The organism is Hymenobacter piscis, assembly GCF_018760735.1.
Lineage (GTDB): Bacteria > Bacteroidota > Bacteroidia > Cytophagales > Hymenobacteraceae > Hymenobacter > Hymenobacter piscis.
In genome coordinates this window covers 1-56,976 of sequence record NZ_JAHHZN010000016.1, presented here as the reverse complement: position 1 = coordinate 56,976, position 56,976 = coordinate 1, and the positions used below count along the sequence as shown (strand labels likewise).

General features: G+C 62.1%; 47 protein-coding genes (1 of these 47 only partly in view). 20 read left to right on the top strand and 27 right to left on the bottom strand.

Annotated elements, in window-relative coordinates:
* From KLP40_RS15595 to uxuA, 6 genes are all read right to left on the bottom strand, one after another.
* Positions 1-1,491: the 5' portion of a sialate O-acetylesterase gene (locus tag KLP40_RS15595; RefSeq protein ID WP_215594769.1), read on the bottom strand. It extends 501 nt beyond the left edge of the window; only the first 1,491 of its 1,992 coding nucleotides appear in the window; the start codon lies at positions 1,489-1,491; its stop codon lies off the left edge, out of view.
* 99 nt (positions 1,492-1,590) lie between these two features.
* Positions 1,591-3,336, bottom strand: coding sequence for a RagB/SusD family nutrient uptake outer membrane protein (locus KLP40_RS15590; RefSeq protein ID WP_215594768.1), 1,746 nt, complete (start codon positions 3,334-3,336; stop codon positions 1,591-1,593).
* Between the two features lie 58 nt (positions 3,337-3,394).
* Positions 3,395-6,529 carry a SusC/RagA family TonB-linked outer membrane protein gene (locus KLP40_RS15585; protein WP_215594767.1) on the bottom strand — a complete coding sequence of 1,045 codons (3,135 nt, stop codon included), beginning with the start codon at positions 6,527-6,529 and terminating at the stop codon, positions 3,395-3,397.
* A 52-nt stretch (positions 6,530-6,581) separates the two neighbouring features.
* Positions 6,582-7,388, bottom strand: coding sequence for an SDR family NAD(P)-dependent oxidoreductase (locus KLP40_RS15580; protein ID WP_215594766.1), 807 nt, complete (start codon positions 7,386-7,388; stop codon positions 6,582-6,584).
* Positions 7,389-7,418: 30 nt separating this feature from the next.
* Complete coding sequence (locus KLP40_RS15575) at positions 7,419-9,524, bottom strand: alpha-glucuronidase family glycosyl hydrolase (protein WP_215594765.1); 2,106 nt, start codon at positions 9,522-9,524, stop codon at positions 7,419-7,421.
* A 42-nt stretch (positions 9,525-9,566) separates the two neighbouring features.
* Entirely contained in the window at positions 9,567-10,802 is a 1,236-nt protein-coding gene (gene uxuA / locus KLP40_RS15570) for a mannonate dehydratase (protein ID WP_215594764.1), read from the bottom strand.
* A 348-nt stretch (positions 10,803-11,150) separates the two neighbouring features.
* Here uxuA and KLP40_RS15565 point away from each other — a divergent pair, with 348 nt between their 5' ends.
* Entirely contained in the window at positions 11,151-12,344 is a 1,194-nt protein-coding gene (locus KLP40_RS15565; protein WP_215594763.1) for a LacI family DNA-binding transcriptional regulator, read from the top strand.
* A 220-nt stretch (positions 12,345-12,564) separates the two neighbouring features.
* Here the strand turns inward: KLP40_RS15565 and KLP40_RS15560 are convergent, their stop codons facing one another.
* Positions 12,565-13,680, bottom strand: coding sequence for a glycoside hydrolase family 43 protein (locus KLP40_RS15560; protein ID WP_246558908.1), 1,116 nt, complete (start codon positions 13,678-13,680; stop codon positions 12,565-12,567).
* A gap of 265 nt (positions 13,681-13,945) precedes the next feature.
* Positions 13,946-15,076: an acyloxyacyl hydrolase gene (locus KLP40_RS15555; RefSeq protein ID WP_215594762.1), complete on the bottom strand. Its 1,131-nt coding sequence runs from the start codon at positions 15,074-15,076 to the stop codon at positions 13,946-13,948.
* A gap of 451 nt (positions 15,077-15,527) precedes the next feature.
* On the opposite strand from KLP40_RS15555, the gene KLP40_RS15550 reads away from it, so the two are divergent.
* The 4 genes from KLP40_RS15550 to KLP40_RS15535 all read left to right on the top strand — a co-directional run bounded on the left by KLP40_RS15550 (position 15,528) and on the right by KLP40_RS15535 (position 17,735).
* Positions 15,528-16,196, top strand: a complete 669-nt coding sequence (locus KLP40_RS15550; protein WP_215594761.1) for a porin family protein — start codon at positions 15,528-15,530, stop codon at positions 16,194-16,196.
* 123 nt (positions 16,197-16,319) lie between these two features.
* Entirely contained in the window at positions 16,320-16,907 is a 588-nt protein-coding gene (locus KLP40_RS15545) for a porin family protein (protein ID WP_215594760.1), read from the top strand.
* A 56-nt stretch (positions 16,908-16,963) separates the two neighbouring features.
* The gene (locus KLP40_RS15540) at positions 16,964-17,482 is read left to right on the top strand and encodes an outer membrane beta-barrel protein (RefSeq protein WP_215594759.1); all 519 of its coding nucleotides are present in this window, start codon (positions 16,964-16,966) and stop codon (positions 17,480-17,482) included.
* On the top strand, positions 17,403-17,735 hold the full coding sequence (locus KLP40_RS15535) for a hypothetical protein (protein WP_215594758.1): 333 nt from the start codon (positions 17,403-17,405) through the stop codon (positions 17,733-17,735). Before KLP40_RS15540 ends, KLP40_RS15535 begins: the two co-directional genes overlap by 80 nt.
* A gap of 65 nt (positions 17,736-17,800) precedes the next feature.
* Here the strand turns inward: KLP40_RS15535 and KLP40_RS15530 are convergent, their stop codons facing one another.
* The 5 genes from KLP40_RS15530 to prmA all read right to left on the bottom strand — a co-directional run bounded on the left by KLP40_RS15530 (position 17,801) and on the right by prmA (position 26,932).
* The gene (locus tag KLP40_RS15530; RefSeq protein WP_215594757.1) at positions 17,801-19,162 is read right to left on the bottom strand and encodes a dipeptidase; all 1,362 of its coding nucleotides are present in this window, start codon (positions 19,160-19,162) and stop codon (positions 17,801-17,803) included.
* 63 nt (positions 19,163-19,225) lie between these two features.
* Positions 19,226-19,714, bottom strand: a complete 489-nt coding sequence (locus KLP40_RS15525) for a DUF2199 domain-containing protein (protein WP_215594756.1) — start codon at positions 19,712-19,714, stop codon at positions 19,226-19,228.
* A 5-nt stretch (positions 19,715-19,719) separates the two neighbouring features.
* Complete coding sequence (gene plsY, locus KLP40_RS15520; RefSeq protein WP_215594755.1) at positions 19,720-20,361, bottom strand: glycerol-3-phosphate 1-O-acyltransferase PlsY; 642 nt, start codon at positions 20,359-20,361, stop codon at positions 19,720-19,722.
* 173 nt (positions 20,362-20,534) lie between these two features.
* Positions 20,535-25,691: a hypothetical protein gene (locus KLP40_RS15515; protein ID WP_215594754.1), complete on the bottom strand. Its 5,157-nt coding sequence runs from the start codon at positions 25,689-25,691 to the stop codon at positions 20,535-20,537.
* 404 nt (positions 25,692-26,095) lie between these two features.
* Positions 26,096-26,932: a 50S ribosomal protein L11 methyltransferase gene (prmA, locus tag KLP40_RS15510; protein ID WP_215594753.1), complete on the bottom strand. Its 837-nt coding sequence runs from the start codon at positions 26,930-26,932 to the stop codon at positions 26,096-26,098.
* Positions 26,933-27,101: 169 nt separating this feature from the next.
* On the opposite strand from prmA, the gene KLP40_RS15505 reads away from it, so the two are divergent.
* Positions 27,102-27,812 carry a hypothetical protein gene (locus KLP40_RS15505; RefSeq protein WP_215594752.1) on the top strand — a complete coding sequence of 237 codons (711 nt, stop codon included), beginning with the start codon at positions 27,102-27,104 and terminating at the stop codon, positions 27,810-27,812.
* Between the two features lie 26 nt (positions 27,813-27,838).
* Positions 27,839-28,153, top strand: a complete 315-nt coding sequence (locus KLP40_RS15500) for an OmpA family protein (protein WP_215594751.1) — start codon at positions 27,839-27,841, stop codon at positions 28,151-28,153.
* A 176-nt stretch (positions 28,154-28,329) separates the two neighbouring features.
* On the opposite strand, the gene KLP40_RS15495 is transcribed toward KLP40_RS15500, so the two are convergent.
* The 6 genes from KLP40_RS15495 to uvrA all read right to left on the bottom strand — a co-directional run bounded on the left by KLP40_RS15495 (position 28,330) and on the right by uvrA (position 36,219).
* Complete coding sequence (locus KLP40_RS15495) at positions 28,330-29,712, bottom strand: hypothetical protein (RefSeq protein WP_215594750.1); 1,383 nt, start codon at positions 29,710-29,712, stop codon at positions 28,330-28,332.
* Positions 29,688-30,449, bottom strand: a complete 762-nt coding sequence (locus KLP40_RS15490; protein WP_215594749.1) for an ABC transporter ATP-binding protein — start codon at positions 30,447-30,449, stop codon at positions 29,688-29,690. Before KLP40_RS15490 ends, KLP40_RS15495 begins: the two co-directional genes overlap by 25 nt.
* A 303-nt stretch (positions 30,450-30,752) precedes the next feature.
* On the bottom strand, positions 30,753-31,136 hold the full coding sequence (locus KLP40_RS15485; protein WP_246558906.1) for a DUF6150 family protein: 384 nt from the start codon (positions 31,134-31,136) through the stop codon (positions 30,753-30,755).
* Between the two features lie 104 nt (positions 31,137-31,240).
* A complete protein-coding gene (gene tpiA, locus KLP40_RS15480) occupies positions 31,241-32,005 on the bottom strand; it encodes a triose-phosphate isomerase (protein ID WP_215594748.1) in 765 nt (254 codons plus the stop codon).
* Positions 32,006-32,334: 329 nt separating this feature from the next.
* A complete protein-coding gene (locus KLP40_RS15475) occupies positions 32,335-33,150 on the bottom strand; it encodes a tryptophan-rich sensory protein (RefSeq protein WP_215594747.1) in 816 nt (271 codons plus the stop codon).
* Positions 33,151-33,324: 174 nt separating this feature from the next.
* Positions 33,325-36,219 carry an excinuclease ABC subunit UvrA gene (gene uvrA / locus KLP40_RS15470; RefSeq protein WP_215594746.1) on the bottom strand — a complete coding sequence of 965 codons (2,895 nt, stop codon included), beginning with the start codon at positions 36,217-36,219 and terminating at the stop codon, positions 33,325-33,327.
* A 237-nt stretch (positions 36,220-36,456) separates the two neighbouring features.
* Here uvrA and KLP40_RS15465 point away from each other — a divergent pair, with 237 nt between their 5' ends.
* The 4 genes from KLP40_RS15465 (at position 36,457) to KLP40_RS15450 (ending at position 40,830) form a co-directional block, all read left to right on the top strand.
* Complete coding sequence (locus tag KLP40_RS15465; protein WP_215594745.1) at positions 36,457-37,083, top strand: hypothetical protein; 627 nt, start codon at positions 36,457-36,459, stop codon at positions 37,081-37,083.
* Between the two features lie 528 nt (positions 37,084-37,611).
* Positions 37,612-38,079: a glycosyl-4,4'-diaponeurosporenoate acyltransferase CrtO family protein gene (locus KLP40_RS15460; RefSeq protein WP_215594744.1), complete on the top strand. Its 468-nt coding sequence runs from the start codon at positions 37,612-37,614 to the stop codon at positions 38,077-38,079.
* 894 nt (positions 38,080-38,973) lie between these two features.
* Complete coding sequence (locus KLP40_RS15455) at positions 38,974-39,666, top strand: hypothetical protein (RefSeq protein WP_215594743.1); 693 nt, start codon at positions 38,974-38,976, stop codon at positions 39,664-39,666.
* 213 nt (positions 39,667-39,879) lie between these two features.
* Positions 39,880-40,830 (top strand): hypothetical protein, encoded by a 951-nt coding sequence (locus KLP40_RS15450; RefSeq protein ID WP_215594742.1) that lies wholly within the window; start codon positions 39,880-39,882, stop codon positions 40,828-40,830.
* 10 nt (positions 40,831-40,840) lie between these two features.
* On the opposite strand, the gene KLP40_RS15445 is transcribed toward KLP40_RS15450, so the two are convergent.
* Entirely contained in the window at positions 40,841-41,548 is a 708-nt protein-coding gene (locus KLP40_RS15445) for a GDSL-type esterase/lipase family protein (protein WP_215594741.1), read from the bottom strand.
* A gap of 161 nt (positions 41,549-41,709) precedes the next feature.
* The gene (locus KLP40_RS21455) at positions 41,710-41,841 is read right to left on the bottom strand and encodes a hypothetical protein (RefSeq protein WP_262898956.1); all 132 of its coding nucleotides are present in this window, start codon (positions 41,839-41,841) and stop codon (positions 41,710-41,712) included.
* Positions 41,842-41,844: 3 nt separating this feature from the next.
* Between KLP40_RS21455 and KLP40_RS15440 the strand changes: the two genes are divergently transcribed.
* Both KLP40_RS15440 and KLP40_RS15435 read left to right on the top strand, forming a co-directional pair.
* Positions 41,845-43,341 carry an alpha/beta hydrolase family protein gene (locus KLP40_RS15440; protein ID WP_215594740.1) on the top strand — a complete coding sequence of 499 codons (1,497 nt, stop codon included), beginning with the start codon at positions 41,845-41,847 and terminating at the stop codon, positions 43,339-43,341.
* Positions 43,342-43,572: 231 nt separating this feature from the next.
* Complete coding sequence (locus KLP40_RS15435; RefSeq protein ID WP_215594739.1) at positions 43,573-44,283, top strand: copper resistance protein NlpE; 711 nt, start codon at positions 43,573-43,575, stop codon at positions 44,281-44,283.
* 93 nt (positions 44,284-44,376) lie between these two features.
* Here KLP40_RS15435 and KLP40_RS15430 read toward each other — a convergent pair whose 3' ends face one another.
* Positions 44,377-45,666, bottom strand: coding sequence for an MFS transporter (locus tag KLP40_RS15430; protein ID WP_215594738.1), 1,290 nt, complete (start codon positions 45,664-45,666; stop codon positions 44,377-44,379).
* A 243-nt stretch (positions 45,667-45,909) separates the two neighbouring features.
* Between KLP40_RS15430 and KLP40_RS15425 the strand changes: the two genes are divergently transcribed.
* The 4 genes from KLP40_RS15425 to nth all read left to right on the top strand — a co-directional run bounded on the left by KLP40_RS15425 (position 45,910) and on the right by nth (position 48,382).
* Positions 45,910-46,479 carry a DUF6799 domain-containing protein gene (locus KLP40_RS15425; RefSeq protein WP_215594737.1) on the top strand — a complete coding sequence of 190 codons (570 nt, stop codon included), beginning with the start codon at positions 45,910-45,912 and terminating at the stop codon, positions 46,477-46,479.
* Positions 46,480-46,755: 276 nt separating this feature from the next.
* On the top strand, positions 46,756-47,391 hold the full coding sequence (locus KLP40_RS15420) for an RNA polymerase sigma factor (RefSeq protein WP_215594736.1): 636 nt from the start codon (positions 46,756-46,758) through the stop codon (positions 47,389-47,391).
* Positions 47,369-47,560, top strand: coding sequence for a hypothetical protein (locus KLP40_RS15415; protein ID WP_317196781.1), 192 nt, complete (start codon positions 47,369-47,371; stop codon positions 47,558-47,560). Before KLP40_RS15420 ends, KLP40_RS15415 begins: the two co-directional genes overlap by 23 nt.
* Positions 47,561-47,674: 114 nt before the next feature.
* Positions 47,675-48,382 carry an endonuclease III gene (nth, locus tag KLP40_RS15410; RefSeq protein ID WP_215594734.1) on the top strand — a complete coding sequence of 236 codons (708 nt, stop codon included), beginning with the start codon at positions 47,675-47,677 and terminating at the stop codon, positions 48,380-48,382.
* Positions 48,383-48,424: 42 nt separating this feature from the next.
* Here nth and KLP40_RS15405 read toward each other — a convergent pair whose 3' ends face one another.
* Entirely contained in the window at positions 48,425-49,651 is a 1,227-nt protein-coding gene (locus KLP40_RS15405) for a glycosyltransferase family 4 protein (protein ID WP_215594733.1), read from the bottom strand.
* Between the two features lie 121 nt (positions 49,652-49,772).
* Positions 49,773-50,765: a gliding motility lipoprotein GldB gene (gene gldB, locus KLP40_RS15400; protein ID WP_449555714.1), complete on the bottom strand. Its 993-nt coding sequence runs from the start codon at positions 50,763-50,765 to the stop codon at positions 49,773-49,775.
* A 120-nt stretch (positions 50,766-50,885) separates the two neighbouring features.
* Between gldB and KLP40_RS15395 the strand changes: the two genes are divergently transcribed.
* Positions 50,886-51,557, top strand: a complete 672-nt coding sequence (locus KLP40_RS15395; protein WP_215594731.1) for a porin family protein — start codon at positions 50,886-50,888, stop codon at positions 51,555-51,557.
* A gap of 98 nt (positions 51,558-51,655) precedes the next feature.
* Here KLP40_RS15395 and KLP40_RS15390 read toward each other — a convergent pair whose 3' ends face one another.
* The 3 genes from KLP40_RS15390 to KLP40_RS15380 all read right to left on the bottom strand — a co-directional run bounded on the left by KLP40_RS15390 (position 51,656) and on the right by KLP40_RS15380 (position 54,981).
* Positions 51,656-53,263 carry an Rne/Rng family ribonuclease gene (locus KLP40_RS15390; RefSeq protein WP_215594730.1) on the bottom strand — a complete coding sequence of 536 codons (1,608 nt, stop codon included), beginning with the start codon at positions 53,261-53,263 and terminating at the stop codon, positions 51,656-51,658.
* 413 nt (positions 53,264-53,676) lie between these two features.
* The gene (locus tag KLP40_RS15385; RefSeq protein ID WP_246558904.1) at positions 53,677-54,591 is read right to left on the bottom strand and encodes a tetratricopeptide repeat protein; all 915 of its coding nucleotides are present in this window, start codon (positions 54,589-54,591) and stop codon (positions 53,677-53,679) included.
* 87 nt (positions 54,592-54,678) lie between these two features.
* Entirely contained in the window at positions 54,679-54,981 is a 303-nt protein-coding gene (locus tag KLP40_RS15380; RefSeq protein WP_044000827.1) for an HU family DNA-binding protein, read from the bottom strand.
* 289 nt (positions 54,982-55,270) lie between these two features.
* Between KLP40_RS15380 and mutY the strand changes: the two genes are divergently transcribed.
* Both mutY and KLP40_RS15370 read left to right on the top strand, forming a co-directional pair.
* A complete protein-coding gene (gene mutY / locus KLP40_RS15375) occupies positions 55,271-56,278 on the top strand; it encodes an A/G-specific adenine glycosylase (RefSeq protein WP_246558902.1) in 1,008 nt (335 codons plus the stop codon).
* Positions 56,279-56,374: 96 nt separating this feature from the next.
* On the top strand, positions 56,375-56,803 hold the full coding sequence (locus KLP40_RS15370; protein WP_215594728.1) for a single-stranded DNA-binding protein: 429 nt from the start codon (positions 56,375-56,377) through the stop codon (positions 56,801-56,803).
* Positions 56,804-56,976 lie beyond the last annotated feature (173 nt).

Below are 56,976 nucleotides of genomic sequence, written 5' to 3'. Positions count from 1 at the left end.
CGCCCAGCCACTCTCGCCGGGCTCCGGCTTTGTGGCCATGAAGTTGGCCAGCTGCACGTACAGGAAGGGCAGCCTGGGCTGCTGGAAGTGCGTGCGCCAATCGGCAATCAGGCTGGTCATGAGGGCCTGGTAGTCCTGGGGGCGGCCGGTGTTGCTTTCGCCCTGGTACCAGAGCACGCCCTTGATGGCGTAGGGCAGCACGGGCGCAATCATGCCGTTGAACAGGCCGCCGGGCTGGTACTGAAACGTGGTGGTGCCGGGCGTGGGCGGCATGGTAGCACCCAGCTTGTACTGCCAGGGCCCGCGCAAATCCAGGGTCTGGCCGCCGGCCGTGAGCTGGTAGTTTTTATCGAGGGTAAAGCCGCCGCGCCCGCCGTTGCTGATCAGGCGCACCGTCACCACGTTTCTGCCGGCTTTCAGCACGCCGGGCTTCACCTCGTACTTACGGGGCGGATACTGGTAGCCGGTAGTGCCCACCAGCTGCCCGTTGATGTAGGTGGAGTCGGCATCGACCAGCGTGCCCAGCTCCAGGCGGGCGGGCGGGCCCACCATGGCGGCGGGCACATCCACTTCCTTGCGGAACCACACCACGCCGTTCACGGGGCCGAGCGGCGTCTGGCCGGCCCAGTAGCCGGGCACGTTCATGGTGGCCCAGGCGCTGGCGTCGTAGCCGGGGGCCGACCATTTCGGCTGGCCCGGGGCCTCGCCCTGGTCGGTCTGGTAGAGCTTCCGGTACCAGTCGGCCACGGCGGCGCTTTCGCGCTGCTTGGTGCTGGCGACCAGCAGGCTGTCTTTGTATTTCGCGCCCTGCTGCTCATAGGTGGGGAACTGGCGCAGGGCGGCGGCGCTCAGCCAGGCTTCGGCCGGCGAGCCGCCCACGGCATCCTTGATCAGGCCCACCGGCACCTGGTACCGGGCGTTGATTTCCTTGGCGAAGAAGTAGCCCACGCCCGAGAATTGCAGCACCGTCTGCGGGTCGGCGGCCACCCACTTGCCGCCCGTTACATCGGCGCGGGGCTTCTGGAAAGCGTAAGTCAGGGGCACCTCATACTGCCGGATGCGCGGATTAGCCGCCGCCGCAATAACGGCCGGATACTTGTCGCGCAGGCGGCTCATGGGCGTTTCCATGTTCGACTGCCCCGAGAGCAGCCACACGTCACCCACCAGAATATCGGTCAGCTCCAGCTGGTTGCTGGCTTTGATGGTCATGGCGTAAGGTCCGCCTGCCTTCAGGGCCGGCAACGTTACGCGCCACTGGCCGTCGGGGCCGGTGGTGGCTTGGTAGGTTTTGCCCTGGAAGGCCACGTTCACCTTCTCTCCTTTTGCAGCCCAGCCCCACACGCGCACCGGCTGGTCGCGCTGAAGCACCATACCATTGCTTACCAAACGCGGCAGGCTCACCTGGGCCGTGGCGCCATTGACAGCGGCCAGCAGGCCGGCCGTCAGCAGCGCGGAACGGAATAAGGTAGGAAGCAGGAACGGTTGGCGCATCGGAAGGCGAAAAGCGGGTAAGACGAATAGGGCAAGCGGGGCGGTACGGCGCGGGGGCCTCCCTCCCGGAGAAGGGAGGCCCCGTCGTCCGAAACGGATTTAGTAGCCGGGGTTCTGGGTGATTTTGCCGCTGGTGCGGTCCACTTCCGTTTGCGGAATGGGCCGCAGCACGTGGAAGTCGCGGATGTTGATGGCGGCGTTGGAGCCGTACACGCCGCTGGGCCGGGTAGTGAAGGCCGGGGCGTAGGCCGTATTGCGCATGCGCACGAGCAGCTGGCCGGTGCGTTGCAGATCATACCAGCGGGTCATCTCCCCCACCAGTTCGCGGGCGCGCTCATCCAGGATGAAGTCGATGTTGACCTGGGCCGAGGTGATGTCCATGAGGGCGGCCTTACCCGGGGCGGCGGCGCGGCGGCGGATTACGTTGAGGTAGTCGCGGGCCTCGTCCACGTTGCCGAGGTAGTAGCTGGCTTCGGCCGCAATGAGGTAGGTTTCGGCCAGGCGGTACACAATGTTGGGCCGGATGGAGAAACCGTTTACCGAGGTGCGGGTGGGCGAATCGTACTTGTTGAGCGTCGGGAAATACTCAGTGGTGTACTGGCTGGGCTGAATCACGCGGTAGGGCACGGGCTGGCGGGCCGCAATCTGGGCCAGGCGGGCCGCCGACAGCTCGCGCCCCGGGTACCAGGCCGCCGTATCGCCGACCACGGCCTGGGCATTACCGCCATTGGCTCCGGGCCGGTTGACGCGGTACACCGTGGTAAACCACTTGTTGTAGCGCGTATCGGTGGTGCGCAGGGCCGCGCCCGATTCCAGCGCGTTGCCGCTGGCATCCCGCAGGATGTAGGCGTTTTCGAGGTAGTAGGTGGGCACGTGGCGGGCGAAGGGGCGGCCGTTGGCAATGTCGCGGGCCATGTTGGGCAGCAGGTCGTAGCGGCTGCGGAAGTTGAAACCGCCCACGTTTTCGCCCCCGTACGTGAAGCCATCGATGCGGGAGAAGGTGGCGTCGCCGTTGAACTGGGCGTTCATAATTACCTCCTTGCCGTTCTCGTTGCCGGTCACGAACAGCGCGCCCGGATCAGCCTCCAGGGCCAGGCCGTAGCGGCTCTGGGTGTCGATGAGCTCCTTGGAGTAGAGCAGGGCGTTGGCGTAGTCGGAGGCCTGTTTGGCCGAGGACGTGGCGCGCGTCAGGTACACTTTGGACAGCAGGTGCAGGGCCGTGGCGCGGGTGACGCGGCCGGGCTGGGCCGGGCGGTCGGCAATCGTAGCCAGGGCCTCGGTCAGATCCGTGATAATCTGGGCATAGACATCCGCCATCGGGGCCCGCACAATGTCCTTGGTGGGCGCATCCACAAAGCTCAGCATCAGGGGCACATCCCCGAAGTCGCGCACCAGCCGGAAGTAGTAGTTGGCCCGCAGCAGCTTGGTTTCGGCCGTGAGCTGGGAGAGGCGGGCGGGGGCCAGGCCCTGGGCCTCGGGGCCGTACTGAAGCACCCCGTTGGCGTTATTGATCTGGGCGTAGCACACGCTCCAGATAAAGGAGTGCGAGCCGTCGTTGAGCGGGGTCAGGTCGTTGTTGTTGTAGTCGCTCAGCCCGCTGCTGACGGCCACGCCGTTGGTGAACAGGTCGGTGCCGGCTTCGGTGGTGAAGAAAGCCGCGTCGTTGCCGTAGAGCTGGCGCAGGCCCGAGTACACGCCCGTTACGCCGGCCTCAATGCCCTGGGCCGTGCGCAGAAAGGCCGGGGTAAGCACCGACTGGGGGTTTTCGTCGAGAATATCTTTCTCGCAGCTGCTGGCCGTAAGCAGCAGGGCGGTGCCGAGCGTAAGTAAGGTTATCTTTTTCATGGGAATGACGGAGGAGGGAAATGGATGGGAAGATGGGCCGGCTAGGCCCGCCGCGGCGCTAGAAGCCCACGTTTACCCCCACCAGGAAGGCCCGGGTAACGGGGTAGTTGCTGCCGCCCTGAAACTCGATGCCGCCCTGGCGGGCCGTGTTGCCGGCGTTGAAACGGCTCGAGTACGACAGCGCATCGGGGTCGATGGCCTTGTTGCGCCGGAAGTAGGCCGACTGGGCCCAGATGTAGGGATTCTGCACCTGCACGTAGATGCGGGCCGTGCTCATGAGGGCCGCCTTGGCCCAGGCCGTGGGCAGGTTGTAGCCCAGGTCAATGCTGCGCACCTTGATGAAGGTGCCGCTGTGGTAGCCCAGCGTGGAGCCGTAGTTGGGCCACTCATCGGAGCGGGCCGTCTGGTCGGGCTGCGGGTAGTCGTTGGAGGGGTTGGTGGGCGTCCAGTAGTTGAAGTTGAGCTGGTTGCGGCGGCCCGTGTTGGTGGCGTAGTAGCTGGGGCCGAAGGAGTACGGATCTACCACCGTGGCGCCCACCCGGGTCAGGGCCACAATCGTCATATCGAAGCCCTTGAAGCGGAAGCGGTTGGTCAGGCCGGCCTCAAACTTGGGCTGGCGCGTGCCGATAATCTGGCGGTCGGCGGCCGTGATGCGGCCGTCGTTGTCCACGTCCTCCACTTTAATCTGGCCAGGCTTGGAGCCGTACCTTCTGGCCTCATCGGCCTCGTTGCTCTGCCAGATACCCAGCTTTTTGTAGTCGTAAAACACGTACAGGGGCTGCCCGATAAAGCGCTGGTTGCCGATGTCGTCGCGGGGGCTGCCGTCCTCGTTGTACAGGTTCAGGTCGAGCAGCTTCTCGCGGTTGACGGTGAAGTTCCAGTCGGTGCTCCACTCGAAGCCCCCGACGTTGCCGGAGCGCACGTTGGCCGTGGTCAGCGAAAGCTCGATGCCGCGGTTCTGGGTCTGGCCGGCGTTGCGCACGAAGGACGTGTAGCCGCTGGCGGCGGGCAGCGCGTCGGGCAGCAGCAGGTCGCTGGTGCGCTGCTGGTACACTTCCACCGACCCCGCCAAGCGGTTATCCAGGAAGCCGAAGTCGAGGCCGAAGTTGGTGGTGGTGGTGTATTCCCAGCCCAGGTTGGGGTTCGGGATGTTGGACGGCACCACGCCCACGGCGCCCACGGTGCCGTAGTTGTAGTAACCCGCGCCCAGGCCCGAGGCCAGTGCGCCCTGGGTCTGGTAGGGGTTCACGGCGGTGCTGCCCACCCGGCCCAGGCTGGCGCGCAGCTTGAGCACGTTCAGCCAGGACTGGCCCTGCAGGAACGACTCGTTGGCCAGGTTCCAGGCCAGGGCGGCCGAGGGGAAGAGCTTGGTTTTGTTGCCCGGCGCCAGACGCGACGACCCATCGGCCCGGGCCGTGAGCGTAACCGAATACCGGTCGGCGAAGGCGTAGTTGATGCGCCCCATATAGGACTCAATGGCCCAGTCAATCGGCTGGGTGGTGTTGCGCAGGGAGTTGGGCGTGCCGGCGCCCAGGTTGGTGTTGAGCTGGTAATCGGCCAGCGTGTTCTGCACCGAGCCCCCGAACCCGTCGGCGTGGTAGGTCTGGCGGCTGTAGAGGGCGGTTACGTTCAGGTCGTGGCGCTCGGCGAAAGTGCGGTTGTAGGTCAGCAGGTTTTCGGCCAGCAGGTTGTAGGCCATGCTGGAGGCCGAGCTGGCCGTGTTGTTGCCGGCCCCGTTCTGCGGCGTCACGGAAGCGTAGAACGCGTCATCGGCCTGGGTGCGGCCATCGAGGCCCACGTTGAGGCGGTAATCGAGGCCTTTGAGAATATTAACCTGGCCGTAGAGGCTGTTGAAGGTGCGCAGGCGGCGGCGGCGGTCCAGGTGGGCGTTGGGCGCGTACAGCGTCAGGGGGTTGGAAAGCTGGTCGCCGTTGGGGTAGAGCACCAGCTGCCCGTCGGGCCCGTAAGGCGAGGCCAGGGGGCTGGTGGTCAGAATCTGGTAGAGCACGTTCACGTTCGGGTCGTCTTCATCCGTGAACGTGTTGAGCGTATTCACGCCCACCTTCACCCGCGGGCTGATCTGCTGGTCGAGGGTGCCGCGCAGGGAATAGCGCCGGAAGCGCTGCACGGGCACGATGCCGGTTTCGTCGTAGTAGCCCAGCGAGGCCGAGTACTGGGTCTGCTCGGTGCCCCCGCTCACGCCCAGCGTGTGGTTCTGCAGGTGGCCCTTCTGAAAGAGCAGGTCCTGGTAGTCGGTGGTGCGGCCGGCCGCGTAGTTGTCCCGCTCATCGTTGGTGAGGAAGGTCGTTGCGGCCGCGGGGTCGAAGTTGGGATTCTGGGCCCGGAAAGCTTCCAGGCGGTAACCGTAAAACTGCTGGCCGTCCTGCAGATCGAACCGGTCGTAGATGCGCTTCTGGCCGTAGTAGCCGCTGTAGGTAGCACGGGCGGCCCCGCTCTTGCCCCGGCGGGTGGTAATCAGAATCACGCCGTTGGCGCCCCGGGCCCCGTAAATGGCGGTGGAGGACGCATCCTTGAGCACTTCCACCGACGTCAGATCGTCCGGGTTCAGGTCGTTGATGCTGCCGTCGTAGGGAATGCCGTCTACCACCAGCAGCGGGTCGTTGCTGCCCGACAGGGAGCGGTTGCCCCGGATGCGGATGGTGGGCGACTGGCCCGGCGCGGTGCCGTTGCTGGAAATGGTAATACCCGCCGCCCGGCCCTGCAGGGCCTGGGCCACGTTGGCCACCGGCACGTCGCGCAGCTGCTCCTCGCTCACGGAGGAAATGGCGCCCGTTACCTGGCTTTTCTTCTGCGTGCCGTAGCCCACCACCTGAATCTCATCCAGGGCCGTGGTGTTGGTGGACAGGCGCACGGTGAGGGTGCTGCCGCTCACCGTAATTTCCTGGCTGGCGAAGCCGATGGCGCTTACCACCAGCTGGCTGCCCTGGGGAGCATTCAGCACGAAGCTCCCGTCCATGTTCGTCGATACCCCGTTGGTGGTACCCTTCTGCACAATGGTCACGCCGGGCAGGCCTTCGCCCGTGTCCAGGCTGGTCACCTTCCCGGAAATCGATTGTGTAGCCTGCGCCAAAGCGCTGCCGGTGGGCAGCAGGGCGGCGGCCACCGGCAGCCCGGCGGCAGCCCACAGGGGCCAGCTCAGCCCCAGGGCCGTATTGCGTAGTGGTTTGAACATGGATGGTGGGAATTTGAGTTAGGAAAAGAAGTCAGTGGGAGAAAAAGCCGGCTCAGAAGCCGATGGCGTTGCCCCCATCCACCGGCAGGGAAGCCCCGGTGATGTAGCGGGCGGCCTCGGAGGCCAGGAACACGGCCGCGTGCCCGATATCCTCGGCCTCGCCGAAGCGGCCCATGGGCGTGCGGCGCATGGCCCGGTCGAGGCGCTCGGGGTCGGCGTTGAGGGCAGTGCGGCTCATTTCGGAGTCGATGAAGCCGGGGGCAATGGCATTCACCCGCACGTTGTGCTTCGAGAATTCGGAAGCCAGCACCTTCACCATGCCTTCCACCCCCGATTTGGAGGCCGAGTAGGCCACCACCCGGTCGATGCCGTAGTAGGCGGCCATGGAGGAAATCATCAGAATCACGCCGCGCTGACGGGGCACCATGCGGGCGGCGCAGGCCCGGGTGAGGGCAAACACGGCGTGCAGGTTGGTGTGCATGATGCGGCCGAATTCGGCGTCCGTAACGTCCAGGGCCGGTTTTTTCAGGTTCACGCCGGCGTTGTTGACCAGGATATCCAGGGGCCCGAAGGTAGTTTCGATGTGGTCCACCAGCGCCTCCAGCTGGCTTAGCTCGCCCACGTCGTTGGTGAGGTAGTGGGCCGCTTCGCCCAGCTCCCGGGCGGCCTGCCGGAGCACATCCTCGCGGCGGCCGGTAATTACGACCCGGGCCCCGGCCGCCACCAGGCAGCGGGCAATGGCCCGGCCGATGCCCGTGCCGCCGCCCGTCACCAGGGCCAGCTTGCCGTCCAGGGAGAAGGGGTTGAGTTGCCCGGCGGCCCGGGGTTGGGCGGCCGGCAGCGCGTCAGAATGCACCATAGAAAAGCGAAATAAGGCGGGAAGAAAGAATCAGCGCAGTTGGTAGATATCGACCTGCTCCTTGATGTCGGCCAGGGTGCGGGTGGGCGGGGGTAGGCCCGGCGGCAGGGGCTGGCGGGCAAATTGCTGGAAGTAGAGCATGCAGGCGTCGCGCCACCACTGGGCCTCGCGCTGCTGTACCCGCAGGCGGGCCGTTACGTCGGCGTGGGTTTCGGCGTCCACGGCCGGGGCGGCGCGGGCCCACTGCTGCTGCATCCACTGCACCGAATCAGTGCCGGAGTAATAGCGGGTGGTGAGCTCCTGCCAGAGGGTGCGGCCGGTGCGCAGGGGCTGGTTCCAGCTCACGTGATGAAACCAGAGCAGGTAATCCAGGGGGCAGGTGGCGGGGTCGGCCCAGCGGGCGCGGGCCTCGGGGGCGTAGAGGGCCAAGGCATCGGAGCCGGTGGCGGTGCGGTCGAAGCCCAGCCCGGCGGCATCGGCCTTGTGGTAGTACACGGCCGTCCAGTCGGGGCGGGCGCTGCTGGCCAGCCAGGGCTCGGGACCGTAGTGCAGGGTCTGGCCCATGATGTGGTGCAGGCCCAGGGGCGTGGTGTAGCGCACGTAAATGCTGCGCGACTGGTTGAGCACGCTGGTAATGGCAGCCTCGGCGGCCGGTTCGCGGGTGAGCGTCATGCGGGTCCACTCCCGGGCCAGGTCGGCGGGGTCGAGGGTGTGGTCCCAGGCCAGGCGGCCGAAGGCGTACCAGTTAGCCTGGCCCACCGGGTGGCCGGTCCAGTTGCGGTCGGCACCGATGTTGGCCACGCCCGCAATACCGCTGATGGCGTGCTTCTCCAGGGTGCCGTCCACTACTTTCGCCACCGTGGAGCCGGGGCCCTGGGCGTAGGTATCGGCCTCGAGGCACTCCTTGATAAGCGGACCCAGGTACACAAGGTGGGTGGCGAAGCCCAGGTACTCCTGGGTGAGCTGCACTTCCAGCACCAGCGGGGTGCGCGGCATGGCCCCGAACAGTGGGTGAAACGGCTCCCGGGCCTGGAAGTCAATCGGCCCGTTCTTCACCTGCACCAGCACTTTGGGCGCAAACTGCCCGTCGAGGGGCTTGAAGTCTTCGTAGGCCTGCTTGAACCGGTCGCCGCTGCCGGCCTGGTACACGAAGGCCCGCCACATCACAATGCCGTCGTGGGGGCCCAGGGCGCGGGCCAGCATGTTGGCCCCGTCGGCGTGGGTGCGGCCGTAGTCCTGGGGACCGGGCTCGCCCTCGGAGTTGGCCTTCACCAGAAAGCCGCCGAAGTCGGGAATGGTCTGGTAGATTTCATTGGTGCGCGCGGCCCACCAGGCTTGCACCTGCGGGTCGAGCGGGTCGGAGGTCTTGAGCCCGCCAATGACTTTGGGCGCGGCCCAGAGCACCGAGAGGTACACCCGCTGGCCGTAGGGCCGCAGCACGTTGGCCACGGCGGCCACCTTGCGCAGGTATTCCGGCGTGAGGTAGCGGGCACTGGCATTCACGTTGTTGAGCACCACCCCATTAATACCGACCGAGGCGTTGGCGCGGGCGTAGTCCTGGTAGCGGGGGTCCACCCGCTCGGGCAGCTCCAACCACTTCCAGATGCTGGAACCCGCGTAGCCGCGCTCCACGGTGCCGTTGGGGTTGTCCCAGTGGTTGAGCAGGCGATGCTGAATGCGGGGCTGGCTGGTGAGGTTGAGGGCTTCGGGGCGCTGGCCGGTCTGCACCTGCCGCAGCAGCGCAAAGCAGCCGTAGAGCACGCCCGCGTCGGTAGCGCCGGTAATTTCGAGGCCACCGCCGGTCATGGTGAGGCGGTAGCCTTCCCGGCCCAGCGCGGCCTCGGCGGAAGCCACGCGCAGCCGGATACTCCCCCTGCCGCCCGGCGCCGCCCCTTTCGGCACCGGGCGTCCCAGCAAGCCTTGCAGGCCGAGTTGCAGCTCGCTGGCCGCCGCTTGCAGGGTGGGAGTAGTAGGTTCGGGAAGTAGAATGCCTTTGGCGTGGGCCTGCCAGGCCTTGCGCAGACCGGCTTCGGGCAGCTGGTCGTATTTGAGCCACAGGCGGTACCCGTCATCGGCGCGTACTTCCGCCCGGGAAGTCAGCAGCAGGCAGGCGCACAGGAGAAGCCGGAGGAACATGGGTGGGGAAAGGCAGGTGGGGCGGCGGGAGCGGAAAGGCAATCAGTAAGCGGCGGCGGCAGTTTGCAGCGGAACTGGCGCGGCGGCCAGCCCGCCCCGGATGCCCAGTTCCAGGCCCCGCAGCTCGGCCAGCCCGCGCAGCCGCCCGATGGCCGAGTAGCCGGGGTAGGTGCGTTTTTCCAGGTCGTCGAGCATCTGGTGGCCGTGGTCGGGGCGCATGGGCAACTGGGGCGCGGGGTGGCCGGCGGCAGCCCGGCGGGCTTCTTCCAGCACCAGGGCGCGCACCACGGCGTACATGTCCACGTCGCCGGTCAGGTGGTCGGCCTCGTGGAAGTTGCGCGGGTTTTCCTCGCGCTTGGTGGCCCGCAGGTGTACAAAGTGAATGCGGGCACCGAAGCGCGCCACCATGCCGGGCAGGTCGTTATCGGGGCGCACGCCCAAGGAGCCGGTGCAGAAGGTGAGGCCGTTGGCGGGCGAGTCGTAGGCGGCGAGCAGGCCGCGCAGGTCGGCCTCGGTGCTCACCACCCGGGGCAGGCCCAGCAGCGGGAAAGGCGGGTCATCGGGGTGAATGCAGAGGTTCACGCCCACTTCCTCGGCCACGGGCCCTACGGCGCGCAGGAAGTAGTAGAGGTTTTCGCGCAGGGCGGCGGCATCAATGGCGGCGTACTCGTGGAGCAGAGCCTGGAAGCCTTCCAGCTCAAACGACTCCTCGGAGCCGGGCAGGCCCAGTAGCACCGTGTTGGTCAGGGCCGCTTCCTCCTCCTCCGACATGGTGGCCCACTGCGTGTGGGCGGCCGTTACCACGTCGGCGGCGTAGTCGTTTTCCGCGCCGGGACGGCCCAGGATGCAGATATCGAACACGGCGAAATCCTGCCACACGAAGCGCAGGGCCCGCGAGCCGTCGGGCAACTCGTAGGCCAGGTTGGTGCGCGACCAGTCGAGGACGGGCATGAAGTTGTAGCACACGGTGCGGATGCCGCAGGCGGCCAGGTTGCGCAACGACTCCTGGTAGTGGCGGATGTACTCCTCGCGGGCGGGCAGGCCCTTCTTGATGGCCTCGTGCACGGGCAGGCTTTCCACCACCGTCCAGTGCAGGGGCGCGTAGCGGTGGTTATCGGCTTCCACCAGCTGCTGACGGGCCCGGATTTCCGCTACCGGCCACACCACGCCCACCGGCAGCTGGTGCAGGGCCGTAACGACGCCGGAGCAGCCGGCCTGACGGAGAGCAGAAAGCGGAACCGGGTCGTGCGACCCAAACCAACGCATGGTGTGCAGCATGGAAATGGTTGAGCTAGGCAGGAAAATTTATATTCCTCATTTCAGCACCCCCAATTTAGGCCGCTTTTGCCAAAACGGTTCATCTGGGGATTAGCTAGGGGTTAGCGAGTACTTACTATCGAATATAAAACCTATTCCGTCAGAAACACGTCTTTAAAAACCTCATTTACAGAGCTTACAGGCACAAAAACTATCGGAAACGTTTTCGAAAACGTTTCCGATAGGTCAGCCCGATTTTCCGATAGCGAAAAAAAATTCGTAGGTTCAATGCTCAGCCAAGCCCGGTGACCAGCAGCCGGTTACCACCCAGCCCGTCATTCATTCCGAAATAATTCAATTTCTCCACCCATGACCAAATGTACCAGGTGTCACTCGGCCGATGCCGTGATGCGGGCCGGCTTCATCCGGGGGCGGCAGCGCTACCACTGCCGGGCCTGCCACTATCATTTCACCCTGAGCGAGGGCGCGCCGGCAGTGGAGAAAAAGCGCCGGCAGACCACCATCAGCGACGTGGCCCGGGAGCTGGGCGTGGCCCCGTCCACGGTGTCGCGCGCCCTCAACGGCCACTCCGATATCAATGAGAACACCCGCCAGGCCATTGTAGACATGGCCCGCCAGCTTGATTACCAGCCCAACCTGCTGGCCCAGAGCCTGAAGAGCAGCGAAACCAAAACCATCGGGGTGGTGATTCCCGACATCGAGCGGCCGTTTTTTGCTACGGCCGTCAGCGGAATTCAGCAGGTGGTGGGCGAGGCCGGCTACCGGGTCATGATCTGCCAGTCGAAGGAATCCTACGAAATGGAAGTCAGCAACGTGCAGGCCCTCATTGCCAGCCGCGTGGATGGGCTGCTGATCTGCCACTCCCGCGAAACCGAGAACTTCGACCACGTGAAACCTTCGGCCACCCGGGGCATTCCCGTCGTGCACTTCGACCGGGTGTGCAACGAGGTGGATACGGCCAAAGTCATCCTCGACGACTGGAACGGGGCCTTTACCGTTACCGAGCACCTCATTGAACAGGGCGCCCGGCGCATTGCCATCCTGGCCGGGCCCGAGAACCTGCTCATCAGCCAGAACCGGGTGGCCGGCTACCGCAGCGCCCTGCTTAAGCACGGCCTGCCCCTGCGCGACGAGCTGCGCACCCACATCCACTTCCGGCCCGAGTCGGCGGTGGCGGCCCTGGATGCCTGGCTGGCCCTGCCCGAGCCCCCCGATGCCATTTTCGCCGTTAACTACACCAACGCCTTCGATTTGCTTATCGCCCTCAAGGCCCGGGGCGTATGTGTGCCCGACGACGTGGCCGTGGTCGGGTTTGGCGACGAATTCATGGCCGCCATGATTGAGCCGGGCCTGACGACCATGAACCTGCACCCCTACCGCATCGGGCAGCAGGCGGCCCGCCTGTTTCTGGAGCAGGTGCACGAGCAGGACAGCTTCAAGCCCCGCACGTTCGTTATTACCGGCGACCTGGTCATCCGGCAGTCCTCGCTCAAGGCCAAGGGCGAGAAGCGTAAATCGGCCTTTTTCAAGCTCGCCATCTAAGCGGGCCTCCCAACAAAGCCGCCGCCGCGGCCGCCATCCAAATTGGGCGTGGCGGCCGCGGCGGCGGCTTTGTTGGCCAGATGGCCGGGGTGATTCGAACGGTGTAGAGACGCAAAACATTGCGTCTCGTCGTTGCTGACGTTCGAACGATGACGAACAATGTCAGCAACGATGAGAGGCAAGATGTTGCGTCTCTACGCCGTTCACATCCACCGGCTTTTCAGGGCTTGATGGGTTCGATGCGGCCATCGGGGCGGCGGCGCAGCTCGGTTACCTTCACGTTGCGCAGCCACGTTTTGCCCGAAAGCTGGGTGTCGTGGTAGAAGATGTACCACTTGCCCTTTACCTCCACAATGGAATGGTGGGTGGTCCAGCCTTCCACGGGCTCCATGATGACGCCCTGGTACGTGAACGGGCCGTAGGGCGAGTCGCCGGTGGCGTACACCAGCAGGTGGGTGTCGCCGGTGGAATAGGAGAAGTAGTACTTGCCCTGATACTTGTGCAGCCAGCCGCCCTCGAAAAAGCGGTGGGTGTTGTCGCCCGCGCGGAAGGGCTGGCCGTCCTGGCCCAGAATCTGGATTTCCTTTACCGGCTCGGCCAGGCTCAGCATATCGGGGCTCAGCCGGGCCATTTTGGGTCCCAGGGCCACTTCCTGGGCGCCCGGCTCCTGTAGCTTCGGGTTGCTGGCGTCGTACTTGCCGCTGCGCCAGCGCTGGAGCTGCCCGCCCCAGATGCCGCCCATGTACATATAGGTGGTACCGTCGGTGTCGGTGAACACGGCCGGGTCGATGCTCAGGCTGCCGGCCATGGGCTGGGGCTGGGCCTTGAACGGCCCGGTGGGCGAAGAGCTGGTAGCCACCCCGATGCGGAACACGTCCTGCTTGTCCTTGAGCGGGAAATACAGGTAGTAGGCACCGTTTTTATAGGCCGCGTCGGGGGCCCAGAGCTGGCGGCCGGCCCAGGGAATATCCTGCACGTCGAGGGCCGCGCCGTGGTCGGTTACCGGCCCGCCCACGCTGTCCATCGACAGGATGTGGTAGTCGCGCATGGCGAAATGGTCGCCGTTGTCATTCTCCGGCATGCCGGTTTCGATGTCGTGCGAGGGGTAGATGTAGATTTTGCCGTTGAAGACGTGGGCCGAAGGGTCGGCGGTGTAGATGTTGCTGATCAGGGGCTGGGCCAGGTAGCGGCGGGCGGCCGAATCGGCCGGGGCCGTGACCGGTGCCGCGGCCGATTCGGCCGTTTCCGGGGGGTTCTGGTTCTGGCAGGCAGGCAGCAGCAGGGTCGCCACCGCAAGGCCGGGCAGCAGGGCGGGAGCAAATCGGGAGAACAACAAGGGGCAGGAAGGTTAGGAAGTGAGACGCCACCGGAATCCGTCAGGGCCAGCAGCCAACGTAGCCGCCCGGAAGCGGGCCGGCCCACCGGCCACGCAGCGGTTCCGGGGAACTCAAATATAGCCGCCCCCCTGCCCGGGTGTGCCCTTTATCACCCGGTAATCCTGAAAATAAACTCTGAAATCGTTTGCGGTAGAAGCACTTGCGCCCCTTCTGCCCTTCCCCACCCCACCCGGCCAGGAACAGCCCGGCCGGGCGGGGTCCGGCTTAGAGCTTCACGCCCAGGCGCCACTCAATCACGTCGGCCGCGCCGCGGTGTATTTTCAGGTCCACGTTGCCGAACAGGCGGTCGGTGAAGTGGTACTTGAGGCCCAGGCGCTCGTAGTAGAATTTGTTGGACTTATAGGGATTGTAGAGGTAGAAACCCAGGTGCGAAACGAAGGCCAGCCGCCCGAACAGCAGCTCGTGGCCCACGTACACACCAGCCTTTTTCACGTCGGGTTGGGGGCCGCCGGCGTAGGCCGGGTCGCGGAGCCGGGCCGCCGCCTCATCGGCGCGCTGCTGGGCCAGCAGGCTACGGTCGTAGAAGCCTTCGAGGCCAATTACGAGGTTGCTCTTGCGGTTTATGCGGCGGCCCGCAGCCAGAGTCAGGGAGTTTACCAGGTAGCGGGCGGGGTCGGTTTCGCTGCGCTGCTTCCACCCTACGGAGGTACTCAGGTTCAGAAACGTGCGGCCCAGGTCGGCCGGCGCCGGCGCGGGCGCAGTACTCAGGGGCACGAAGGGGCGTTGTGGGTGGTAGTTGAGGCCCAGCAGCAGGGTGGGCAGGTTGATGCCGAAGTTGGGCTTGGTGGTAGCCCCGTTCGAGTAGTGGTTGAGGCCCAAACCCAGCAGCAGCCCCAGGTGCTCCGTCAGGGCCACATCGTACTCCAGGCGGGCCAGCAGGGTGGCGTTGAGCCGGGAGCTGACGATGGTGTTCTTGGGGTTGGCAGCCGGATTGAACCGGACCGGGAAGTAGCCCAGGCCGGTGCCCAGGCGGAAGTTCACTTCCTGCCGGGCCCGGCGCCAGAAGGTTTTGTTTACGTAGGCACTGACCGCGTAGGAGCGGCCCAGCATAGGGTTGTGGTAGTTGTAGTAGGTAAAGGCCAGCCCTACTTTGGGGTAGCGGTACCAGGCATGCCAGGGCGCCGAGCCGTTGGTCTGGCGCTGCACGTTCACTTCCACGCCCGTAGGGTGCGAAACGGCCAGGTGGCGCACAGCCGGCGTGTGGGGCAGAATGAAGCTGCCCAGCCCGGAGGCGCCCACCACCAGCGGGCCGGCCGGGGCGTGCTGGGCCCGGGCTGCCTCCGTACCCGCCCCCAGCAGGAGCCCCAGCAGGAGCATTTCGTACCAGATTCTCATAAGTCCACGGCTTGCACGCGGCCCAAAAGTAGCGAAAACCTGCGGCCGGGCCGGCCGGAAACTTCGGGATTGGCGACCCCGGGTAACCCGCTAAGCTGTTTTACCTTAGCCGGAAACCCGGCCCCTGCCTCGCGGACAAAGTGGTACGCCAGATGCTCTGGCACGCAACCCTGGCCCCCGATTCTGCGCTATGAGGCCCAGCAACGCTTCCGCACGCGGCGGTGGCGGCAGGTGGTTGGGCAGGAGTACGCCGCGTTAGTTAAGCCTCCCCTTAGTTGGTGGCTGTGCCCGACCGGCCTCCGCCGGCTGTTGTTCTCCCCTTTTTTTCCTTGGTAGTTGGTCTGAGCTATACATTTTCTGGTTTACGGTTTCGTTAGCGGCGGCATTGCGGCACGCTTTTCGTCAGTCAGCCAAAAGTTCCTTTTCCTTCCACCTTTCACTCAACACCCCTATGAAAAAGTCTCTTTTGGCCGCTGCGGCCCTGCTGGCCACCGTTGCCGTTACCGAATCCAAAGCCCAGGGCGTGCGTTTCGGCCTCAAAGCCGGTGGTAACCTCTCCAACCTCTCCGGCGACCTGACCGACGAGGACCGCTACGAAAACAAGTTCGGCTTCCACGGCGGGGCCATGCTCAACATCGGCCTCGTCGGTGACGGCTTCCTCTCGGTACAGCCCGAGGTATTGTTTTCGCAGAAGGGCTTCCAGTACGCCGATAGCGAGTTTAACATCGGGGGCAACAAGCTCAAGTACGAAGGCGACCGGACCTACAACTACATCGACGTACCGGTGCTGCTCAAAGTCAATGCCGATGGCTTCTACTTCGAAGCCGGTCCGCAGTACAGCTACCTGCTGAAGGTAAAGGACGACAGCAAGTTTTCCGTTAATGGCGCCACAGCCGTACAGCGCAACAATACTGAAAACCTCGATAACGTGAACCGTAACGAAATCGGCTACGCGGCCGGGCTGGGCTACCAGGCCAACAACGGGCTGATGATCGGCATCCGCTACAACGGCTCGTTTACTGATTTCGCCAAGGACGGCTACACCGGCGACTCCGACGTGCGCAACGCCCGCAACCAGGTATTCCAGGCCTCGGTGGGCTTCCTGCTGCCGGGCCGGTAGGACCACCACAACGCTTTAAAAACAGCCTCAATCTGAACGGATTGGGGCTGTTTTGTTTTCCGGCTACCAGCGCATTGGGCTTTTGGGCGTAGTTTCGGCCCTCCGATTCCGTTTTCCTGTTCTATGAAGAAGTTACTCTTTTCTGCTGCGTGCCTGCTGGGTACCGCTGTCACCGCCCAGGCCCAGAGCGACGTTTCGCTGGGCCTCAAGGCCGGGGCTTCCCTCGCCAACTTCGTGGGCAAACAGGCCGACCCGTACCAGAGCCTGGTGGGTTTTCAGGCCGGCGTATTCGCCAATATCGGTTTCACCCGCATGCTGGCCTTCCAGCCCGAGCTGCTGTACTCGCGCAAGGGCGCCAAGCTGCCCAACCCCGACCGCACCACCCGCCTCGACTACGTGGATGTGCCCCTGCTGCTGCACGTGAATGCCGACGGCCTGTTCTTCGAGGCCGGCCCGCAGGTGGGCTTCCTGGTGGCGGCCCGCAACAAAGTAGGTACCGTGAGCACCGATGTGAAGTCGCGCTACAATACGGTGGATGCGGGCTACGTTTTCGGGCTGGGCTACCAGCGCAAGGCCGGCCCCGGCATCGGGCTGCGCTACAACGGCGCGCTGACCAAAGTAGAAAAATCCCGCACCGTAGGCAGCTCTACCATCCAGAACGACGTGCGCAACAGCGTTTTCCAGCTATACCTGACGTATTCGTTCAACTAAAAACCACGCCCTGGGCGTTGTTATCCGCTATTGCTATTCCCTTCTCACATCCACTCATGACACGTGCTATCCGATTATTACCTATCCTTTTTATTGCCCTGAGTGTTCCTGCCGCCGGCCAGCGCCTGCTGCTGGGCCTGAAGGGAGGCGCTACTTTTTCCAACGGAATCGGGGCCGATGCCGAGGGTAGCACGTTGCGCCTGGGTGGACACGGGGGCGTACTGACGCGCCTGTCGCTGCCGGGTGGTTTGGCGCTGCAGGCCGAAGGGCTCTACTCCCAGCGCGGCGACAATGCCACGGCGTACGGCTTTACCATCGGCCGGCGCCTGACTTACCTGGATGCCCCCCTGCTGCTGCAGTATCACCAGCAGGATCTGTTTGTGGAAGCAGGCGCCCAGTACAGCTGGCTGCTGAACGAGTCGCCGAACCTGCAGCCCGTTTTCCGGCTCAATGAGCTGACGGTGCGCCCGCGCGAGGTCAGTTTCGTGGTGGGCTTTGGCTACCAGGATCCGGGGGGGGCTGTCGGTGGGCTGGCGCTACGTGGGAGGGCTGCACAATGTATTCCGGCCCGGTGAAATCAGCGGATCCGGTCAGCGGCAGATCCGTAATGGCAGCCTGCAACTCTACCTGAACTACCTGTTCGAACCCCGGCAGCTGGCCCGGGGCACCGTAAATGCCGGCCGCTTAGTGTTCGTGAAACTGCCCGTCGCGCTCTATAAAGGTGGGCGGTTTCTTTTCTATACCGGGCCGTCTTCTGTTATCCGCGCCATCGGTCGCCCGTCTGCGCCCACCCCGGATCCTACCGCTCCGGAACTCGGCACGCCCTAACGTAAAGCGCCCCTTCCAAACAGCTTGGAAGGGGCGCTTTTGTTACTCTGGCAACTGGCAACTCGTTACTTCATGGCTGCCGCGTAGTTGCGGTAGAAGTGCGGGATAGTTTCGATGCCTTTCAGGAAGTTGAAGACGCCATAGTGCTCGTTGGGCGAGTGGATGGCGTCGGAGTCGAGGCCGAAGCCGAGCAGCACGGTATCGAGGCCCAGCTCCGTTTTGAACATGGCCACGATGGGGATGGAGCCGCCCCCGCGGGTGGGGATGGGGCGCTTGCCGAAGGTGGTTTCCATGGCGTCGGCGGCGGCTTTGTAGGCCACCGAATCGGTGGGCGTTACCACGGGCTCACCGCCGTGGTGGGGCTTCACCTTCACCGTCACGCCGCTGGGCGCAATGCGGTTGAAATGCTCCTGGAACAGGGCCGTGATTTCGTCGGAGGTCTGGTTGGGCACCAGGCGCATCGAGATTTTGGCGTAGGCCTTAGAGGCAATTACCGTTTTGGCGCCCTCGCCGGTGTAGCCACCCCAGATGCCGTTCACGTCGAGCGTGGGCCGGATGCCGATGCGCTCCACGGTGGTGTAGCCCTGCTCGCCGTACACGTCGGGCAGGCCGATGCTCTGCTTGAACTCGTCGTCGGAGTGGGGCACGCGGTTCAGTTCGGCGCGCTCCTCCTCCGTGAGCACGGCCACGTTGTTGTAGAACTCGGGGATGGTGATGTGGTTGTTTTCGTCGTGCAGGGAGGCAATCATCTTGCAGAGCACGTTGATGGGGTTGGCCACCGCGCCGCCGTAGAGGCCCGAGTGCAGGTCGCGGTTGGGGCCGGTTACTTCCACCTCGTGGTAGCTCAGCCCGCGCAGCCCCACCTCGATGCTGGGCGCATCGTTGGCCAGCATGCCGGTGTCGGAAATCAGGATGACGTCGGCCTTCAGCTTCGCCTTGTTTTCGCGCACGAAGATGGCCAGGTTGTTGGAGCCGATTTCCTCCTCGCCCTCAATCATCACCTTGATGTTGCAGGGGAAGGCGCCGTCCTGCTGCATCACTTCCAGGGCCTTCACGTGCATGTACACCTGGCCTTTATCGTCGCAGGCGCCGCGGGCGTAAATCTTCTCGTCTTTGATAACGGGCTCGAAGGGGGGCGAATCCCAGAGCTCGTAGGGGTCGGCGGGCTGCACGTCGTAGTGCCCGTACACGAGCACGGTGGGCAGGCTCGCGTCCACGATTTTCTCGCCGTACACGATGGGGTTGCCGGCCGTGGGGCAGAGCTCCACGTTATCCAGGCCCACTTCCTCAAAACGGGCCTTCAGGTACTCGGCGGCCTTCAGCACGTCGCCATGAAACTTGGGGTCGGCCGATACCGACGGGATGCGGAGCCAGTCGATAAGTTCGGTCAGGAAACGGTCCTGGTGGTCTTGCAGGTAGGAAGCCATACGGGGTGGTTTGGGTTGGAAATGCGGGGGTAAAGGTAGGAAAGGCGGGGCGGTAGAAGCAGCTTATTCCTTCGGAAGGTACTCGTGCACTATTTCCCAGGCGCGGGCTAAGCTGATGCCCTCCCGCTGCGCTACGGCCAGCGGATGGTCAGTAGGTTCTAGCTCGATACTCGGACGCTGCCCGATTCCGATGAAGTGCGCTTTTGACTTCAGTAGAATAGTGGGCGAAAATGCGTTGACTTCAGTGCAGAACCAGCCAAAAAACGGCCCTATATTGGTTGAATCAGGCTGTTCACGATAAGCATGGAAATGTTCTGCTGTCTGACTCACCCACACGCCAAAGCCCAGGGTTTGCTCCTGCTCATGCACCGGAATTTCCAGTACACCTCTGATGAAATAGTACTCATCATCCAGGATGCATGTATCTGCCGTCAGCGCAACCCGGCCCGGCCGTTCATCTTCCGGGATGTCGTGTATCATGTAGGGCATTGCGGAACCAATATCCGGCAATCCTTCGTGCGTTTCGCCGCAACAGGCACATTGGTAGCTCATCTCACCTACTTCTTATCCCAGGGCATGGGCACGCGGCTTTCGGTGCCGGCGCGCAGGCGCTGGATGTTGGCGCGGTGGGTGTAGATGAGCAGGCCGGCCACCATGAAGCCGAACCACAGCAGCAGCTGGTTCTCGGGCCGGAACGGGGGCAGCAGCTGGAGCAGGGCAAACACTACCCCGGCCGTCATGCTGCTCAACGACACGTAGCGCGACACCAGCAGCACCGCAATAAACACCAGAATGCACACGCCCACCGTGGCCGGGGCAATGGCCAGCATCACGCCCAGAATGGTGGCCACGCCTTTGCCACCCCGGAAGCCCGCCCAGATGGGGTAAATGTGCCCCACCACGGCCAGCACCCCGCAGGCCAGCTGGTAGTACAGCAGCTGCTCGGGCAGAATGGCGCCCTGCTGAAGCATCACCGAGGCCAGGGAGGTGGCCACCCAGCCCTTGAGCACGTCCACGGCCATCACGAAGGAGCCCGGCTTTTTGCCCAGCACCCGGAACGTGTTGGTGGCCCCGGAGTTGCCGGAGCCGTGCTCCCGGATATCGAGCCCGAAAAACGCCCGCCCCACCCACAGGGCCGTCGGGATGGAGCCAATGAGGTAGGCGGCCACCAGCAGGCCGAGCACGAGGGGGAGGTTCATAGGAAGAGAGCGGGTAGCAGTTCAGTCAGGGAAGTAAAGGTACGGTTCCGGCGAAATGTGGCGCGGCCCTGGCCCGGACTTTCGTCCGTAGCCCGGATGATGGTTGTCACCCGGGTTGCGGGGTGGGCACCAGCAAAAAGACCCGGCAGCTGGGCTACCGGGTCTTTGGGGGGTTACTCGCCGAAGGGGTCGTCGCCGGCTTTCTTCTTTTTCTTCTTGTCCTTTTTGGGCTCCTCGGCCGGCTCATCGGCCGCGGGCGGAGCGGCCTCTACGGCTTCGTCCTTGTTCTTCTTCTTTTTGCGGCCCGTGTCCTCGGTGGGCGCATCGGCGGCGGGGGCATCTTCGATGGGCTCCTGCTTGTTCTTCTTCTTTTTGCGGCCGGTGTCTTCGGCCGGCTCATCGGCGGGCGGGTTGTCCTGGGCGGCTTCGTCTACCGGCTCGTTCTTTTTCTTCTTCTTCTTTTTGCTGGTATCCTCATCGAAGTCGAAGTTGCCGGTGCTCTGGGGTTGGGTGCTGTTGACTTTGCGCTTGCCGGTTTCCTTGAGGTAGTCCTTGCGGAAGTGGTTAAGGAAGAGCTGCACCTCCTGGTCGTCGCCGAGGTAGAAGCCGTACTCGGTGGCCGTGTTGTAGTCGCCCTTGGCCTTGAGGCCCACAATCTCGTCGTAGGAGCCGTGCTGGGCTTTGGTCAGCAGCACGTTGTTGGAATACTTGAGGTAGTACCAGGTCTGGGGCTCGGCTTCCAGGTAAATTTCCACGGCGTCGCCGGTGCTTTCCTTCTTGATTTCGATGTAGCCGTCAATCAGGGCGTTGATGTCCTTCTTGCCCACGCTCACGAGGCCAATCTTGCCCACCGAGTACCAGGCCCGCAGCTTCTCGTCCCAGCGCAGGTTCACCTGGCTCAGCACCAGCGTGTGCAGGAACTTGGCCGACACCTTCTGCAGGGGCACGTAGCTGCCCTTGCGGGTGCTGTAGTCCTGCACGGCCTTGCTGCCGATGAACTCGCCCATTTTGTAGAGCTGGGCCTGGGAGCCGGTCAGGGCTTCGGGCGCGCCCTTGGCGTTGGTGGCCAGGTCCTGGCCCATGGCTTCAATGGCCTTCTCGGGCAGGTTGATGTCGAAGGTCAGGAAGGTATCGAGGTCGTAGAGGGCGCTGTCGGGCTTGGCGTAGCCCAGGCCGGCGGCCTGCAGGGTGTAATCCTTGTTGGAGTTGATGAGCTCGAACTTGCCGCGGAAGTTCAGCTCGCTGGTCGAGTCCTTGAGCGTGAGCACCGAGCCCTCGTACACGTCGGGGTCGAAGGGGTTGTGCTGGCTGATGGCGTACACGCGGTTGCGCTGGTCGTAGCTGAGCGTGCCGTCCACCGTGAACAGGTTCTGGTCGGTCACGCCGGGCTTGGTGGCCACAAACAGCGGGTACACCTTGCCCGTGCCTTCCGAGAGGAACAGGCCCGAGAGCATGGGCGTGCCGTCTTCAGACTTGGGCTGGTTGAGCTTGATGCGGATGCGCTGGGGGTCGATGGTGTCCTGCACGGCAAACCAGTCGGAGGCCGAGGCCGTCTTCACGAAGTTCATTTTGGCCTGCCCGTCGAAGGTGAAGCCCTTTTTCTGGGAATTCATGGCAATGCCGCCCCGGTAGGCAATGCGCGGGGCCAGGTTGAACTTGTCGGTGGCCTGAATGCTGGCCACGGCCAGGGTGGGCGGCGAGGCGGGCAGGTCGTCCGGCGCAGGGCCGCGCTTGAGCAGCCCGCCGCCCTTTTTGCCGCCGGTGTTCAGGGCCGTAATCAGGGCCGTGGAATCGACGCGGAAGTTGGCAAACTTGATGGCAAACGAGTCGGCGGAGGTTTTGTAGTTGTAAAGCGCGTTGCCGCTGAAAGCCGTGCGCGAGAGAATGCGGATTTCGCCCTTGTAGAGGTTGTGGTACTTGCGCAGGGTGTCCATCACAATGCTGGCGTTCTGGAAGGCCCGCATTTCGGCATTCGGCAGCACGTACACCTTGTTCGAGTCGGGCACAATCCAGGCGTCGGCCGAGGAAATGCGGGGCACCCCGCCGGCCACCAGCCGGTAGCGGCTCAGGTCGTACTGCCCGCTGGCAGCCTGGAATTTAAGGCCCTGCTGCTCGGGCTTGGTGCTGTAGAAGTAGGAGCGCGAGGAGTCGGCCCCGGCTGCCACGCGCAGCTGCACCAGCTTCTTCTTGAAGTCCCACTTACCGCCCGAAAGCGTGGTGCGGTAGTCGGAGTAGGGCAGGTCGATGCTGGACTTGGTATCGTCCGATTCGCGGGCGAATTCGGTGCTGCCGCCCTTCAGGTCGTAGGTGAAGTTCACGTTGTTGGCCGTGAGAGCCGGCTTGTTCACCTCCGCCGACTTCACGTTGAACGTGGAGCGCCGGCCCGTAAACTGGGTGGGCTTGAACACGAAGTCGTTGGAGCGGATAAACGACTGGGGGCCGTCCATGGCGCCGCGCCCCAGCAGACCGCCGGGCGTGTAGGTGAGCGTGCCCTTGAAGCCGTAGGCCACGTCGTAAATCCGGAAACTCTCGCCCTTGTCCTGGGTAGTCAGGTACATCGAATCCTGGCGCACGGCCCACTTCATCTGGTAGCCGGGCAGGAAATTCACCTTGGCAAACTCGGTGCCCTTGAGCGGACCGGGCAGAATGGTGGCCGTTTTACCCACCGTCACTACGGAGTCTTTGTAGAAGATGAACTGGTCGCTCTGGAAGTCGCCGGTCAGGTACTTGATGTTGCCGATGCCCTGCAGGCCGCGGTTGCTCATGCTCACCTTATTGTAGAGCGTGCCCTTGCCCCCGTAGAGCGGGAAGCCCGCCTTGGGCACGTTGTAGACGAAGCCCAGGGAGCCATCGTCCTGCATGCTGAGCTTGGTATCGAAGCTGGGCATAATGCCCCCCGACACGAATTTGCCCTTGAAGCCCACGGCCGCCCGGTTCTTGTTGTTGAGCGAATCCAGCTTAAAGGGCGGAATATCAAAGTACATGGTCGTGTCGTAAGCCCCGCCGAGCACTTCGGGCTTATCGAAGTACACGTAGGCCCCGGTGCTGGCATCGAAGGTGGGGTAGGCGCCCAGCTTCTTGCGGCCCGATTTGTTGTTAGGCGCGTTGATGTAGAGGCGGCCGGCCGAGTTCTTCTTCTTGTTGGTCAGGGTCCAGTCCACATCCTTGCGGGCCTTCATCACCGAGCCCTTCGAGCCCTTGCCCTTCACAATGATGGAGTCAATTTTGACCAGATCAATGTAGAACCCGTCGTAGTCGAACTTGAACTCCTTGCCCTTGAACACGAAAGCCGAGGCTACCACAGTGCCGTTGAAGAGCACACCCCGGTTTTTCTGGATGCGCACGATGCTGGAATCCGGCTTCACGAACACCGTCACGGAGTCGTCGGAGAAGTTGAAGCGGTCCACACCCCTCACAATCAGGTCGTTGGTCGTCAGGTCGAGGGTGGCGTTGTGGCCCGAGGGCGAGAGGCTCTTGATGGAGATATGGTCGTAGTCCTTTTTGCCGCGGGAGGAGTTCACGTAGTGGTAAGCCTTGGGCAGCACTACAATCTGGTCGCTCTGGGGGTACCAGGATACGTACCCGTCACGGGCCAGGCCGGCGGCCAGGGAGCGCACGTTGTCGGGCTTGAGCTTGCGGGACGTGGCCACGTCCTGCACCGTAAACAGGCGCTTATTGCCGTTTTCGGCACTGTAGCCCACAATCATCTGGAGCGGGTGGAGCTTGTTGATGGCCTTCACCTGCTGGTAGCGGGTATTGGTGTAAAACTCCTTGGACTCGAAATCGGCCGTTACCTGGTTTTTGGCGGTCAGAATGGAAAAGTCGATGTAGGGCGTTAGCACGGGCCAGGTCAGCAGCTCGGTAGTCACCTCCATCTGGTGGTAGGAGTCGTAGTAAGGGGTGCTTTTGTAGAGGCCGGCTTCGCGGGTGAGCTGCAGCACCTGGTTGCCCTTGTTGTACTTGAGCTTCACGCCCGGGTGGGTGAGCGAGTCCTGCTTGCCCTGAAAAATCGAAACCGAGGCGCGCTCGGCCGTGATGAGCGAGTCGCCCAGCTCGTAGGCCCGCGACGAAGCCCGGAACTTGGGCTTGCCGTCCACGTCCACGATAATGCGCGACAGAGACCCGTCGAGGGAGGCCGATAAGGCCCGGTTGCCGGCCAGCGAGAAGCCGCCCAGGTAGCGGATGTTCTGGCCGATGTTCTTGACGCGGGCGTCGTTGGTGGTAGAGATGAAGCGCGGGTAGCCCGTATCGGCCCCGGCCTTGCGCTGCACGCTCTTGTAGGCCATCCAGCCCGTTACGGGCGCTTCCAGCACGGCCGGATAGGTCAGCGTAACGGGGTTGGCCGCGAATTCGGCCTTGGTAATATCGAAGTCGTAGGTGGTGAGGGCGGCCGAGACCGGGTTGCCTTTCACCTGCCAGGCAAACTCGCCCCCGTAGCCCACGAAACGGTTCTGACCGGGCACCACGGCCCCGCGGGTTTTACGGATGTACACCGAGTCGGCGGGCGAGGCCAGGAACAGGTCGGCCTCCTGGAGCATAATCACGGCCCCGCGGGTGGTGGGGGCCACGTAGCCGCCGTAGGTTGGCGCGGCCACGGCATCCCAGCCCGAAGCGGCTGCTTTGGCGTCCTTCTTGCCCGTATCGGCCGAGCCCCAGGGGTCTTCGTCGCCCCAGCCGTTGCTTTTGGCGGGGGCCGCCTTACCGGCCGGCGCGGGCGCGGGCGCCGGGGCCGGCGGGGCCAGGGAGGGCAGGTCGGCGTCGTTGTAGGCGAAGCGGAAGGTGCCGCCCACCACGCGCAGGGAGCTGTAGCGGGAGCGGTGCAGAAATTTGGTATCAAGGAAGAGGGCCGCGTCGGCCAGGAACTTCTCCGAGGCCGCGGGCGGGTCTTTTTCCAGGGATTTGCCCATGGTGCTGAGCAGCTCCGTCATTTGCTGGTCGGAGAGATTCTGCACCGTGGCCCCGGCCGCAATGGCCGTGTAGAAGCTCTCGAAGTAGGGGCGCGCGCGCATCTTACGGGCCAGCATGTACTGGCTCAGCGATACGATGTAGCGCTGCTGGGTGGCCGTGAGGCGGTTGCTGCCCCACACCTGCTGCAGGCGGGTGCCGGCCGCTATGGCCCCGGCGTTTTTGGTCGTCGCCATCAACGACTGCACCTCCGTGATGAACTGCTCGGGGTCCGAGCTGAACTTGCCCGTGAATTTGGGCAGCACCGGCGCGGCGGCCGGAACATCAGATTTGGGGGCGGCGGGTTTCTGCTGGGCCCAGGCCGGTACGCCTAGCCCCAGCCCTACCAACACCACCAGCACCCATTGAAAGGCAACGTGCTTCATATACCGCATTATCCAGATGTAGTACCAAATTAATCCGCCCCGGCTGCTCCGGCCGGGCGGGCGCGCAGCCGCTGCCGGCTCCTGCCCCACCCGCTCCGGACAACCGTCGCGGTCCTGTCATCAGCAGGCCGAAAACCGGTCGAAACAAGGTATTCAGCACAACTCCAAGTCGGCCAATTGCCTGATTTCTACGACTCCCTACCCAGTAAGTCGCCTACAATTTCAGCAAAAGCCGGCACTTTCCGGCGGCCGGCGGCGGGCTTTCCGCCCCGGCCTCGCCACAATCATACTTCGGCCGACTTTCGTTCAATTCCAGGGGCCAGCCATTTTCCTGCCAAACACTGCTGCCCGAGCCAGCAGGCCCGGGCAGCAGTGTTTGCACCAGCCGGAAGGGGCCGCGGGCCCTAAGCTGGCTGGCGGAATACGGCCGACACCCAGTGGTTCTGCACCCGGTGGCTTTCGTACCGGAAGCCCGCCTGCTCGGCCGCCGCCCGGATCAGGGGCAGATCGTCTTCGTAGAAGCCCGAGAACAGAATGGGGCCGCCGGGCTTGAGGTAGCGGGCATAGGCGCCCATGTCCTCGAGCAGCACGTTGCGGTTGATGTTGGCCAGAATGAGGTCGAAGGGCTCCTCCCCTTCCAGGGCCGTTACGTCGCCGAGGCGGGCTTCCACTTGGTCCTGCACGTTGTTTTCGAGGGCGTTATCGGCGGCATTTTCGGCCGTCCAGGGCTCCACGTCCACGGCCAGCACGTAGGCGGCGCCCAGCTGCACGGCCATCACGGCCAGAATGCCGGTACCGCAGCCCATGTCCAGCACGCGCTTGCCCCGGTGGTCGAGGTGGAGCTGGTTGGTAATCATGAGGGCCGTGGTATCGTGGTGGCCCGTGCCGAAGGACATGCGGGGCATAATCACGATTTCGTGGGCCAGATCGGGGCGGGCCTCGTGGAAGGGCGCCCGCACCGATACCTGATCGGCAATGACCAGGGGCTGGAAGTTCTTCTCCCACTCGGCGTTCCAGTTCTGGCGCGTGATGATGCGGTGCTCGAACTCCAGCTCGCCCACGCCCTGGTAGCGGCTCATGATTTCGGCCACGCTATCAGCGCTGAACAGGTCCTGGGTGGTGTAGGCGCAGAAGCCTTCGTCGTTGTCCTCGAAGGTATCGAAGCCGATTTCGGCCAGCTCGGCCACCAGAATATCCGACAGCTCGCCGGGCGCCGTAACGCGCAGTTCAATAAAATCCATCAGGAATGTAGTCAGGAGAAAACAGGAACTATCCGGCCGGGCCGGGCCCGCAAAGGTCGGCCAAAAAACGGCGGCTTCCCACCCACGCCCGAAACCAAAAAAAGTATAAAAGTATTTTATTATAGAAATATTACTTCATTTGCCGCTTCATCCCTTCTTCCTTCTTCCTATGAAGCACTCTTTGCGTTACCTGCTGACTGCCGCCCTGCTGGCCCCGCTGCTTACCGGCTGCGGCAGCAAAGACCCGGCAGCTGAGACGGCCTCCGAAGCTACCACCACCCAAGCCCCTGTCGCCGAAGCTACTACTGCCACGCCCCCGGCCGAAGCCCCCGCAACAACTGCCGCCGCTACCTCTCCCGACGCCACCTTCGACCTGAGTGCCGTACCCGTTTCGACGGCCAACCTGGGACGGTTTCCGTACGTGAGCGGACCCAAGGGCTATAAATTTCCGAACGCCAGCGACAGTGCCTACTATGAGTTTGACCGCGTGTACGTGTACGACGGCAAGCAACTTGTACCAGTAGAAGGCAAAGTACTGCGCCGCCAGTACCGCGTGATGGATGACAATAAAAAGACCTCGGAGCTGATGCAGCAGCGCAACTACGAGAACCTGATCAATAGCCTGGGGGGCGTGCAGGTTTCCTCGGGCGAGCTGCCCCGCGAAGCCATAGAGAAAGTAGGCCGCGACACGTACGGCAAGTACAACGCCGATATTTCCAGCGGGGATCTGGTAGACACCTACGTGATCCGGCAGCAGAACAAGGAAGTCTGGATTCAGGTAAAACCCGGCGAAACGTACATGAATATCAACGTTATTGAGCGGGGCGCCATGCCCCAGCAGGTAGCTACGATTCCGGCCGAGGAGCTAAAAAAAAACTAGATGCGGAAGGCCGGGTAGCGCTTTACGTGCATTTCGACACGGATAACGCCACCATCCGGCCCGAATCGGAACCGACGGTAGCGGAGGTTGCCCGGCTGCTGCGCCAGAATCCGGCGCTGCGCCTGGCCGTGCAGGGCCACACCGACAACGTAGGCCCGGCCGCCCACAACCAGCAGCTTTCTGAAGCCCGGGCCCAATCCGTAGTGGCGGCCCTCACGCAGGCCGGCATCAGCGCCGAACGGCTCCAAGCCGCCGGCTTCGGCCCCAGCCAGCCCCTGGCCGATAACGCTACCGAAGCCGGCCGCGCCCGCAACCGCCGGGTGGAGCTGGTGAAACGGTGATGCGGGGAATGAGTGAAGTGGGGAATGAGTGACCGTTCTGCTACACGCGAAGCCCCGCTGCGGCGTTTATCCTTCCTTACACGCAGTGCAGTACGCTGCCAAACACGAAGCCCCTGACGCGCAGACGCCGGGGGCTTCGTGTTTAGCAGGGGTTTGTGAAAAACCTGGTGCGCGGCTCAGGCCTGCGTAATAGCCCGCCAGAGCCGGCGGCGGGTGGGGCCGTGGTTACGCAGCAGACGGTGCACGGGCACCGCGGCCGAGAGCGTGACGACGGCCGCCAGGGCCAGCCGCGCCCACCACCAGGGCATAAAGTACAGGGCCGCCGCCACCACAATGGTCAGGATGTTCATGAGGGTGGAAGCGTTGTTGCGCAGGCTGTTGAAGTCGATGTTTTTGCGCACCGGCTTGGCCTTGAACAGGCTGCCCCACAGCCCCAGTGCCAGCAGCGGGGGCGCCGTAAGCGGCAGCAGCCACAGCAGCGGCCAGAGCCGGGCCGGATACAGGGCCAGCAGCAACCCCGCCGAGAGCAGGCAGTCGAGCAGCAGCACGGGGACCACCAGGCGCAGGTACACCCCCAACAGGCGCGGGGTCAGCCCGAGGCGTTCCACCTCGTCGGCCGTAGCCGCCCAGCGGTAGCCGAACAGGTTGTTGTTGACGTAGGTGAAGTTGATAAAGGGCAAAAAAGCCAGGTAGAAGAACGTTTTGGCACTTTCATCCTGGTTCCGGCGCATCAGAAAGCCGCACCCCACCAGAATCAGCGTCTTGAATACCAAGCCCATCAGCAGGGCTGGCCAGGCTTTGCGCAGGTAGAGCTTCCACTCGGGCGAGAGACGGGCCAGCCAGCGGTTGTCCGTGGCCGTGTCGGCTGGCTCGGGCATGTGGCGGGCCGTGAAATACGGCCCCAGCTGGTGCAGGCCGGCCGCGCCCAGCACCAATGGCCCCAGCACGGCCAGCACCGTGAGGGCGGTGGCGGGCAGGGGCTGCGGCAGTGCCAGGCCGCTGCCGAGCCAGAGTGCCGCCGCCCCCAAACACGCCAGATTCAGCCAGAGCAGCGGGTGCCGCCACCGCCCCATCGAGAGCAGCAGACGCAGGTTGAAGCTCAGGACCGCGGCGCTCAGCCACACGCCCACGCTCAGCCCCAAGGGCCGCCAGTAAGCCGGGGCCGCGAGCAAAGCCGCCACCAGAAACAGCAGCAGCAGCCCGCGCCGCACCGATACCAGATCCAGCACGAAGGCCGTGCAGGCATTCAGGCGGCCCGACACCGGCAGGGGCTCGGGCAGGGGCCGCTGCACGGGCCGGTAACTGGGCAGAAAGTCGGCCAGCAAAGCCGTGATGAACAGCATGGCATTCACGCCCAGCAGCATTTTGGGCAGGGTACCGGCCGGCATCATGCCCGCGTGGTTGAGGAAATATCCCAGGCCCACGCCGTAGAGCGCGCTCAGGCCGCCCAGCAGCAGGGTGGCCATCTGCCCGGCCCCGTCGGGCCAGAAGACCGTGCGCAGCTGCCGGCCCAGCAGGTAGGGTAGAAAGTGGCCTAGCGTGCCGTTGCGGTGAGCCATGTCAGGTCCTGGGTAGAGGTGGCAGGATGAAGCAGTTCGAGCAGGGCGGCGGAAAGGTAGGTCTCGCGGCCCTGCAGAAACTCGGGCATGGTGCCCCAGAATTTCACCTCGGCCTCGTCGAGAATGAGCAGGTGGGTGGCTACCTGCTCGATGTGCGCTAGGTTGTGGGAGGAAATGAACGTGAGGGCCTGGGCGCGGTAGCTGCCCAGCAGCGCCAGCACCCGCTCGGCCGAAAACACGTCGAGGCCGTTGAGGGGCTCGTCGAGAATCAGCAGCTCGGGGCGGTGCAGCAGGCAGGCGGCCAGGGCCACTTTCTGCTTCATCCCCGTGGAAAAGGCGCTGATCCGCTTGTGGCGCACCTGCTCAAACTCTTCCAGCAAATGCCCCAGCAGGCTCTCGATGCGACTATTGGCTTCGGGCAGTTCGTACACCCGGGCCACGAACTGCAGATACTCCACGGCCGTGAGCTGCTCCACCAGGTGGCCCTGGTTGATGAGGGCCCCGATGCGCCGCTTCACGGCCAGCGGAAACGTTTCGCCCAGCGCCTGCCCATCCAGCACAATACTGCCGGCCGTGGGCAGCAGCACGTTTACCAGCAGGTTAAACAGGGTGCTTTTGCCGGCTCCGTTGCGGCCTACCACCCCCACGCAGTAGCCGGTTTCCGCCCGCAGGCTCAGGTCGCGCAGCACCGTTTTGGCCCCGAAGCTCTTGGTCAGGTTCCGTAATTCTAATTCCATCTGATCAGCTACCGTAACGGGCGCCGGATGCGGCACCCGGCGGCAAGGTAGGCGGAAACCGTGAATGAGAGAAGTAGTGAATGAGTGACAGTGCAGACAGGCCACAGCGGCGCGCGGCGGCGTTTATTTCTGCTTACGCGCGCAGCATCCCTTTAACCAAAAAGCCCCTGACGTTCGCACGTCAGGGGTTTTTGCAGTAGCTCGAAGCTGGCAGGCAGGAGAATGGCGAATTGCTGCGGCGATGCTCAATCAGGGTGTTGTACGCCGGTGCTCCCCCCTTCACTCATCCACTCATCCACTCATTCACCGCTGCCGGCAGCCGGCGTAGTTGCGCACGTTGGTGTACTGGAAGGAGAAGTCGGCCAGGTTGCGGTTGTCGGTGACGAAGAGAGCGTAATCGGCGAAGCTGCGGCCTTCGGTGAGGTACCAGAGGCCGGCCTGGTCGGCGAAGAGCTTGTTGGTTTCCGGGTACACCAGCAAGTCGGCAAAGGCTTCCTCGGGCTCCAGGTACACCACCGCAAAGCAGCCGCTGCGGCGGCGCGGGTCGCGCTCCAGGTACACCGAGCCGTAGAGGCGGCAGGGGTCCACGGAGCCCACCGCGGCCGGCGCGGCCAGCGGCCCCCGCGGCGCGGGCGCGGCAAACGGATTCAGCGCCAGCAGGCCGGAAAGCAGCAGAGTGGAAAGCATTCTTCGAAAGAAGTGAGAAGTGAGAGCCTAGACCTGAGAAGTGGGAAGCAAAAATGTAGCCGACTATTTCTCAGTTCCAGGCTCTTGCTTCTGGGCTCTGATTTCTAAAACGACTTGATAATCTCGGTGAAGTCGCGGGATTTGAGGGCCGCGCCGCCGATGAGGCCGCCGTCCACGTCGGGCTGGCTGAACAGCTCGCGGGCGTTCTGGGCGTTGCAGGAGCCGCCGTAGAGGATGCTCGTGTTCAGGGCCGCCTCGGCGTCGTAGGCGCGGGCAATCTGCTCCCGGATGAAGGCGTGTACCTCCTGGGCCTGGGCGCTGGTGGCCGTTTTGCCGGTTCCGATGGCCCAGATGGGCTCGTAGGCCACTACTACCTGGTCGAACTCCTCATTGCTGAGGTGAAACAGGCCGTCTTTCAGCTGCTTGCTGATGTAATCGAAGGTCTCGTCCTGCTCGCGGGTTTCCAGGCTTTCGCCCACGCAGAAGATGGGTTTGAGGCCGGCAGCCAGGGCCGCTTTCAGCTTCTGGCTCAGCAGCTCATCGTCCTCGCGGAAATACTGGCGCCGCTCCGAGTGGCCCAGAATCACGTATTCGCAGCCCACGGATTGCAGCATCTTGGCCGATACCTCGCCGGTGAACGCGCCGCTTTCCTTTTGGTGGCAGTTCTGGGCGCCCAAATGGAACCGGCCGCCCGCGGGCAGCTGCTTGCCAATGGCGCTCAGGAACGGGAAGGGCGGGCACACCACCACCTCCACCGCGGAGCCGGTTACTTCGTCCTGCACCATATGTACGATTTCGGAAATCAGGGCCTGGCCGTCCTGCAACGTGGTGTTCATTTTCCAGTTGCCGGCTACAATATTCTTACGCATAGCGGAAAGGGTTGAGGTTGGGAGTTGGCCCGCAAGTTAGAATAATGTGAGGAGGTAAGGAGGTGAGGCGGTGAGGAGGTAAGGAGGTGAGGAGGTGAGGAGGTGAGGAGGCGAGGAGGTGAGGAGGTGAGGACAAGAAACGGAACGTCATTCTGAGCGAAGGCGGAGCCGTAGTCGAAGAATCTCGCGTGCTGACGTGGCAGTGGTAACCAGCCGTCAGGAATACCACTGCCACGTCAGCACGCGAGATCCTTCGACTACGGCTCCGCCTTCGCTCAGAATGACGTTCTGTTTGTTTCGTTCAACCCTTCCTTCACCCCATCACCTCTTCACCTCCTCACCCCATCACCTCTTCTCCCCCACCACACCAGCACTACCGCGCCCACGGCTACCAACCCGGCGGCGGCCAGGGCCATTCCGGCCAGTAGCTGCGTATCGGCAGTAGCGCGGCGGGCCGCCCAGATACCGACGAGGCCCCAGGTGACGGCGGCGGGGTAAGCCAGCTCCCGGAAGTTCCTGGTGACATTCAGGGCTAGGCCCGCCACTACGCCCACCAGCACGATGGCCAGCTCCCCGCCCCGGGCTTCGCTCACCAGCCAGCGCGTACCCAGGGCCACGGTCAGATTCACCACCAGGGCCACCGAAATCCAGCCCAGGTAGAGGCCGAACGGCACGTTCACCCAAGCTGGCGCTTCCCCCTGCCGGGCCAGTTGGCGCACCCGCCCGTACACTACGGCCAGCGCCGCCAGAATGCCCACCATTACGGCCGCGCTCAGGGGCATCAGCTCGTAGGCAAACACCACCAGCCAGCCACCGGTCAGCACGTTGGCCAGCACCAGGGGCCGGGCCACGGCATCGGGCAGGCGGGCGGCGCGCTGGGCTGGCAGCAGTTGCCAGCCGGCGTAGGCCAGCAGACTCAGAAATATCACGCCCCAGATGCTGAACGCGTAACCCGCCGGCGTCACGGGCGTGGGGTACTTGCCCGATACCACGGCGTTGTTCTGCCCATTAAAGGGCAACGCCTGCGACACGTAATTGAGCGCGATGTTGCCCACCACGGCGGCGGCGGCCGCCCAGCGCCAAGCGCGGCTGGTGGTGGGCGCCGTCAGGGTATCAAAAGCGGCGGAAGAAGTAGTGGAATTCATAGGGCGAATATGCTCCTAAAACTGTCATTCCGAGCGGAGCGAGGAATCTGGGTTACCCGCCTGGGGCCTACTCAGATTCCTCGCTCCGCTCGGAATGACAGTTTTAGCGCTGTTTAAACGACTGCAAAGACGTGGAGACACCGAACTATAAAGTCCGCGCTACAGACTCCCTTTCTACAGCTTCTCGGCCAGGAAGCGGGCGGTGGAGTTGGTGTCTTTGAGCTTCACCAGCTGCTCGGGGGTGCCTTCGAAGAGCAGGTGGCCGCCGTTGAGGCCGCCCTCGGGGCCGAGGTCGATGACCCAGTCGGCGCACTTGATGATGTCCATGTTGTGCTCGATGATGAGCACCGAGTTACCCTGCTCCACCAGCGCGTTGAGGGCCATCATCAGCTTGTTGATGTCGTGGAAGTGCAGGCCGGTGCTGGGCTCGTCGAAGATGAACAGGATTTTGTCGTTCTGGAGGGTGTTGCCCTTGGTCAGGAACGAGGCCAGCTTCACGCGCTGGGCCTCCCCGCCCGAGAGCGTGTTGGCCGACTGCCCCAGGCGGATGTAGCCCAGGCCCACGTCTTCGAGGGGCTTGAGGCGCTCCACAATCTTGGGCTGGCCCTTGAAGAACTGGATGCTGTCCTCGATGGTCATTTCCAGCACCTCGTTGATGGCCTGGCCCTGGAACTTCACGTCGAGCACATCCTGCTTGAATTTGCGGCCCTCGCAGGCCTCGCAGGTCAGGTAGATGTCGGCCATGAACTGCATCTCAATCTTCACCTGACCCTCGCCCTGGCACACCTCGCAGCGGCCCCCGTCGATGTTGAAGGAGAAGTGCGAGGGTTTGAAGCCGCGGGCCTTGGCCAGGGGCTGATCGGCAAACAGGGTGCGGATGGCGTCGTAGGCCTTCACGTAGGTCACGGGGTTCGAGCGGCTGCTCTTGCCGATGGGGTTCTGGTCCACGAACTCCACGTGCGTCACCTGCCCGTTGACGCCGGTGAGGCGGTCGAACTTGCCGGTGGCCTCGCCCGCGCCGCCGCCCAGCTGCTTGAGCAGGGCCGGGGCCAGAATCCGCCGGATGAGCGTGCTTTTGCCGGAGCCCGACACGCCCGTAACCACCGTCATCACGTTCAGCGGGAACTTCACGCTCACGTTCTTGAGGTTGTTCTCGCGGGCCCCGGTCAGCTCCAGGGCGTTGCGCCAGGGGCGACGGTGCTTGGGCACGGCTACCTCGCGGCGGCCACTCAGGTACTCACCGGTGTAGGTGTCGGAAGCCAGTACCTCGGCGTAAGTGCCCTGGAATTGCAGGATGCCGCCGCCGCTGCCGGCCTCGGGGCCGATGTCGATGATCTGGTCGGCCTGCTCCATCATCTTGTCCTCGTGCTCCACCACAATCACGGTGTTGCCCAGCTGCTGCAAGGAGCGCAGCACGCCAATGAGCTGCTCGGCATCCTTGGGGTGCAGGCCGATGCTGGGCTCATCGAGAATGTACATGGAGCCCACCAGCGCCGAACCGAGCGAAGTCGCCAGCGAAATCCGCTGGCTCTCCCCGCCCGAGAGCGTGCTGCTGAGGCGGTTGAGCGTGAGGTAGCCCAGGCCCACGCGGTTCAGGTACTCCAGGCGGTTGGTGACCTCGGTTACGAGGCGGTCGGCGACTTTGGCTTCGTGGGCGGGCAGGTCCAGGGTGCGGAAGAACGCCAGGGCCTCGCTCACGGGCAGTAGCACCAGGTCGGTGATGCTGCGGTCCTGGATTTTCACGTACTGGGCATCCTTGCGCAGGCGGGTGCCCCGGCAGTCGGGGCAGGTGGTGCGGCCCCGGTAGCGGCTTTGCAGCACCCGGTACTGGATTTTGTGGGTCTGCTCGCTCACCCACTTGAAGTAGGCATCGAGGCCGTCGAAGTACTTGTTGCCCTTCCAGAGCAGGGCCCGCTCGGCCTCGGTGAGCTCGTTGTAGGGGCGGTGAATCGGGAAATCGAAGCGGATGCCGTTCTTGATGAGGGGCTTGAGCCACTCGCTCTGCTTGTCGGTGCGCCAGGGGGCAATGGCGCCCTCGTACACCGTCAGGCTCTTGTCGGGAATCACCAAATCCTCGTCAATGCCCAGCACCGAGCCGAACCCCTCGCAGGTCTGGCAGGCCCCGTAGGGGTTATTGAAGGAGAAGAAATTCACGCTCGGCTCCTCAAACACCAGCCCATCCAGCTCGAATTTGTCGGAGAATTGTTTGGTTGTCAGATTAGTTGCTAGTTGTTGGTTGTCAGTTGTTAGTTCGTTCTGGTCACTGACAACTGACAACTGGTAACTAGCAACTAACGTCCCGTGGCCCTCGAAGAAGGCGGTTTGCACGGAGTCGGCGAGGCGGAAGGCCAGGTCCTCGTCGCCGGGCACGATGACGGCGCGGTCAATCATGATGAAGATGTCGCCCGTTACTTCGGGCTGCCCTTCGGCCAGCAGATCCTCGATGAAGGCCGTTTCGCCGTTCACCACCACCCGGCTGTAGCCCTTCTGGAGCAGCAGATCCAGCTCCTTGCTCAGGGGGCGGCCGGCCTCGGCGGGCAGCAGCGGGGCCAGCAGCGTCAGGCGCGTATCGGCGGGCAGCTGCATGAGGAAGTCCACCACGTCGGCCACGTTGTCCTTCTTCACCTGCTCGCCGCTCACGGGCGAGTAGGTGCGGCCCACCCGCGCAAACAGCAGCTTGAGGTAGTCGTAGATTTCGGTGCTGGTGCCCACCGTGGAGCGGTTGTTCTTGATGCTGACCTTCTGCTCGATGGCAATGGCCGGCGAGATGCCCCGGATGTAGTCCACGTCGGGCTTGTCCATGCGGCCCAGGAACTGGCGGGCGTAGCTGCTGAGGCTCTCCACGTACATGCGCTGGCCCTCGGCATAAAGCGTATCAAAGGCCAGCGACGACTTGCCGGACCCCGATAACCCCGTCACGACGATGAACTTGTTGCGCGGCAGGGCCACGCTCAGGTTTTTGAGGTTGTGAACCCGGGCGTTTTTGATGAGGATGAACTCGCGCGGGTCGAGCTGGTCAATGGGGTCGGCCGCGGGGGCGGCTACTTGCAGAGCGGAATTGTCGGCCATAGGTCGGTAAACAGCAAGCGGGCCGGGTTTGGTTTCGGCCCGGCCCAGTTTGGGTAGGCGAAGGTACGGCGGGGCCGGCTGGGTTGGGTGCTTTACGCAACGCAGACAAAAGGACCGAGTAGCGGCAAGCACGCCACCGTTGGTATGCTTGACGCTACTATCTTGCGTACCAAGGACAGCTTGCCACTATAAGGAGTAGCAGCAATACAAATGTTAGCACACATATTACCAAACTTCATGATAAAGAACCTAATAGCATTAATTTTCATTTTGACTTGCGGAAAAATATTTTCTCAAGATAATTCAGAAAAGGATTTTGTCATCATAACTTTCGAAATGGATAGAAATAAAGATTCACATGGAAAATTTATTTACTATTGGATTGCAGAACTGAAAAAATATGAAAAGGTAGATGAATATAAAGAACCTGAAATCTACTCTATTTTTCTACATGAATTTTATAGTAGCGATCAACTAGAATCATGCTGTTTAGGAAAAACTTCATATCCTTACTCGTACTTTACTAATTCTAAATTTGATTTTCCTGAAAATTATAGTGAGTATTTAAATAGTTTACGTGACTTAGTTAAAAACAACAGGCGTAAAATTCAAGTAATAAAAAAACAATGGGAAAAAAATCACAAAGAAACAGTTACTGTTTACGCAACTCCTTTACGTGGAAAACTCTGTGTATGCGAATGTGGTGACAATCTATACGATGCGGAAAAAGGAAGTAAAATTAGTTTTCCCAAAGGAAATTTCACTGTAATTGAAAACTACTTGACCGAAGAAAATAGAATTTTATTATTTAAAGATTTTTCAAAATTTAATTTTACTAACACGGCATACCGATCTGGAAAATAAATACGCGTGCTAACAGGAGTTTTATGCAATTGGGGTTTTAGGGCAAAACTGAAACTTCTTTTTGTATATTTGACTTAGCAATAAAACAAACTAAAGAAACAAAAATCCCCAACCGCATAAAGCCCCGGGAAGTTAGCAGTTCTCCTTACCCCTCTCTAATGCGCGCATACAACTCGTCTGGTCAATGGGGTCGGCCGCGGGGGCGGCTACTTGCAAAGCGGAGTTGTCGGCCATAGGTCGGTAAACAGCAAGCGGGCCGGGTTTGGTTTCGGCCCGGCCCAGTTTGGGTAGGCGAAGGTACGGCGGGGCCGGCTGGGTTGGGTGTTTTACGCAACGCAGACAAAAGGACCGAGTAGCGGCAAGCGCGCCACCGTTGGTATGTTTGACGCTACTGCTATGCGTACTAATGGATGTTTGACGCTATATTGCCTCAGCGCTGAGTAGCATCAAACAGAATGTTAGCGGTAGTTTTAACGAGAAAATTCTAGAGAGTAAAATCAAAAACCAATATTAATTTCTAAAATCAGGATGATATTAAAATATTTGAGATTCGGCATTTCATTAGGATTTATTTCATTTATGGTTGGGCTGATGGTGATTGCTATGATTAAAAAAACAGATTTCTACAATACAAAAATATCGAATCTAAATTTTATAAAAAACGAGAATTTCAATAAAATTATAGGAATTGGAGTTATAAAATGGATTGTAAAAAATACTCCTTTTAAGTTTTTCAATCAAACAATAAAAATAGATAGAAGAGTTAATCTTGTGGACTTAAAATTTTTAAGAGATGAAATGACAAAATCAGAAATAGCTCACTTATTTGCGTTTCTATTTCCTTGTGTTTTTATCGTCATTAAACTTTACAATCAAGAGTATCTATTTGCATTTATAATTTTAGCAGCAAATATACTTATGAATTTACACCCCTCTTTACTACAACAACAGAATAAGAGAAGAATTGACAAGCTAATTGCGAAATTTAAAAATTGAAATAAAATAAAAACTGCCACTAATATGATTCTACAGCAAGTATGGCTGACGTAAGCAATTGAGCATCAGTAGCTTTATTGCACTTTTATTTCAACTGACGGAAATCTTTTAAACAATTGCAAGTAACTCAACAGCATTAATTTATATCAGCTGACGTTTATAGCTGTTTCGTGAACAGTGCAACCCAGCTGATGTAGAGACGCATATTTGCGTCTCAGCGTTGAACGACGCCGTAACAACGGCGCGGACAAGGAGACGCAAATATGCGTCTCTACAACTGGGCATACCGTTCACGAAACCGCTATGGTAGACGAGTTTCAAATTCCCCACCTGCCACAAAATCTGTACGTTAACGCCCCTGCTTACCTCTGTCTAGCGCAAGCGTACAACTCGAATCTGCCATAACGCATAGGGCATACTCCAACAGCCAACACCTCCTCCACCCGCGCCGCCCGGAGCCTTCCGAGCGGCGCGGGTGTTTTCTGACGGGCTGGCCGGGCTGCCGCCGGTAGCGGCCGGCCCGGCCGATGCAGTCTGCGGCCCCCGCGCAACCTGGCCCGGCGCACCCGATGCCCCGGCAGTAGCGCCGGGAATGGCTTCGGTTGCTCCGGGAAGGACATCGGTTGCTCCGGGAAGCGCTTCGGTTGCTCCGGGAAAAGCATCGGGTATGCCGGGAAGAACATCGGGTACGCCGGCAAGAGCTTCGGGGAGGCCGGGGGGCGCTTCGGGGGCGCCGGGCGAGGCTTGGCGGGGGCCGGGAAGGGCTGGCGGGAGGCCGGCAGCGGCCCGGGGCGCGGGGTTGTAAAGTAGGCTGCAAATCAGTAGTTTGGCAAGCCGGCGGCCCACCTCCTGGACGGCCGGACGGCTATTTCTAACCCTTAACCACTACCCGTTATGCTCGACCGAAATCCGATTGCCGACTATCCCTTTACCCAGGCCGCGCTCTGGCAACGCTGCCTGGATTTACAACCCGCCCTCGACCGCGACGCGGCCCTGCTGGCTTCGCGCGGCGTAACGGCCCAGCGCATTCAGCAATTCAAGGACGACACCGCCGCCTTTGGCGAGATGGCGCCCGACGCGGTGGTGCAGCAGGAAAGCAAGGAAGTAACGGCGGAAAAAGACGCCGTGCGCGTGGCCCTGGAAACGGCCATGCAGCAGGTGCTGGGCATTATCGCCTCCCAGGACAGCCCCCGCTCGGCCCGCTACAAGCGGTTCGGGGCCGCCGACGTGTCCAGCATCAGCGACGCCAAGCTGCACCTGGCCGCCACCATGCTGGTAAAACAGGGCCGCAAGTACCTGCCCGAGTACGCCCCGGTGGGCCTCACCGACGCCATGCTGACGGCCATCGAAACCCAGAACGCCGACTTCGTGGACCACCTCACCGACCGCAAGGAGGCCGAAAGCACCCGCAGCGGGGCCACCCGCGCCCGCACGCTGTTTGCCAACGGCCTCTACCGCCAGCTGGCCCAGCTCTGCGCCATCGGCGAAGCCTACTGGAAGCTCACCGACGCCAGCAAAGCTGCCGATTACGTCATCAACCCCACCCCCAAAGTGCAGCCCATTCCGATTCCGGCGGCGGCCGGCTAGTCTGGCCCCGCGCCCCGCTGCCCGGAACCCCGGCCCGGCCGCTCCCTGCGGCCGGGCCTTTTTTCTGGCTATGTTTATCCCCCTGAGCGCCTCAATTGCCGGGCAGGTGGCGGGCCCTATCATCGGGCGGGCGGGAGGAGCAAGCGAATCAACCCCTGCTGTTTGGTTCGCACAAACCCTTATCATTGCCAGTCGTCAATTTGCCATTTCCTTATGTCTGCTAGCAGCCCATTAGCCTCCCTCTATCCCGTTTTACAAGCCGCCCGCCTGAACGCCCAAGCCAACGCCCACCTGCTCCGCAGGAACGAAGCCGCCACCCGCGCCGCCCTCATCGACCCCGTGCTGCGCGCCCTGGGCTGGGACACGGCCAACGTGCAGGTGGTAGAGCCGGAAAAGACGCTCGGCGGTGACCTGCGGGTCGATTACCTGCTGCGCGACGCGGCCGGCCAGCCCCGGCTGGTTATCGAAGCCAAATGTCTGGACGCCAGCCTCGACAAGCACGGGTACGTGAGCAAAATCCTGGGCTATGCGCTGGGCTTTAAAGTCCAGACCGTTTTCATTACCGACGGTTTGCACTGGCACTGCTACTCCAATCTGCACCAGGGCAACACGGAGGCCGTTACGTTTTCCCTGACCGACGACATGTTGCCCGCGGCGCTGCACCTGATTCAGTGGCTCGATGCCGCCCACAGCGGCCACGGTATTACGTCTCCCCCGCCCATCTCACCCGAAGCTCCGCCAACGGTTGCCCCCGTGGCAGCTGCGCCGGCTTCTCCGATCAAAACGTCGTCCTCGTCATCATTCACGGAACTGGCGCAGATACATCCCAGTTCTTCCGGTCCTAATGAGAAGCCAAAGCTGCTTCGGTTACCCGACGGCTCAGTTGTGGCCATCAAGACGTGGAAGGATATTCTGGTGAAAACCAGCTTGTACGTGCTCGGGCAGCAACCCAACACGTCGATACCCTATCCGGACAAAGCCGGCAAAAAGAAGTTTCTGCTGGACTGGCAGAAACCGGCTGCCGGCATTGGCTACGTGGCAACCGTGCTCCAAGGGCGCCCCCTGTTCATCTACACCAATTACAGCGCCCCCGACTGCGTAGCCAACGCCCTGCACGTGCTGAAAATCCTGCCGGGTAGCGCCGCCGTGGCGGTAGCCTTCTGATTCACTTCCCCTACCGCACCAGCGCCGGCTCCAGCACCCGCTGCCACTGGGCGTAGCCGGCGGGCGTCATGTGGAGGCTGTCGGCGACGTAGAACGCCGGGCGGGGGCGGCCGTTGGGGCCCAGCAGGGGCGTGGCCGTATCCACGTAGCGCAGGCGCTGCGGGTGGGCCTCGATGTAGGCCCGGATCCGGCGGTTGGCCTCCTGCATCTGCGGGTAGAGCGCCCAGCGCGCGGGGCTGGGCTTGATGGCCAGAAAGACCAGCGGCACCCGGGGCAGCTGCCGGCGCATCCGCCGCTCAAAACGGCGGAACGATTGATACACTGCTTCGGGCGTAGCACCGGCCGCCAGGTCGTTGTCGCCCTCGTAAAGCACCACTTGCCGGGGCTGGTAGGCGACGACCAGCTGATCGAAGTAGTGCAGCGCATCGGGGAAGCGGGAGCCGCCGAAGCCGCGGTTGAGCACCGGATGGGTGGGAAAGTCCTGGCCCATAGTTTCCCATTTCCGGACGGAGGAGCTGCCGTAGAACAGAATCGGGTGGGCGGGCGGGGGCGTGAGGCTGTCCTGGCGGGCGAAGGCGCGCAGCTCGCCGGTCCACTGCCCGGGGTTCAGGGCGGGAGCCGCCGCCGGGAGCGGGGCGCTGGCGCAGCCGGTAACGAGGCTGAAAAGGACTCCCACGGCCACGGAAGGGATGGAGAACAGGCGCCGGTATGGTTTCATAGAAGGAAGGCGAAGCAGCAAAACGCGTAAGAGTCGGGCCCGGGAAAGGGGGGGTGCAGGGCAGCCGGATGGCAGCAAAAGCAGGGGGTAGACTTCCCGCCAGAATATAGCGTGGGCCCGATGCCTTTTTATGGGACTTCAACCGGAGCCAGCAATTTTTTTTAGCCGTTTTGTTGCGCTGTGCCTACTTCTGTTCCAGCGCGTGAAACATAAGCTGGCAAGAGTGCGTCCATTTTAATAATTTCAATTCCACCCTGCACCAGAGGCGGTAAAATACCTTTGTTGACTTTCATTATATGAAGAAACTCCTACTCGCTCTACTTCTCATTCTGGGAGTCGTATGCTGGCTACCCGGAGGTGTGATGGCGGCCGGCAGCGGCCCCGTTCTGAATGGTCAATGGGCCGGGCCGCTGAAGGTTCCCGGCGGGCAGCTCAAGCTCATCATCACCATCGTGCCCCTCTCCAACGGCACCTACTACGCCGCCCTCGACGCGCCCCAGCAGCGCATCAGCCGCATGCCCGCCGAAGTGCAGGTGAAGGGCACCGATATCACCATCAGCATCGAGCAGGCCGGTAGCCGCTTCGTGGGCAAAATCAAGCCCGGGGGCACCGTCTTCCAGGGCACCTGGACGCAACCCGGCCTGTCGGCCCCGCTTACGCTCTCCCGGCTCGAAGCACCCAAAAACGTGGTGGCCAGCAAGCCCCGCCTCACGCCGCCTTACCGCGAGCAGGAGGTGATGTTTACGAACCATCAGGCCGATATCCGCCTCGTGGGCACGCTGACCACGCCGGCCGGCCCGGGCCCTTTCCCGGCCGTGGTGCTGCTCTCCGACAACGGCCCGCACAGCCGCGACGTGGAGCAGCAGGACTACCGCATGTTCGGCTCCCTGGCCGACCACCTCACCCGCCGCGGCATTGCCGTACTGCGCTTCGACGACCGGGGCGTGGGCAAGTCGCAGGGTAATAACCTGACGGCCACCACCGTCGATTTGGTGAGTGATGCCCAGGCGGCCATGGTGTTCCTGCGGGCCCGTACGCTTATCGACCAGCGCTACATTGGGTTGCTCGGCCACGGCGAGGGGGCCAACGTGGCCCTGCTGGCCGCCGCCCAGCAGCAGCCGGCCACCCCGGCCTTTGTGGTGTCGTTGGCCGGCTACGGCGTACCGGGCCGCGACGTGATTCAGCGCCAGCAGCTGGAAATCATGCGGCTGATTGGCTCCAACCCGGCCCAGGTGAAGGCGGCCCTGGAAATGAACCAGGAGATGATCCGCATCATCCGCCAGACGCCCAACGACAACCAGGCCCGGGGCAAGGTGGCCGCCACCCTGCGCTTCAACAACACCGATATGGACCCGCACATGGCCCGCGCCCGGGCCGTGCAGCTCACCTCCCCCTGGTCGCGCTATTTCCTCGACTTCGACCCCACCCGGGCCCTGCCCGAGGTGAAGTGCCCGGTGCTGCTGCTGGGCGGCTCCCACGATTTGCAGGTGGACGCCCGTCAGAACATTGCCCCCCTCAAGAAGGGGCTGAAAAATGCCAAGGTCACGACCACGCGCCTGGCCGGCGTCAACCACTGGTTTCAGCCCGAGATGAAGGACTGGCCCTTGGTGGATGGCGAGCAGCAGCCCACCTTCTCGCCCAAAACCCTGGATGTGGTGCGGGAATGGATTTTTGCGAATACGGAACGGCCGGCGCCCCTGCCGACAACGGGCGGCACCCAGGCGGAGGCCGCGCCCAAACCCTCGGGCCAATCCCTGAAAAAGTCCCTGAAATCAACCCAGGCCAGCCGCTGATTCACCAGCCTCCGGCCCGCTGGAGCAGCGCCGCCCGAGGGGTGGCGCTGCTTTTTTTATGGCCTTCCGCGCATCCGGGGCGGCGCCTGAGCCGGGCCGGGTGGCAGGTAGCAGCACGCCGGCGAATTTGGCAAGGAAGTTTGACCAGCGGCGGCGCCTACAACCAACCAGGGCCGCAGCGCTACGTAGCAGTACCCGGTTCCTTTCTTTTCTGCTAAACCCGACGTGTATATGCCTCGCTTGCTTCCCGCCGCTTCTGTCCTACTCCTGCTGGCCGCCTGCCAGGGCCGCGAACAACCCTACGGCACCGGCCCCGAAAATTCCGCCGCCGAACCCGAAAGCGGGGCCGCCGCCCGCCCGCTGGCCGGCGTGTACGCTGATACCGTACCCTGCAACGACTGCCAAGGCATCGCCACCCGCCTCACGCTCAAGCCCGACAGCCTCTATGTATTACAGGAGCAGTACCTGGGTCGGCCCGATCCGGCCGTGTATCAGCGCGGCCCCTGGCGGGTGCGCGGGCAGGTGCTCACGCTGGCTCCCAGCGGTAATGCGCCCGGCCGCAGCTACCAGGTGGCCGCCGAGAACACGCTGCAGCTGCTTGATGCGACCGGCAAACCCATGCCCGGCGGCGCGCAGGGCTACACGTTGCGCTACCGCTCCGATGGCGACCTGAACGAGGCGGGCACCCGTCGGGAGTTTACCGGCCTGTACTCCGGCGCGGCCTTTACCGAGTGCGGCACCGATACCCGCTACACGCTGACAACTGGCAGCCTGGACGCCGAGCTGGCCCGCCAATACGCCGCCATCCGTCGTAATGATGGCCAGCCGGTGTTTCTGCGCGTTTCGGCTACCGTGCAAGCCGCCGCCGGCTCCGCGGAGGCCGGCCTGCTGGTCGATAAAATTCTGGAAATCAAGCCGGATCCTATCTGCCCGCAGCGCTAGGGTCAGAGGGCAGGCAGGAGCTGGGGTGGCCCTTTTCCTGACGACGCAGCCCGCGCCTCCGGGCGTAGTCTGGTACCCGCTTCTGCCGGCCCTTTACGCCGCGCTTTTCTTTTCCGGGGTCATATCCAGGTGGCGCAGTTTATCGGCGCGCAGGGCGGTGAGGGCCACCACGACCAGCGTCATCGTACCCCCGAAAATGACGGAAGGCACCACGCCCAGCAACCGTGCCATCGTGCCCGACTCGAAGGAGCCGATTTCGTTGGAGGAGCCGATGAAGATGTTGTTCACCGCCGACACCCGGCCCTTCATGTGCTCGGGCGTGAAAGTGTGCAGCAGCGTGGAGCGCACAATAACCGACACGGAGTCGAACACGCCCGTCAGGAACAGCAGGAACAGCGAGAGCCAGAAGTTGCTCGACAAAGCAAAGCAAATGGTGGCCGCGCCGAAACCGGCCACCGCCCACAGCAGCTTGCGGCCGGCGTGCCGGCGCAGCGGAAAGTAGGTCAGCATTACGGCCATCAGCACCGAGCCCACGGCCGGGGCAGCTTCCAGATGCCCGAAACCGGTAGCCCCCACTTTCAGAATATCGGCCGCGAAGATGGGCAGCAGCGCCACGGCTCCCCCGAACAGCACCGCGAACAGATCCAGTGAGAGGGCCGCCAGAATCAGCTGGTTGCTCCAGATAAACCGGATGCCGCTCAGCACGCTGGTTTTCAGATCCGGCCGGACTTCTTCCGTTACCGGCAACGGCCGGGAGGCCACGCCCGCGAACTGCAGCAGCGCCAGGCCCAGCAGCCCGGCCGCCACGGCGTAGGCGTTGCCCACGCCCAGGTGCGCAATCAGGTAGCCGCCAATGGCGGGCCCCAGCACCGAGGCAGCCTGCCAGGTGGTGCTGTTCCAGGTAATGGCATTGGCCAGGTTCTCCCGGTCGGGCAGCAGCTGGGGCATGAACGAAAACGCGGCCGGCCCCAGAAAGCCGCGGGCAATGCCACTCACAAATATTACGGCGTACAGCGGCAGCGTCGATAGCGCGTCACGGGTGAGCAGCTGCAGCCCCGCGGGCGTGGCCAGCAGCGCCAGCACCACGGCGCACAGCAGCAGGCTGGCCACGGTGGCCACAATGATGTTCTTGCGCTTCACGGAATCGGCCAGGTGCCCGGCGTAGAGCGAGACGCCGATGCTGGGCACGGCTTCGGCCAGCCCGATCAGACCCAGGGCCAGCGGGTCGTTGGTGAGCTTGAAGATCTGCCAGCCGATAACCAGGCCCTGAATGCGGGTGGCCAGGGTCAGGCAAATCCGGGCCGAAATGTAGCGGCGGAAATCCGGAATCCGCAGCGCGGCGTAAGGGTCGTGCCGGGCTGAATCGGCGGCGGGTACTGACATAAGGCAACGGGCCGGAAAACCAACGGCTACCCAAAGTTAGGCCCCCGCCATCCAACGTACTCTGGTCGGCTCAACCTGCCGCCCGACTTCGCCCGTATAGCTTCTCAACCGGCGTGTAGTCGGCAGAAGCTGTATACTTGAGTCGGCGGACTGCCCAGGCTGGCCCTTTTCCCCATCAGTCCGACACCTAAACGTGCTACTGACGCCCGGGGGGACCTTTTCTCCACTGAATTCCTACCTTTTATGGCCCAGTTTTCCACTTTCCCCCGCCTGCTGCTGCTGGCTGCCGTGTTGCTCGCCACCGAAGCCACTGCCCTGGCCCAGACCAGTGCCGCCCCCGCCCCCGCTCAGCTCAAGGACGGTGCTTTCCGCCGCAATGGCAAGGTGTACCGCCTGCAGGCTGGTCAGCAGTTCCCGCTCACGGTGCCCCTGCGCTTCGACAACGGTCTTACCCTGCGGCCCGATGGTATCATGGTCAGCAAAAGTGGCATCCGCCAGCTGCTGGAGAACGGCAAGGCCATCAACAATCAGGGCGACGTGGTGCTCTACAAGGACGATATGATGACGCCCGCTGCCATTGAGCGCCACGACGAGCAGGTCACTGGCGGCAGCACCGTCGTTATCGAAACACCCGCGGTGGCCAATGTGGCGGCGCTGGTGCCGCTGCTGGCCAGTACCACCCAGCGGCTGGCCCAATTACAGCAGTTAAGCACCCTGGTCAATGAGCGGGCTACGGCCCTGGCGGCCGGCAAGGCCCCTAACCCTGCGCTGGATACCCAGATTGAGCAACTCACGCAACAGCTTCGCCCCTGAAGCATGGTTTTTGCTGCCCGCGTTCCGGGCCAGGAGTAGGCCTGATAACTTCTCAGGCGCCATCCAGCAAATCCCATAATATCGGTCGAATAGCATGTTTCCGGGGAAGCAGGAAAAAATTTTGTCATTTCTGCTCAACAGTCGTTGTGAATGGTCCGGCGGTTTTCTACATTTGATTTCCGCGGATTCTTCCTCTTTCCTTCACGATTTCGGCTTTCTCCGATAACTGCACTCTATGGCCTAAAGCTCTACGTCCCCTAATTTTTCGTAGTCTTTATGGAAACCATGCAGCCGAGCGATTCCGCGCTCATCTCCCTCTATATTGCTGGCCAGGAAAGTGCCTTCGCTCAGTTGCTTGAGCGGCACAAAGCCCGCGTATTTACTACTATTCAGTTGATTGTCCGCGACGCGGACGTGGCCGAGGACCTGTTGCAGGACACCTTCATCAAAGCCATTCACACGCTCAAGAGCGGGCGCTACAATGAGGAAGGAAAGTTTTCCTCCTGGATCTGCCGTATTGCCCACAATATGGCCATCGACTGCTTCCGGCGCGAAAAACGCAGCCCGGTCATGACCGTCGATACAACAACTCACCCCTTTACTTCGTTGTCGTTGGCAGAAGAGGGGGCCGATGACGCGCTGACTCGGGAGGAATCCCACGCGCGGCTTCGGGAACTGATTCAGGAACTGCCCGCCGCGCAGAAGGAAGTCCTGATCATGCGCCATTACGGCGACATGAGCTTTCAGGAAATTGCGGATGCCACGGGGGTCAGCATTAACACGGCGCTGGGACGGATGCGTTATGCGCTGATTAACCTGCGGAAGAAAATGACCGCACAACCCGTTTTCTATGATCAAAATCTTTACCCAGGAGACACTACTTCGGTACGTGTACAACGAATTGCCAGCTAAGGAGCAGCAGGAGGTGGAACAGGCCCTGCTCCACGACGCCGACCTGGCGGCCTCCTGCGCCGACCTGCTGCTGGCCCAACGCGCCCTCGATGGCCTGCGCCGCGCACCCAGCGCCCAGTCCACCGAGACCATTCTGCAATATTCCCGTTCCTTCCTGCGTAAGGAATAGCGCTTAATCCGGCCAAAAGCCGCGCCCCGAAGTGCCCTAAGTGGTACCTTCGGGGCGCGGCGTTTTTGTGCCCAGTGCCCGGTGACCCGCTTTCTCATTTTTACCCTCCCCCCGATGCGTAAAGCCGAGCGGTTTCGTCTGTTTATTGACTACTTCACCACCAACTTCCCCGAGCCCGAAACGGAGCTGACCTATGCCAACCCCTACGAGCTGATTGTGGCCGTGGTGCTCAGCGCCCAGTGCACCGACAAGCGCGTGAATCTGGTGACCCCCGCCCTGCTCCAGCAGTACCCGACCCCGGCCCACCTGGCGGCGGCTTCGGCCGAGGATATCTTCCCGTTTATTCGTAGCATCTCCTACCCCAACAACAAGGCCAAGCACTTGGTGGGGCTGGGCCGGCTGCTGGTCCAGGATTTCGGAGGCGAGGTGCCCAGCACCATTGAGGAGTTGCAGCGCCTGCCGGGCGTGGGCCGCAAAACGGCCAACGTGGTAGTATCGGTCATCTATAACCAGCCCGCCATGGCCGTGGATACCCACGTGTTCCGCGTGTCGCACCGGCTGGGCCTGGTATTGAAAACGGCTACTACCCCGCTGGCCGTGGAGAAGGGTCTGGTGGCCCATATTCCGGAGGAACTCATTCCCAAGGCCCATCATTGGCTGATTTTGCACGGCCGCTATATTTGCCTGGCCCGCCAGCCCAAATGCGCCCAATGCCCGCTCACGGGTTGGTGCAAGTACTACGCCGACGTAGTCAGCAAAGAGATGACGACACCGGCAAAAAAGCCCTCTACGGCTCGTACAGCCGCAAAATCAAAGGCGTGAGGCACAACATAGTCTATAAGTAGTTATAGGGGGTTTATAATATCAGTGCTTTGCTCCAGCGGCCTGTTCCAGCAACTGCTGCACCGCAACACCAATCTGCTGGCGGTCGAACTGCCCCCGGGCCACCACCCGGCCCCGCTCGCCGGCCTGGCGCAGCTGCGCCGGCTCGTCCAGCAGTTCTCCCAGGCGCCGGGCCAGTCCGGGCGGGTCATCGGCGGGGGCGTACCAGCCGCAGCCGTGTTGCTCCACCAGTTCGCGGGTCCAGCCCGGGTTGGTTACAATAACCGGAGTGCCCACGGCCAGACTATCGTAAAACTTGGCCGGAGAATTGGTATCCAGCACGGGCAGCCCCAGAAACGACACCACGGACACTTCCGCCAACCGGAACCAGGTGAATACCGCGTGCCGGGGCTGGGGCGGCACCACCCGAATGTAGGCGTGCTCCCGGGCGGCGGCCAGAAGCTCGTCGGCGTAGAAGCCGTGGCCCATGAATACCCATACTACTGCGGGATTGGTGATGGTCAGCGTGGCGGCGGCGGCCAGCAGCAGGGGAATGGCATTGGCCCGCCCGAAAGTACCCGCGTACAGCACCACCTGCCTGCCGTCCAGTTCCTGCTCCCGGCTCAGGGCGGCCACGGCCTCATTGGTAGCCCGTTCGGCCAGGTCAAAATCGGTGCCGTTGAGGGTGGTGTGCACTTTCTGCGGCGCGAAAGGCCAGCGCTGCCCCTGTCCCACCTGCCGCACGTAGTCTGTCATGTCGGGCGAGAGGGTGAGGATGGAATGAGCCTGCTGGTAGAGCCGGCCTTCGAGGCGGTAAAGTTCCTGCCGGGCCAGACGGCTGGGCACGGCACCCATGGCAATCGGGAAGGAAGGCCACAGATCCTGCACCTCGAATACCCAGGGTACCCGTCGCCACCGGGCCACCTGAGCGGCCGCCCAGGCCGCGGTGAGCGGCGTACTGATGCCCCAGATAACGTCGGGCTTATCGATGCGCAGCCCTTCGCGTAGGGCGTAGGCCGCGTACTGCCCGAATGATAAGGCCCGCCGGGCTACGCCCATGCGGTTCTCGTAGGCAATATCGGCGGCCCGTAGCTCCACGCCCGGCGGCACCCAGGCAAACTCCTGCGTCAGGCGCTGCGGCTCCCAGGTGCGGGTAGTAATCAGTGTGATGCGGTGCGTCCGGGCCAGCTGCGCCAACAACGAGTAGTGCCGACTGGTGGCCGGGCAATCGGGGTTGGTGTGATACTGGCTGAAGACGGCAATGTGCATGCGTTTTTCAATTAGGAATTGCTTTGGCGAAACCAAGCGGCACAATCTTACCCTCACTTCCTAACCGGTAGCTAATCAGGCCTTCAGCTGCACTTCTTGCTTCTTGCTTCTTACTTCTTACTTAAACTTTCCCCCGGTTTACTTTAGGACGGTAGCGGGAACCGTTGAGGATGCGCTGGGCATCTTTTTCGGCCATGAGCTGCTTCAGGGTTATTTCCGGGTGCTCGGCCATGTACTTGCGCACAATCTGCCACCCCATCCAGGCGCCCACCCGGCCGGGGCAGGTCTTATCGATTTCCGGGATGTTGGGCCGCTCCCCAATATATTTCTGAATGGTAAACGGGGCCGTATTATAGAGCAAATTCTTCTCGAGGAAGTGCGCCCAGATTTTGCCCTCGTTGAAGTACACGCCCGCCATTTCCTTGTCGGTGTAGCCCATAAGCAGCGAATCGGCGGTGCAGGGCAGGATTTTTTCGGCGAAGTAAAGGGCCTTGCCGAACTGCACCATTTCGCTGAGCATCGTCTGGTTAGTGAGCTGCTTCTGGTTATACTTACTGCTGATGGCCAAAGCCACCGTAGGCAGCACGTGCTCCCGGGTGTAGCGGCGCTGAATGTAGGCCGGCACGTTGGGCTGGTACACGGCCTGGGGGCCTACGAAATAGTCGGTACTAATAACCAGTAGGCTGTCGTTAACGAAGAGGTCCTGACTCAGGCCACTCACAAAAGTTTTGACGGGCGGCACCTTGAAATCGGGGAAGTAGTAGCGCAGGTACTGGAACATGGGATGGAGCTGCTGCTCCAGACCGGCGGCCGTGAAGGTGGTGTCAGCCTGGGCCCCGAGCTTTTGCAGCCCCTCATTCGTGGCCAGGCGCGTCAGCGTGGCGCTCAGCACCCCAGCCGGGTACTGGCCGCTTTGCAGGAACTGGCGCGCAAACAGGCTGTGCTCCCGCAGGAACCGGTCGGCGTCGGCGGTGGTCCGGATCTGGAAGAAGGATTTCTCCAGGCGCTCCAAGCGCACCGGTGCTTCCACTTGGGCCACGGCCGGGTCCATCTCGCAGGTTTCGGAGCTTTTGGAGCAGGCTGCCAGCCCCAGGGCGGCGGCAGCACTCAGCATCAGGGTACGCAAACGGGCAGGAATGTGCATCTCGCTTCTATCTTTGGAACAAAATTAGCCAAATCCCAACGGCCTGCGGCCGGGCTTCGTGTTTACTGGCCTTACAAATTTTCAGCTGCCATGAAAAAAGCTCTGCTTGTTCTCCTTTTCAGCGGTGCCACCCTCGGGGCAGCCTCCGCCCAGGTCGAAATCGGCCTCAAGATTTCCCCTTCCGTTACCAACCTGCGCGCCGCCTCCCCTAATGGCGACGAGCTGAAAGCCGAAAACGCCAAGCTCAGCCTTGGCGGCGGCATCATAGTAGATTACTTCTTCGGTCAGAACTACGCCTTCAGCACCGGGCTGGAGCTGGTGGGCCGGGGCGGCAACGTGAGCTACTTCGACAGCCGTAACCAGAAGCGCTACGAGCAGAAAATCGGGCTTCAGTACCTGCAGGTGCCCATCACGGTAAAGCTGTTTACCAACGATGTGGCCACCGATACGAAGGTGTACTTCCAGCTGGGCGGCGCCCTGGGCGGCAGCATTGCCGGCCGCATCGACGGCGACAAGTACTACACTGACCCCCTCTCGGGCGAGCGTTCCAAAGCTCTCAAGCACGCCATCATTCCCGAAGCCAACCTGCGCCTGGGCGCCGGCGTAGAGTACCAGCTGGGCCAGAGCACGCGCATGATTGCCGGCCTGAGCTACCACCGCGGCCTGCTCAATATCGATAAGTACTTCGAAGACAGCCGGGGCATCCAGGATGCCGAACTCAAAAACAGTGAGTTTGCGCTGGATCTGGGCATTAAGTTCTAACCCTCGGTCGGCCTCAGGTACCACGAAAAAGCCCGCGTTGCTAGCAGCAGCGCGGGCTTTTCTTCTATTCAGGGGAGTTTTCTCGCAGAAAAAATCCGTCAGTCAAGTATTTCAATTTCCCGGTCCTGCAACCGGCTCATGGCCGCGGCGGCCGAGTGCAGCTCGATTTCCTCGCCGTGCTCGTCCTCGATGCGGTATTCGGTGAGGCCCAGACTGGTGTCCTTCATCACCTTTACCCACTTGTAATACTTCAGGTACCATTTCATCTGCCGGCTTACCAACCCTTTGGTGTAGTAGGCGTGCAGGAAAGGATGCACCGAAAGCGTAATGCCCGACTGGTTTTGAGCTACCAGCAGGTCGTCAATGCTGTTGTCGATTTCGTCCGTCACGAGGATGGAAGCCGAAATCTTGCCCGTACCGCCGCAGGTGGGGCATACCTCGCCGGTGACAATGGCTTCGGCCGGCCGCACGCGCTGCCGGGTAATCTGAAGCAGGCCAAACTTGGTGATGGGCAGAATCGTGTACCGGGCCTTATCATGTTTCATGATGCTGTGCACGGCGTCTTCTACCTTCTTGCGGCTCTCGCCCGACTTCATGTCAATGAAATCGACGACGATGATGCCGCCCATGTCGCGCAGCCGGAGCTGGCGGGCTACTTCCTTGGCGGCCGCGAGGTTCACGTGCAGGGCCGTGGCCTCCTGGTCGCCTTCCTGATTGCTCTTGTTGCCGGAGTTCACGTCGATGACGTGCAGGGCCTCCGTGTGCTCAATGACGAGGTACCCGCCGCCGGGCACAGTTACGGCCTTGCCAAACAACGTTTTGAGCTGCTTTTCAATGCCGTAGTGCTCGAAGATTTTCACCTTGCCGGTGTGCAGCTTCAGCAGGCCGAGCTTGTCGGGCGCAATCTGCTGGAGGTAGCTGCGCATCTCCTCGTACATAGCCGGCGAGTCCACGGTGATGGCATCGAACGACTCGTTGAGCATGTCGCGCAACATGGAAGAAGTGCGGCCCAGCTCGCCCAGAATCTTGTCGTTGGGCTTGCCCGCCTTCAGGTTCTGAAACAGCGTGTTCCACTTTTCCACCATGTTCTGCATATCCCGGTCGAGCTCAGCCACCTCGCGGCCCTCGGCCACGGTGCGGATAATCACGCCAAAATTCTCGGGCTTGATGGAGGCGATGAGCCGCTTAAGACGGTCCCGCTCCGTGCGGCTGACAATTTTTTTGGATACGCTGATGGTATTCGAAAACGGCACCAGCACCAAGTAGCGGCCGGCCATGGAAATATCCGTGGACAGGCGCGGGCCCTTGGTGGAAATCGGCTCCTTCACAATCTGCACCAGCAGCTGCTGGCTCTTCTTGAGCGTGGCGTCGATTTTGCCGACTTTATCGAGCGTCCCGTCAAACTGGAAGGTTTTCAGGGGGCCGACGGTAATTTTCTGCGATTGAACGCCTCTGCCCCACTTCACCAGGGAAGGGAAATTCTCCCCCAGGTCGCCGTAGTGCAAAAAGGCGTCTTTTTGATACCCGATGTCGATGAACGCGGCGTTCAGACCGGGCATAACTTTCTTGACCGTGCCCAGGAAGATGTCACCCACCGAGTAGGCGGTGTCGTTGCGGTCGAAATGATATTCGATGAGCCGCTTGTCCTGTAGCAGGGCAATCCGTTCTCCGTCCTGAGTAGAATTAATGATTAATTCGTTACTCAATGGATTAAGCGGTTAAGATAGACTCCCGGCAAGCGTGGCCCCAGCAACCGCCCGGCCCCGAAACCCGCAAAGGGAAGCCAGCGCACACGGCGCCGGCTTCCCTTTCAAGCCACGGGGAAAGCATGTTTCTGACCACTCTCAGAGAACCTAAGTGAGAGATAGACGGCCGGTTTCCCGCAGGAAAACCACCGCCAGCAAACCCCGCCGGGGCTTACTTCTTCTTGTGACGGTTCTTGCGCAGACGCTTCTTCCGCTTGTGCGTGGCAATCTTATGACGCTTTCTTTTTTTACCGCAAGGCATGTTGATGTGGGTTAAGGGGTTGAATGATGTTTTGGTTCGGTTGTCAGTTTTTGGTTGTCAGTTGTCAGGCTTCTAAGGTCTGACAACTAACAACCAAAAACTGACAACTCAGCTACTGGAGTTTTTTCAGCTCTTCGTCCACCGAAGCGGCCAGGGCCGGATCGGGGCTGATGCTCTTGGCTTTGAGGAAGGCTTTACGGGCCTCCTCTTTCGCGCCGGTTTTGGCTAACGAAACGCCAAGATAGAACTGTCCGTTGAGGTTTTCAGCATTGACTTCCGTCAGTTGCCGGAAACGGTCGGCGGCTTTGTCGTACTGTCCGCTCTGAATAGCCAGTAAACCAAGGTTATACAGGGCTTTTTCGTTGCGGGGGTCGGCGGCCAGCACTTCGCGCAGCAACGTAATGCCCTGCACCGGATTGGTGCTGGCCATGTACGCCATGCCGAGGTTGGTCTTGGCGTCGAGGTTGTCGGGGTTGTTCTTCAACACCTTCCCGTACAGCTCCTGACACTTGGCCCCCAGCAGCTTCTGCCGCTCCTCGGTGGTAGCGAAGCTGAAAGCCTCGTAGTACTCGTCGGCGGCCCGCTTCCACGTTTGCTCGCCCGGGCGCACCAGGGCAATCTGCTCCAGGTAATACCCGGCGCTGTCGAAGCGCTCCACGGCCTTGTACTTCTCGGCCAGCTGCTGGGCCAGCCGCAGCTTGGCGGTCTGGTCGGTTTCCGCGCCGAACTTGGCCACCAGCGCACTGATTTCCCGGCGTTGGGCCGGAGGCAGCGTCATGTGGGGCTTTTCAGCGGTGGCACCCTCGTGGCTACCGGCCGGGTGGCCATGCTCATCCAGTTCCCCTACCGCGGGCGTCGCCGCGCCATTGTCGCGGTTGGCCGTGCGGGCGGCGTCCTGGGCCAGCATTCCTTTACCCTCCTTGGGCTTGACAATCACCTTCGGCAACAAAAACAAACCGGCCACCAGCGCAACCGCTAGGGCCAGAATCAGCAATTGGTGCTTGGAAGAAGACGTGGTAACAGCCATCGGCAGGGGGAGGAAAAAGACCGGCCGCCGGGGTTTCCGAAGAGGAATTCCCGGCGGCTCAGCCGGCAATAGTACAACAGGGGCCGTTTAGGCCGCCAGTTCTTTGATTTTCTTGCTGTTCTTGATTTTCCCGATGAACGTCTTCGACGGTTTGAAGCTCGGGATGAAGTGCTCGTCGATGATAATCGACGTGTTTTTCGAGATGTTGCGGGCTACTTTTTTCGCGCGCTTCTTGTTTACGAAGGAGCCAAAGCCACGCACGTAAATGTTGTTGCCGTCAGCCATCGAGTCTTTTACAACTTTGAAGAAGGCTTCTACGGTAGCCGAAACGTCGGCTTTCTCGATGCCGGTTTTATCGGCAATTTCGGCAATTACTTCTGCTTTAGTCACGCTGGTAGGTGTACTGGGGAGTGAAAAAAAAGTGCTGGCACCGGGTGCCTCCCTCGAAACGTAAGCACTTGCCCGGTAAGAGTTTGCCTACGTTTTGAGGGGCACAAAGGTAGCCTGCTTTTTTGGTTTTACAAACCGTTTTCCTGCAATCCGTTTCTGCGTCCCGGTTGCATCCAACTTATTCTTTCTCAAAGCCTTGCCCGATTCCTTTACTTCTGCCGCAACACCACTTTCTACCACATGGTTCGCGGCCGCCCTCCGAGAATGGTACCCACGCCACCGCCGTGACTTGCCCTGGCGCCACACCCGCGACCCGTATCTGATCTGGCTCTCGGAGGTAATTCTGCAACAGACCCGCGTGAAACAGGGTCTCCCCTACTACCAGGATTTCAGCTCCACCTACCCCACCGTGCAGGACCTGGCCGCGGCCCCGCCGGACGAAGTGCTGCGCCACTGGCAGGGCCTGGGCTACTACTCCCGGGCCCGTAACATGCACCACACCGCCCAGCAGGTGGTAGCGGAATACGGCGGCCGGTTTCCGGGCTCTTACCAGGAGCTGCTGAAGCTGCGGGGCGTGGGCCAGTACACGGCGGCGGCCATTGCCTCCTTTGCCTACGATGAGCGGGTGGCCGTGCTCGATGGCAACGTGTTCCGGGTGCTGGCCCGGGTGTTTGGGCTCAGCCAGGATATTGCTGCGCCCGCCAGCCGTAAAGTATTCCAGCAGCTGGCCGACGAGCTGATTCCGGCCGACCACCCGGCCGAGTTCAACCAGGCCATTATGGAATTCGGGGCTCTGCAGTGCACGCCGCTCAAGCCCGACTGCCTGTTCTGCCCGCTGCAGCCGCAGTGCTTTGCGTTCCAGCGCGGCTTGGTGCAGGAGTTGCCGGTGAAAAGCAAGGCCAAGGCCGCCCGCACCCGCTACTTCCACTACCTGGTGTTGCGCCACGCCGATACGGTGTACCTGCGCAAGCGCGGCCCCAAGGACATCTGGGAAGGACTTTACGACTTCGCCTTACAAGAAACCGACTCGATGGAACTGACGGCCCCGGCCCTGCTGGCGGCGGTGGAGGCGCTGGGCGGCCGCCTGGCCACTGACCGGGCCGAAGAACCCGTAGCGGCCCTACGCCACGTGCTGAGCCACCAAAAGGTGGAGGCGCGCTTCCACACCGTGTGGCTGGCCGAGCCTCTGCCGGCCGCCGCCGGGGCGGCGGACCTGCAGCCTTATGACAGCCGGGAAATAGAGGAGCTGCCTAAATCGATTCTCATTACCAACTATATTAGCAATTCAGGAATTTAATTACCTAATTTCTTTGGCAATCAGAATATTAGGAGTTATCTTTATTCAGTTGATTTATTTCTCACCACTTTCTTCAACCCCTTCATTATAAACCCCATGGCAAGCGTCAACAAAGTTATTCTGATTGGCCACTTAGGCAAGGACCCGGAAGTGCGACACCTGGAAGGCGGTAACTCGGTGGCCAACTTCACCATTGCCACCAACGAGTATTATAAGGACAAGCAGGGCACCCGCGTGGAGCGCACCGAGTGGCATAACATTGCCGCCTGGCGCGGCCTGGCCGAGCTGGCCGAGAAATACCTGCGCAAGGGCCAGCAGGTATACGTGGAGGGCCGCATCCGCACCCGCCAATACCAGGACAAGGAGAACCAGACCCGCTACGTAACCGAAATTATTGCCGAGGAACTCTCCCTGCTCGGTCACCGGCCCGGAAGTGGCCCTCAGGGGGCACCCGCCGCGGAAACGTCTGCCGAAGCCCCCGTCACGTTCCGCCAGGAACCCGAGCTGGATCAACTGCCTTTCTAGCAGTCCGGCTGCTTGGCTGCCCCCTACCCTGAAGCCCCGGTTCTGCCTTGTCCTTACCCAAAACTCAGAAAGCGCTGACCAGTGGGTCAGCGCTTTTTTTGTGGCCGGTGGGTAGCTTGCGGGCATGAGCATTTCTACCGGTTTTGGCGAGGCGCAGGTGTGGGCGCAGACGC

What these genes read in the sequence shown, in the direction of transcription:
- KLP40_RS15585 (WP_215594767.1), bottom strand. Translation starts at nt 6,529, where the DNA reads ATGTTCAAACCACTACGCAATACGGCCCTGGGGCTGAGCTGGCCCCTG.
- KLP40_RS15435 (WP_215594739.1), top strand. Translation starts at nt 43,573, where the DNA reads ATGCCTCGCTTGCTTCCCGCCGCTTCTGTCCTACTCCTGCTGGCCGCC.
- KLP40_RS15590 (WP_215594768.1), bottom strand. Translation starts at nt 3,336, where the DNA reads ATGAAAAAGATAACCTTACTTACGCTCGGCACCGCCCTGCTGCTTACG.
- KLP40_RS15495 (WP_215594750.1), bottom strand. Translation starts at nt 29,712, where the DNA reads ATGGCTCACCGCAACGGCACGCTAGGCCACTTTCTACCCTACCTGCTG.
- KLP40_RS15475 (WP_215594747.1), bottom strand. Translation starts at nt 33,150, where the DNA reads ATGAATTCCACTACTTCTTCCGCCGCTTTTGATACCCTGACGGCGCCC.
- KLP40_RS15420 (WP_215594736.1), top strand. Translation starts at nt 46,756, where the DNA reads ATGGAAACCATGCAGCCGAGCGATTCCGCGCTCATCTCCCTCTATATT.
- KLP40_RS15405 (WP_215594733.1), bottom strand. Translation starts at nt 49,651, where the DNA reads ATGCACATTGCCGTCTTCAGCCAGTATCACACCAACCCCGATTGCCCG.
- uxuA (WP_215594764.1), bottom strand. Translation starts at nt 10,802, where the DNA reads ATGCTGCACACCATGCGTTGGTTTGGGTCGCACGACCCGGTTCCGCTT.
- KLP40_RS15440 (WP_215594740.1), top strand. Translation starts at nt 41,845, where the DNA reads ATGAAGAAACTCCTACTCGCTCTACTTCTCATTCTGGGAGTCGTATGC.
- tpiA (WP_215594748.1), bottom strand. Translation starts at nt 32,005, where the DNA reads ATGCGTAAGAATATTGTAGCCGGCAACTGGAAAATGAACACCACGTTG.
- gldB (WP_449555714.1), bottom strand. Translation starts at nt 50,765, where the DNA reads ATGCTGAGTGCTGCCGCCGCCCTGGGGCTGGCAGCCTGCTCCAAAAGC.
- KLP40_RS15460 (WP_215594744.1), top strand. Translation starts at nt 37,612, where the DNA reads ATGATATTAAAATATTTGAGATTCGGCATTTCATTAGGATTTATTTCA.
- KLP40_RS15565 (WP_215594763.1), top strand. Translation starts at nt 11,151, where the DNA reads ATGACCAAATGTACCAGGTGTCACTCGGCCGATGCCGTGATGCGGGCC.
- KLP40_RS15395 (WP_215594731.1), top strand. Translation starts at nt 50,886, where the DNA reads ATGAAAAAAGCTCTGCTTGTTCTCCTTTTCAGCGGTGCCACCCTCGGG.
- KLP40_RS15540 (WP_215594759.1), top strand. Translation starts at nt 16,964, where the DNA reads ATGACACGTGCTATCCGATTATTACCTATCCTTTTTATTGCCCTGAGT.
- KLP40_RS15455 (WP_215594743.1), top strand. Translation starts at nt 38,974, where the DNA reads ATGCTCGACCGAAATCCGATTGCCGACTATCCCTTTACCCAGGCCGCG.
- KLP40_RS15530 (WP_215594757.1), bottom strand. Translation starts at nt 19,162, where the DNA reads ATGGCTTCCTACCTGCAAGACCACCAGGACCGTTTCCTGACCGAACTT.
- KLP40_RS15490 (WP_215594749.1), bottom strand. Translation starts at nt 30,449, where the DNA reads ATGGAATTAGAATTACGGAACCTGACCAAGAGCTTCGGGGCCAAAACG.
- KLP40_RS15445 (WP_215594741.1), bottom strand. Translation starts at nt 41,548, where the DNA reads ATGAAACCATACCGGCGCCTGTTCTCCATCCCTTCCGTGGCCGTGGGA.
- prmA (WP_215594753.1), bottom strand. Translation starts at nt 26,932, where the DNA reads ATGGATTTTATTGAACTGCGCGTTACGGCGCCCGGCGAGCTGTCGGAT.
- KLP40_RS15465 (WP_215594745.1), top strand. Translation starts at nt 36,457, where the DNA reads ATGATAAAGAACCTAATAGCATTAATTTTCATTTTGACTTGCGGAAAA.
- KLP40_RS15385 (WP_246558904.1), bottom strand. Translation starts at nt 54,591, where the DNA reads ATGGCTGTTACCACGTCTTCTTCCAAGCACCAATTGCTGATTCTGGCC.
- KLP40_RS15485 (WP_246558906.1), bottom strand. Translation starts at nt 31,136, where the DNA reads ATGCTTTCCACTCTGCTGCTTTCCGGCCTGCTGGCGCTGAATCCGTTT.
- KLP40_RS15550 (WP_215594761.1), top strand. Translation starts at nt 15,528, where the DNA reads ATGAAAAAGTCTCTTTTGGCCGCTGCGGCCCTGCTGGCCACCGTTGCC.
- KLP40_RS15575 (WP_215594765.1), bottom strand. Translation starts at nt 9,524, where the DNA reads ATGTTCCTCCGGCTTCTCCTGTGCGCCTGCCTGCTGCTGACTTCCCGG.
- KLP40_RS15555 (WP_215594762.1), bottom strand. Translation starts at nt 15,076, where the DNA reads ATGAGAATCTGGTACGAAATGCTCCTGCTGGGGCTCCTGCTGGGGGCG.
- KLP40_RS15580 (WP_215594766.1), bottom strand. Translation starts at nt 7,388, where the DNA reads ATGGTGCATTCTGACGCGCTGCCGGCCGCCCAACCCCGGGCCGCCGGG.
- KLP40_RS15450 (WP_215594742.1), top strand. Translation starts at nt 39,880, where the DNA reads ATGTCTGCTAGCAGCCCATTAGCCTCCCTCTATCCCGTTTTACAAGCC.
- plsY (WP_215594755.1), bottom strand. Translation starts at nt 20,361, where the DNA reads ATGAACCTCCCCCTCGTGCTCGGCCTGCTGGTGGCCGCCTACCTCATT.
- KLP40_RS15505 (WP_215594752.1), top strand. Translation starts at nt 27,102, where the DNA reads ATGAAGCACTCTTTGCGTTACCTGCTGACTGCCGCCCTGCTGGCCCCG.
- KLP40_RS15515 (WP_215594754.1), bottom strand. Translation starts at nt 25,691, where the DNA reads ATGAAGCACGTTGCCTTTCAATGGGTGCTGGTGGTGTTGGTAGGGCTG.
- KLP40_RS15545 (WP_215594760.1), top strand. Translation starts at nt 16,320, where the DNA reads ATGAAGAAGTTACTCTTTTCTGCTGCGTGCCTGCTGGGTACCGCTGTC.
- KLP40_RS21455 (WP_262898956.1), bottom strand. Translation starts at nt 41,841, where the DNA reads ATGAAAGTCAACAAAGGTATTTTACCGCCTCTGGTGCAGGGTGGAATT.
- uvrA (WP_215594746.1), bottom strand. Translation starts at nt 36,219, where the DNA reads ATGGCCGACAATTCCGCTCTGCAAGTAGCCGCCCCCGCGGCCGACCCC.
- KLP40_RS15525 (WP_215594756.1), bottom strand. Translation starts at nt 19,714, where the DNA reads ATGAGCTACCAATGTGCCTGTTGCGGCGAAACGCACGAAGGATTGCCG.
- KLP40_RS15425 (WP_215594737.1), top strand. Translation starts at nt 45,910, where the DNA reads ATGGCCCAGTTTTCCACTTTCCCCCGCCTGCTGCTGCTGGCTGCCGTG.
- KLP40_RS15370 (WP_215594728.1), top strand. Translation starts at nt 56,375, where the DNA reads ATGGCAAGCGTCAACAAAGTTATTCTGATTGGCCACTTAGGCAAGGAC.
- nth (WP_215594734.1), top strand. Translation starts at nt 47,675, where the DNA reads ATGCGTAAAGCCGAGCGGTTTCGTCTGTTTATTGACTACTTCACCACC.
- KLP40_RS15430 (WP_215594738.1), bottom strand. Translation starts at nt 45,666, where the DNA reads ATGTCAGTACCCGCCGCCGATTCAGCCCGGCACGACCCTTACGCCGCG.